Annotated in this window: 49 protein-coding genes and 1 tRNA gene (1 of these 50 cut by a window edge); 32 read left to right on the forward strand and 18 right to left on the reverse strand. The window is 50.8% G+C overall.

Features of this window, described 5'->3' with window-relative positions; translation table 11 throughout:
• Positions 1–104 precede the first annotated feature (104 nt).
• Complete coding sequence (locus ACYP03_RS02195; protein ID WP_459778311.1) at positions 105–953, forward strand: hypothetical protein; 849 nt, start codon at positions 105–107, stop codon at positions 951–953.
• 76 nt (positions 954–1,029) lie between these two features.
• Here the strand turns inward: ACYP03_RS02195 and xapA are convergent, their stop codons facing one another.
• Positions 1,030–1,875 carry a xanthosine phosphorylase gene (gene xapA / locus ACYP03_RS02200; protein ID WP_459778312.1) on the reverse strand — a complete coding sequence of 282 codons (846 nt, stop codon included), beginning with the start codon at positions 1,873–1,875 and terminating at the stop codon, positions 1,030–1,032.
• Positions 1,876–2,012: 137 nt separating this feature from the next.
• Here xapA and ACYP03_RS02205 point away from each other — a divergent pair, with 137 nt between their 5' ends.
• The 11 genes from ACYP03_RS02205 to ACYP03_RS02255 all read left to right on the forward strand — a co-directional run bounded on the left by ACYP03_RS02205 (position 2,013) and on the right by ACYP03_RS02255 (position 12,378).
• Positions 2,013–2,933 carry a LysR family transcriptional regulator gene (locus ACYP03_RS02205; RefSeq protein WP_459778313.1) on the forward strand — a complete coding sequence of 307 codons (921 nt, stop codon included), beginning with the start codon at positions 2,013–2,015 and terminating at the stop codon, positions 2,931–2,933.
• A gap of 129 nt (positions 2,934–3,062) precedes the next feature.
• Positions 3,063–3,917 (forward strand): hypothetical protein, encoded by an 855-nt coding sequence (locus ACYP03_RS02210; RefSeq protein ID WP_459778314.1) that lies wholly within the window; start codon positions 3,063–3,065, stop codon positions 3,915–3,917.
• A gap of 199 nt (positions 3,918–4,116) precedes the next feature.
• The gene (adhP, locus tag ACYP03_RS02215; protein WP_248139565.1) at positions 4,117–5,133 is read left to right on the forward strand and encodes an alcohol dehydrogenase AdhP; all 1,017 of its coding nucleotides are present in this window, start codon (positions 4,117–4,119) and stop codon (positions 5,131–5,133) included.
• Between the two features lie 337 nt (positions 5,134–5,470).
• Positions 5,471–7,660, forward strand: a complete 2,190-nt coding sequence (locus tag ACYP03_RS02220; protein WP_459778315.1) for a DUF7151 family protein — start codon at positions 5,471–5,473, stop codon at positions 7,658–7,660.
• 168 nt (positions 7,661–7,828) lie between these two features.
• Positions 7,829–8,401 (forward strand): elongation factor P-like protein EfpL, encoded by a 573-nt coding sequence (efpL, locus tag ACYP03_RS02225; RefSeq protein WP_248139568.1) that lies wholly within the window; start codon positions 7,829–7,831, stop codon positions 8,399–8,401.
• 151 nt (positions 8,402–8,552) lie between these two features.
• Positions 8,553–9,047, forward strand: coding sequence for a hypothetical protein (locus tag ACYP03_RS02230; protein ID WP_330959761.1), 495 nt, complete (start codon positions 8,553–8,555; stop codon positions 9,045–9,047).
• Between the two features lie 154 nt (positions 9,048–9,201).
• Complete coding sequence (locus ACYP03_RS02235; RefSeq protein WP_248139572.1) at positions 9,202–9,942, forward strand: 5-oxoprolinase subunit PxpA; 741 nt, start codon at positions 9,202–9,204, stop codon at positions 9,940–9,942.
• Positions 9,939–10,637, forward strand: coding sequence for a 5-oxoprolinase subunit PxpB (gene pxpB, locus ACYP03_RS02240; protein ID WP_459778316.1), 699 nt, complete (start codon positions 9,939–9,941; stop codon positions 10,635–10,637). The genes ACYP03_RS02235 and pxpB overlap by 4 nt, the downstream gene beginning before the upstream one ends.
• Positions 10,619–11,545 (forward strand): 5-oxoprolinase subunit C family protein, encoded by a 927-nt coding sequence (locus tag ACYP03_RS02245; protein WP_459778317.1) that lies wholly within the window; start codon positions 10,619–10,621, stop codon positions 11,543–11,545. The genes pxpB and ACYP03_RS02245 overlap by 19 nt, the downstream gene beginning before the upstream one ends.
• Positions 11,546–11,573: 28 nt before the next feature.
• Positions 11,574–12,134: a gamma-glutamylcyclotransferase family protein gene (locus ACYP03_RS02250; protein ID WP_459778318.1), complete on the forward strand. Its 561-nt coding sequence runs from the start codon at positions 11,574–11,576 to the stop codon at positions 12,132–12,134.
• Positions 12,127–12,378, forward strand: a complete 252-nt coding sequence (locus ACYP03_RS02255) for a hypothetical protein (RefSeq protein ID WP_248139579.1) — start codon at positions 12,127–12,129, stop codon at positions 12,376–12,378. The genes ACYP03_RS02250 and ACYP03_RS02255 overlap by 8 nt, the downstream gene beginning before the upstream one ends.
• A 3-nt stretch (positions 12,379–12,381) precedes the next feature.
• Here ACYP03_RS02255 and ACYP03_RS02260 read toward each other — a convergent pair whose 3' ends face one another.
• The gene (locus ACYP03_RS02260; RefSeq protein WP_330959757.1) at positions 12,382–13,164 is read right to left on the reverse strand and encodes a DUF3108 domain-containing protein; all 783 of its coding nucleotides are present in this window, start codon (positions 13,162–13,164) and stop codon (positions 12,382–12,384) included.
• A 453-nt stretch (positions 13,165–13,617) separates the two neighbouring features.
• Here ACYP03_RS02260 and ACYP03_RS02265 point away from each other — a divergent pair, with 453 nt between their 5' ends.
• A complete protein-coding gene (locus ACYP03_RS02265) occupies positions 13,618–13,836 on the forward strand; it encodes a hypothetical protein (RefSeq protein ID WP_248139582.1) in 219 nt (72 codons plus the stop codon).
• 296 nt (positions 13,837–14,132) lie between these two features.
• Positions 14,133–14,606, forward strand: a complete 474-nt coding sequence (locus tag ACYP03_RS02270; protein ID WP_459778319.1) for a DUF2947 domain-containing protein — start codon at positions 14,133–14,135, stop codon at positions 14,604–14,606.
• Between the two features lie 17 nt (positions 14,607–14,623).
• On the opposite strand, the gene ACYP03_RS02275 is transcribed toward ACYP03_RS02270, so the two are convergent.
• Positions 14,624–15,466, reverse strand: coding sequence for a pirin family protein (locus ACYP03_RS02275; protein WP_459778320.1), 843 nt, complete (start codon positions 15,464–15,466; stop codon positions 14,624–14,626).
• A gap of 121 nt (positions 15,467–15,587) precedes the next feature.
• The gene (locus tag ACYP03_RS02280; RefSeq protein ID WP_459778321.1) at positions 15,588–17,252 is read right to left on the reverse strand and encodes a VRR-NUC domain-containing protein; all 1,665 of its coding nucleotides are present in this window, start codon (positions 17,250–17,252) and stop codon (positions 15,588–15,590) included.
• 185 nt (positions 17,253–17,437) lie between these two features.
• On the opposite strand from ACYP03_RS02280, the gene ACYP03_RS02285 reads away from it, so the two are divergent.
• Positions 17,438–18,964 carry a bifunctional NUDIX hydrolase/phosphatase PAP2 family protein gene (locus ACYP03_RS02285; RefSeq protein WP_459778322.1) on the forward strand — a complete coding sequence of 509 codons (1,527 nt, stop codon included), beginning with the start codon at positions 17,438–17,440 and terminating at the stop codon, positions 18,962–18,964.
• Between the two features lie 171 nt (positions 18,965–19,135).
• A complete protein-coding gene (gene ydiJ, locus ACYP03_RS02290) occupies positions 19,136–22,195 on the forward strand; it encodes a D-2-hydroxyglutarate dehydrogenase YdiJ (RefSeq protein ID WP_459778323.1) in 3,060 nt (1,019 codons plus the stop codon).
• Between the two features lie 56 nt (positions 22,196–22,251).
• On the opposite strand, the gene ACYP03_RS02295 is transcribed toward ydiJ, so the two are convergent.
• A complete protein-coding gene (locus ACYP03_RS02295; protein ID WP_459778324.1) occupies positions 22,252–23,082 on the reverse strand; it encodes a UDP-2,3-diacylglucosamine diphosphatase in 831 nt (276 codons plus the stop codon).
• A gap of 214 nt (positions 23,083–23,296) precedes the next feature.
• Between ACYP03_RS02295 and ACYP03_RS02300 the strand changes: the two genes are divergently transcribed.
• The 6 genes from ACYP03_RS02300 (at position 23,297) to ACYP03_RS02325 (ending at position 29,568) form a co-directional block, all read left to right on the forward strand.
• A complete protein-coding gene (locus ACYP03_RS02300) occupies positions 23,297–25,231 on the forward strand; it encodes a diguanylate cyclase (RefSeq protein WP_459778325.1) in 1,935 nt (644 codons plus the stop codon).
• Positions 25,232–25,244: 13 nt separating this feature from the next.
• Positions 25,245–25,400, forward strand: coding sequence for a hypothetical protein (locus ACYP03_RS02305; RefSeq protein WP_248139597.1), 156 nt, complete (start codon positions 25,245–25,247; stop codon positions 25,398–25,400).
• 352 nt (positions 25,401–25,752) lie between these two features.
• Complete coding sequence (gene ectA / locus ACYP03_RS02310; RefSeq protein WP_248139598.1) at positions 25,753–26,289, forward strand: diaminobutyrate acetyltransferase; 537 nt, start codon at positions 25,753–25,755, stop codon at positions 26,287–26,289.
• A gap of 23 nt (positions 26,290–26,312) precedes the next feature.
• Entirely contained in the window at positions 26,313–27,578 is a 1,266-nt protein-coding gene (gene ectB / locus ACYP03_RS02315) for a diaminobutyrate--2-oxoglutarate transaminase (RefSeq protein WP_459778326.1), read from the forward strand.
• A gap of 11 nt (positions 27,579–27,589) precedes the next feature.
• A complete protein-coding gene (locus ACYP03_RS02320) occupies positions 27,590–27,985 on the forward strand; it encodes an ectoine synthase (protein ID WP_248139602.1) in 396 nt (131 codons plus the stop codon).
• Positions 27,986–28,134: 149 nt separating this feature from the next.
• Entirely contained in the window at positions 28,135–29,568 is a 1,434-nt protein-coding gene (locus ACYP03_RS02325) for an aspartate kinase (RefSeq protein WP_459778327.1), read from the forward strand.
• 102 nt (positions 29,569–29,670) lie between these two features.
• Here the strand turns inward: ACYP03_RS02325 and ACYP03_RS02330 are convergent, their stop codons facing one another.
• The 5 genes from ACYP03_RS02330 to queE all read right to left on the reverse strand — a co-directional run bounded on the left by ACYP03_RS02330 (position 29,671) and on the right by queE (position 39,638).
• Positions 29,671–31,992 carry a YgiQ family radical SAM protein gene (locus ACYP03_RS02330; protein WP_459778328.1) on the reverse strand — a complete coding sequence of 774 codons (2,322 nt, stop codon included), beginning with the start codon at positions 31,990–31,992 and terminating at the stop codon, positions 29,671–29,673.
• Positions 31,993–32,304: 312 nt separating this feature from the next.
• Positions 32,305–33,849 carry a methyl-accepting chemotaxis protein gene (locus ACYP03_RS02335; protein WP_248139608.1) on the reverse strand — a complete coding sequence of 515 codons (1,545 nt, stop codon included), beginning with the start codon at positions 33,847–33,849 and terminating at the stop codon, positions 32,305–32,307.
• 456 nt (positions 33,850–34,305) lie between these two features.
• The gene (gene asnS, locus ACYP03_RS02340; RefSeq protein WP_330959747.1) at positions 34,306–35,706 is read right to left on the reverse strand and encodes an asparagine--tRNA ligase; all 1,401 of its coding nucleotides are present in this window, start codon (positions 35,704–35,706) and stop codon (positions 34,306–34,308) included.
• A gap of 212 nt (positions 35,707–35,918) precedes the next feature.
• Positions 35,919–38,780, reverse strand: a complete 2,862-nt coding sequence (locus ACYP03_RS02345) for a hypothetical protein (RefSeq protein WP_459778329.1) — start codon at positions 38,778–38,780, stop codon at positions 35,919–35,921.
• Positions 38,781–38,969: 189 nt separating this feature from the next.
• Complete coding sequence (gene queE / locus ACYP03_RS02350) at positions 38,970–39,638, reverse strand: 7-carboxy-7-deazaguanine synthase QueE (RefSeq protein ID WP_248139613.1); 669 nt, start codon at positions 39,636–39,638, stop codon at positions 38,970–38,972.
• Between the two features lie 275 nt (positions 39,639–39,913).
• On the opposite strand from queE, the gene mlc reads away from it, so the two are divergent.
• Positions 39,914–41,131: a sugar metabolism global transcriptional regulator Mlc gene (gene mlc / locus ACYP03_RS02355; protein WP_248139614.1), complete on the forward strand. Its 1,218-nt coding sequence runs from the start codon at positions 39,914–39,916 to the stop codon at positions 41,129–41,131.
• A 101-nt stretch (positions 41,132–41,232) separates the two neighbouring features.
• Complete coding sequence (locus ACYP03_RS02360) at positions 41,233–41,607, forward strand: thiol-disulfide oxidoreductase DCC family protein (protein WP_459778330.1); 375 nt, start codon at positions 41,233–41,235, stop codon at positions 41,605–41,607.
• 5 nt (positions 41,608–41,612) lie between these two features.
• On the opposite strand, the gene ACYP03_RS02365 is transcribed toward ACYP03_RS02360, so the two are convergent.
• Positions 41,613–42,182 (reverse strand): LON peptidase substrate-binding domain-containing protein, encoded by a 570-nt coding sequence (locus ACYP03_RS02365; RefSeq protein WP_248139617.1) that lies wholly within the window; start codon positions 42,180–42,182, stop codon positions 41,613–41,615.
• Between the two features lie 145 nt (positions 42,183–42,327).
• Complete coding sequence (gene bioA, locus ACYP03_RS02370; protein ID WP_459778415.1) at positions 42,328–43,632, reverse strand: adenosylmethionine--8-amino-7-oxononanoate transaminase; 1,305 nt, start codon at positions 43,630–43,632, stop codon at positions 42,328–42,330.
• Between the two features lie 146 nt (positions 43,633–43,778).
• Between bioA and bioB the strand changes: the two genes are divergently transcribed.
• The 4 genes from bioB to bioD are packed head-to-tail and all read left to right on the forward strand — an operon-like array spanning position 43,779 to position 47,501.
• Positions 43,779–44,828, forward strand: coding sequence for a biotin synthase BioB (gene bioB / locus ACYP03_RS02375; protein WP_248139620.1), 1,050 nt, complete (start codon positions 43,779–43,781; stop codon positions 44,826–44,828).
• Entirely contained in the window at positions 44,818–46,005 is a 1,188-nt protein-coding gene (gene bioF, locus ACYP03_RS02380) for an 8-amino-7-oxononanoate synthase (RefSeq protein ID WP_459778331.1), read from the forward strand. The genes bioB and bioF overlap by 11 nt, the downstream gene beginning before the upstream one ends.
• Positions 45,983–46,810 (forward strand): malonyl-ACP O-methyltransferase BioC, encoded by an 828-nt coding sequence (gene bioC / locus ACYP03_RS02385; RefSeq protein ID WP_459778332.1) that lies wholly within the window; start codon positions 45,983–45,985, stop codon positions 46,808–46,810. The genes bioF and bioC overlap by 23 nt, the downstream gene beginning before the upstream one ends.
• Positions 46,803–47,501, forward strand: a complete 699-nt coding sequence (gene bioD / locus ACYP03_RS02390) for a dethiobiotin synthase (RefSeq protein ID WP_459778333.1) — start codon at positions 46,803–46,805, stop codon at positions 47,499–47,501. The genes bioC and bioD overlap by 8 nt, the downstream gene beginning before the upstream one ends.
• Positions 47,502–47,559: 58 nt before the next feature.
• Here bioD and ACYP03_RS02395 read toward each other — a convergent pair whose 3' ends face one another.
• Together ACYP03_RS02395 and ACYP03_RS02400 are read right to left on the reverse strand one after the other, a co-directional pair.
• Positions 47,560–48,219: a hypothetical protein gene (locus ACYP03_RS02395; RefSeq protein WP_248139628.1), complete on the reverse strand. Its 660-nt coding sequence runs from the start codon at positions 48,217–48,219 to the stop codon at positions 47,560–47,562.
• Positions 48,220–48,363: 144 nt separating this feature from the next.
• Positions 48,364–48,519, reverse strand: a complete 156-nt coding sequence (locus ACYP03_RS02400; protein ID WP_248139630.1) for a hypothetical protein — start codon at positions 48,517–48,519, stop codon at positions 48,364–48,366.
• Positions 48,520–48,817: 298 nt separating this feature from the next.
• On the opposite strand from ACYP03_RS02400, the gene htpX reads away from it, so the two are divergent.
• Positions 48,818–49,696, forward strand: coding sequence for a protease HtpX (gene htpX, locus ACYP03_RS02405; RefSeq protein WP_248139632.1), 879 nt, complete (start codon positions 48,818–48,820; stop codon positions 49,694–49,696).
• Between the two features lie 35 nt (positions 49,697–49,731).
• On the opposite strand, the gene ACYP03_RS02410 is transcribed toward htpX, so the two are convergent.
• Both ACYP03_RS02410 and ACYP03_RS02415 read right to left on the reverse strand, forming a co-directional pair.
• A complete protein-coding gene (locus ACYP03_RS02410; protein WP_459778334.1) occupies positions 49,732–50,868 on the reverse strand; it encodes a PQQ-dependent sugar dehydrogenase in 1,137 nt (378 codons plus the stop codon).
• Positions 50,865–52,340, reverse strand: coding sequence for an aminotransferase-like domain-containing protein (locus ACYP03_RS02415; protein ID WP_459778335.1), 1,476 nt, complete (start codon positions 52,338–52,340; stop codon positions 50,865–50,867). The genes ACYP03_RS02410 and ACYP03_RS02415 overlap by 4 nt, the downstream gene beginning before the upstream one ends.
• Positions 52,341–52,445: 105 nt before the next feature.
• Here ACYP03_RS02415 and ACYP03_RS02420 point away from each other — a divergent pair, with 105 nt between their 5' ends.
• The gene (locus ACYP03_RS02420; protein WP_459778336.1) at positions 52,446–53,345 is read left to right on the forward strand and encodes a DMT family transporter; all 900 of its coding nucleotides are present in this window, start codon (positions 52,446–52,448) and stop codon (positions 53,343–53,345) included.
• Positions 53,346–53,495: 150 nt separating this feature from the next.
• Positions 53,496–53,586: transfer RNA gene (locus ACYP03_RS02425), tRNA-Ser, on the forward strand.
• A 468-nt stretch (positions 53,587–54,054) separates the two neighbouring features.
• On the opposite strand, the gene ACYP03_RS02430 is transcribed toward ACYP03_RS02425, so the two are convergent.
• Both ACYP03_RS02430 and ACYP03_RS02435 read right to left on the reverse strand, forming a co-directional pair.
• The gene (locus tag ACYP03_RS02430; RefSeq protein WP_459778337.1) at positions 54,055–54,699 is read right to left on the reverse strand and encodes a hypothetical protein; all 645 of its coding nucleotides are present in this window, start codon (positions 54,697–54,699) and stop codon (positions 54,055–54,057) included.
• Positions 54,696–55,544: an iron-containing redox enzyme family protein gene (locus ACYP03_RS02435; protein WP_459778338.1), complete on the reverse strand. Its 849-nt coding sequence runs from the start codon at positions 55,542–55,544 to the stop codon at positions 54,696–54,698. The genes ACYP03_RS02430 and ACYP03_RS02435 overlap by 4 nt, the downstream gene beginning before the upstream one ends.
• Before the next feature lie 483 nt (positions 55,545–56,027).
• Here ACYP03_RS02435 and ACYP03_RS02440 point away from each other — a divergent pair, with 483 nt between their 5' ends.
• Positions 56,028–57,671, forward strand: the start of a protein-coding gene (locus ACYP03_RS02440; protein ID WP_459778339.1) for an interleukin-like EMT inducer domain-containing protein. It continues 14,826 nt past the right edge of the window; 1,644 of the gene's 16,470 nt are visible here — the first part of the coding sequence; the start codon lies at positions 56,028–56,030; its stop codon lies beyond the right edge, outside the window.

Raw genomic sequence — 57,671 nt, forward strand, 5'->3', positions numbered from 1 at the left:
GGTTGAATATCATTTATTCTGGATAACAAAGTGACCGCATTAATTCATTGCATATCAAAGTATAAGCATACTTGATGAAATTTTTCTTCAATGAGTTGTAACCAATGAATATAAAAAAAACAGCACTTCTGTTTTGTGTCCAGTTGGCGGCGTTTCCTGCTTTTGCTCAAGATTCAGTCACGGTTGATTTAAGTTTTCTGCCCAATCAAACATTCACTTTAGAAGAAAACCTCAATGTAGAAATGGATATGGATTATCAGGGCCGGAAAACACCGGAATTGATGATTTTTCTCAGTGCGATACCCAATGATCTGAAAATGAGATCTGAAAAAGTAGTGAAACTTTCTACTGCAGATGTTGCCGCAGACGGCTCTGTTCCAATTGAAATGAATATTCAGAAGTTTCGCAATTTCTCTTCTGAAAATGGGTCTGCCATGACACTGATGAATCAACAGCCGTCTCCATTCGAGGGAGTCAGCTTATTAGCAAAGCATGCTGAAAATGGCGAGATTCATTATGAAAAAACACTGAGTGATTCCGGCGTGAAATTTGATGATGATGACGTGATTGAATTGCTGCCTCAGGCAATGATGTACGCCGACCTGAATCAAAAGACATTTGAAGTTGGTGAAACACTTCCTGTCAAAATGCCAATTGATGAGCTGGCCGATCATCAAATCAGTGAGTCTGTGAATGTGCTTTTTACACTGAAGAAAGTTGAGGATCAGAAAGCTTATTTCGATCTGAAGGTAGAGCCGGAGACAGCGCTGGATATTCGCAGCGGGACGAATGCTGAGCTTTCGGGTGGCGGAATGATGATTTATGACATCAAGCATCACTATATTCCGGAACAAAATACGCGGTATGTTCTGAATACTTCCACCCGTGTTGAAATTGGACGTTTGGTCTTGAAAGCATCGACAGAAATCTCAACCCAAGTCACACTGAACTGATCCCGCGGCTGAATAAAAGCGGACCACAAGTGATGCACAGGCGATTGCGCCTGTGCACTCAGATCGGACCGATGAGTTATGCATTGACCCTGGCATTGCCGAAATGCTGTCTGATGAAGGCTTTGATTAAGTGGATAAAGTCTTTTTCAGCCAGTTTGGCACAACGCAGGGTTTGCTCATGAGAAAGCTGAACATCACTCAGGCCCTCAGCCATATTGGTAATGGCGCAAACCGCCAGGACCGGCAGGCCACAGTGTGCGGCTGATATCACTTCTGGCACTACAGACATACCCACCACATCACCACCGATGATTTGCATCATGCGGATTTCAGCCGCGGTTTCAAAGTTGGGTCCGGTATAGGACACAAACACGCCGTCATTGACAGGGATGCCTTCACTCACGGCAACGGCTTTGGCTTCTGTGCGCAAGTTTTTATCGTACGCATTGGCGAGACTGAAAAATCTCGGGCCGTACTGATCATCATTCGGGCCAGTCATGGGTGATTCCGGCATTGTGTTGATGTGATCATTAAAAATGACCAACGAACCCACATCAATGCGCTCCGGACGGAGCGAACCTGCCGCATTGGTGACTAAAAGGAATTCACAGCCCAGTCGTTTAAAGGTACGAACCGGGTTGGTCATGACTTTCATCGACTGATGTTCGTAATAGTGGCCACGTCCTTTCATGCAGACGACCTCGGTACCGAACATTTTCCCCAGCACCAGTTCGCCGGAGTGGCCTGCCACGGTACTGACGGGAAATCCGTCGAGAGACTCATAGGGGATCACGACACGCTCTTCCAGCTCATCTGCAAGAACGCCCAGACCTGAACCCAGAATAAAGGCAGCTTTGGGCTGAAAGCCGGGTTTTCGGGCATAAATGGTTTCTAATGCATGGTTTACCGGATCGATCGACATATCAGGATTCCTTGAAGGTATTTGATGGGACAGAATGACTGTAGCCGAATATTTGTTCCGTAAAAATCGTTAAAAATAGTTTGATTGTTCTGATATTCAGCACAGAATGGTGGTGAAACCAGAGCAGGGCACTGAGCATGAAAACAGGCATCAAACGGAGTCAGCACGTCACCCTGAAAATGCTGCGCTATTTCCGGGAAGTAGCACAGAGCGGGCATTTCACTCAGGCAGCCGAACGGCTCAATATCACCAAGTCACCATTGAGTGCTCAAATCAAGGCGCTGGAATCATTGCTGGGCGTTGCGTTGTTTGAACGGGACACCCGTAACGTCACGCTGACGGCGGAAGGCAAACAACTCTGGCAGGAATGTGTGCGGATTTTTGACACAATCGACGTGTCTCTGAATCGGGTACAGCAGGTTGGCAGAGCGCAGGCATCCACGCTGAATATCGGTTTGATGAGTTCTGTATTCTGGGCGGGATTTGGTGAGGCCATCCGGGCGTTTCAGCAACAATATCCGGAAATCAGGATCCAGTTGCTGGAAATGGCGCCGAAAAAACAGAAGCAAGCTTTAGCTAACCACAGTATTGATATTGGCCTGGTTCGCTACGCAGATACTTTGCATTGTGACCCTCTGGGTGTGAAGTCTGTGTTCCGGGAAGAGATGCTGGTGGTGGTTTCGGATCAGCACCCGCTCAAGTCCCGAAAGGCGATCTCTGTCCGCGAATTATCAGAGGAAGCCTTTGTGTTGCTTCATCAGGAAAACTCGGCTTCTTCTCAATATATGATGGATTTATGTAACGCGCAGGGGGTGTCGCTGTCAATTCATCAGCAGGTGGTGGAGCCGAATACGCTGATGGCAATTGTTTCAGCCAGTCCGTATATCTCGATCGTCCCTGCCAGTTACCGCAATCATCCATGGCCGCACGTTTGTTTTATCTCATTGAAAGAGAGCATTTCCGCAGATATTTGTGCTCTGTTGCCGGATGCCGGTCCGTCTCCTTCGGCGATGTTATTTCTGGATACAGTCTCGGCGTTTTTAACTGAAACACAGTAAAGACAAATGAAATGACTGTATTTACTTTTATAAATCAAACGGATGAACGCATCAGAATGTATTGGTGCATCACTTGCTGATATACTCCCGGGTTGTGCATTTTTGTTCATATATAAATGAGTGGTGACAATGAATATCAGAGCAGTCTGTTTCTTGCTGATGACGGGGTGGATGGCTTTTCCTGCGAATGCGCAGCAAGAGATTACCCTGGAGTTTTCTTACATGGAGAACACTGTATTTACGATACAGGATGAACTGAAATCACAGATGTATATGAACTATCAGGGAAATAATGGGCAGATGCCGCCGCAGCTGGTCGGAAAAATGCCGAGCATTGCGGATAGCAGAGTGGAGAAGCTTCAGAAATTCACGACCGGAAAAGTCGCCGAAGATGGCTCATATCCGGTGGAAATGGCGATCCTGAAAAACCGGCAGTTCGTTTCGATGAATCAGGCTGAGATGAAGGAAGTGCCGCAAAATGAAAACTCCATGGAAGGCGTGATCTTCTCTGGTCGCCGGACCAAAGATGGCAAATTCATCTATGAAGGTACACGAGGGAAGCCAATCAGTGCAGAGCAGAAGGAAATCATCAAAACTGTATTTTCTCAGCTCGGTTCATTGAATGAACTGAACGGGAAGAAAATGAAAGTGGGTGATACGGTTTCAATGGACGTTCCCACCGCTTTACCCTTCGGTCAGGGGCGCAATGCGACCATGAATACTAAAACGTTGTTTACTTTAAACAGAATCGAAGAAGATCTGGCCTTTTTTGATGTCCGTTACCAGATAGAGGTCAGCACCGATGCGGGCAAAGGACTATCGGCGAGTGGCGGTGGCGATGGGTCCATCATTTATCACACCAAATTACATTACATGTCGAAAATGGATACCCGGATGGTGATGGAGATGTTTATTCCGATGGGTGAAGGACGGATGGCAATCAAGTCGACGACGGAAAACCATACGGTCACCACACTGAACTAACCCTCAGTCTCCAATGATCACGGTCGTGGCTCATCAAAACTGATATTGGTGAACGCTGGTGCATGTGCCAGTGTTCACAAATCCTCAATTCAGACGACGACCGATCATATTCAATCTGGTGAATATTGATCCAGATCTAGGCCCGCCCGAAGTCTTTCCTCAACAATGGCTTTTCAATAACGTATAAGGAGCCGGATAGATGAAAGCTGCTGTTGTGAATGAATACAAAGGGAAACTGGTCATTAAGGACATCCCTGTCCCCGCTGTGAAACCCCGCGATGTGCTGGTGAAAATTCATGCTTGTGGTGTGTGCCATACCGATCTGCATGCCTGTCACGGTGACTGGCCGGTGAAACCGAAAATGCCGCTGGTTCCGGGACATGAAGGGGTGGGCGAAATTGTTCAGGTGGGCAGTGAGATCCATCATCTCAAGATTGGCGATCGTGTCGGTGTGCCCTGGTTGTATTCGGCTTGCGGCCATTGTGAATACTGTTTGTCCGGACGGGAAACCCTGTGTCTGGATCAGCATAATGCCGGTTACTCCGTGGATGGCGGTTACGCAGAATACTGTCTGGCGCATGGTGAGTATGTGGTGAAGATCCCCGAAGGTCTGTCTTATGTCGATGCGGCACCCTTGTTCTGCGCTGGTGTCACTACCTATAAAGCACTGAAAGTGGCCGAGGTAAAACCGGGTCAGTGGGTGGCTGTGATTGGTGTAGGCGGATTGGGGCATCTGGCCGTGCAATATGCCAAAGCCATGGGCATGAACGTGATTGCAGTAGATACCGGTGCGGAGAAAATGGCGCTGGCAAAAGAGCTGGGTGCAGAGCATTGCATCGATTTCATGAAAGAAAAACCATCGGAAGCGATTCATCGTCTGGTGGGCGGCGTGCATGGTGTGGTCTGTACCGCGGTTTCCAAACCTGCGTTCGAAGAGGCGTACCGTTCTGTCCGTCGTGGCGGCAGCTGCGTACTGGTTGGCTTGCCGCCGGATGAAATGCCGATTCCGATTTTTGATACCGTGCTGAACGGCATTAAAGTGATTGGTTCGATTGTCGGTACCCGGCAAGATTTGCAGGAATGCCTGCAATTTGCCGCTGAAGGCAAAGTGAGAGCCATTACCGAAGTCAAAGCGCTGGAAGATATCAACGATATTTTCGATGACATGATGAAAGGTGAAATCACAGGCCGGATTGTGATGAATCTGGAATCCTGAATCCGTCGTTTCTGATTGCTATATCCCCCTCAGGTGAAAGCCGAGGGGGATTTTTTTGCCCGCAGCTAAAAATGTCCTGCCAATATCGTGTCAATAATACCGATTACATCAAATTAAATTGGTGAAATTATGAATTTCACCGTCTGAAAATCCGTTCTATGTTCCATTTCTTACATGGATTGACCACACTCCGTTGCATAGTTGCACTTATGAGCTTTGTGCAGCTGATAACTCATTCCGAATCGATGTACGTCTGACGTGCTCCTGAATGATCAGGAGCAGACGGTGATTTGTTCAGAAAAAATAACCGTTCAATGTCAAAGTGTTAGGTGAAGAAATGAAAAGGAAAATTCAAGTCGCAATGCTGGCCGTGATGGCTGGCACGTTAACGGCCTGCTGGGATGATGACAACGATGATCCGTCCGGCACCGCCAAAACAGCACTGATCCGAACAGAGGTGCTGGCTGTGAATAACGAACATTGCGCATCAGGCGGATTACGTATTATCGCGGGGTATGATGACAATCAAAATGCTCAGCTGGATGAAGCAGAATATGTGTCTTCCAAATATATTTGCAATAACGGTCAGCAGCGTTCGGATGGTGAAGGCAGCGCTATTTTTGATCAGGCGCTGGTGGGGGTTGCCTTTATTGCCAAAGACGATGTGAACTGTCCGGCAGGCGGGCAGAAAATATTCATGGGTGTCGACACAAATGCCAACAGTGTGCTGGACAGCGATGAAGTGACTGACACCCAGATCCTCTGCAGTGATGGTTCGCTCAATGCACCAGAATCTGTCATCAACGCTCTGACAGCCTCCCCTTCGACGATTCTGGCTAACGGCAGTTCAGTCCTGGAAGCCACGATCACCAATCCGTCAGAGGTCGATGCGATTGTCTGGAAAGATGAAGCGGGCAAAGTATTGCAGCCAAGAAGCCAGAACGAGCAGAATATTCTCGACCTGCAGGCCGGGAGTGAGCTGGGGCAATATACCTATCGCGTGTCCATCGAGAAAAAGGACACTTCCGGCAAACTGGTGCTGCAGACAAAATCGGTGACGATTACGGTTAGTCAGGCACCTTCGGCAACACAGACGGTGTCACTGGATACCCGTCAGGTATTCCTGCCGGATGACTTTACGATGTCTTCTGTGACCGGGGATATCACGGGGACTGTGATTTACGGCAATCCGCAACCGGCCCCGGCGAATGCATTGCTGAGGCTGGCTGCAATTCCGACGCCGGAGAATACTGAGCTGGTAGGCTTTGTGGCTGAACGTGGCGCGCTGAATCAGGGAGCAACGGCCGAGCAGATTCTGCAATCAATGGTGAATGCGGTCAGTAATAATCTGCCGTCAGCCGGGGATCATATCGATCAGTATTCTCAGACCATTCTGGATGGCGGGGATGTCTCGGCGAGCTACAACATCACGCTGACCAGCAGTATGCTGCCCACGAACCTGCTGCAAATTATGCTTCAGCAAATGGCAGTGAATCAGATTGGCGGTTCGACTGACGCGTTAACTCCCGCTTCCACCGAAGTGGCAGTCACTGATTTTCAGTTTGATATTGTCGTGAGTTACTCGCAGGCTGCGGACAGTCTGATCATCACGGCGACACTGGTTGGTAAAAATAATGCTGGCCGTTACGCCGATGTCATCAGTGCCACGACCTCCGAAAATATCAGTGCCGCGCTGGGCAGTACGCTGGAGTTACAGGCGGACTGGTTCCGGGCTGTGGAGCAGACAACCTCAAAAGCTGATTTTCTGTTCGTGATTGATAACTCAGGCAGTATGTCGGATGAACAGAATAAGCTGAGCAGCATGACGCAGAGTTTTATCAATACGATTGGCGCTTCAGGGATTGATTTCAAAGTGGGTACCATTACTACAGACTCAGATGTGCTCAGAGGAACCGGATTTACCAGCGATGTGAACCAGATTGAGACGGATTTCATTCCGGGTATTTATGGCAGCGGAAATGAGCGGGGTATCTACTTCTCTGAGAAGGCATTGGATCCGGTTCAGGGGACAGTCACGCTGGCGGGTTATCCGCGCGTCGGGGCGTCGTTGTCGGTGGTGATTGTCAGTGATGAACCCAGTCACTACGGGAGTTCACCACAACCGTTTGATCCCAGCCAGAACCTGTTTGTGGATAACGGCTACCGTGTGTATGCCATTGTAAAACCCGGAGATGCAAGTCTCAGTCAGTATGATGATTTAGCGGTTTCCACTTTGGGGAAAGTGCTGAATATCGATCAGATCTCTGAATATGACAGCTTTATGAGCACAGTCGCCAACAACGCCGGGGCAACCAGTGCGGGCTACAAATTGTCACTGGCTGCGACCCATCAGATCCTGTCGTCATCTCTGGCGGTGAAAGTAGACGGTGTTGATGTCCCGAGAAGTACATCTGACGGTTGGCAGTATTATCCGTTATCAGAATCGGTTGTGTTTACCGGGACTGCGATTCCGCCAGTCGGGGCTCAAATTTATATCGCTTATCAGTACATAAAAACAACACCCTGACTGTCTTATTTTCAGCTGGTTTCACCTGCTGAAGCCAGCTGAAATGTGATGGTTTTGCATCAGGCCGCATGAAGTGACCGGAAAGGTCACTTTTTTCCAGTTGCCTACTTGTCTTCATGCCGTTTCGTGCTATTTTCTCGCGACCAACGACTAATTGGAGTTATGACAATGCCAAAGGCGAGTGAGATTAAAAAGTCTGCAGCCATTGAACACGAAGGTAAGGTTTACTTTGTTAAGGAAATTAGCAAGTTAACCCCAAGCGGCCGCGCCGGAAGCAGCCTGTACCGTATGCGTATGTATGATGTTGCGACGAACGCGAAAGCGGATGTGAGCTTCAAGGCCGATGACATCATCACGCTGGCAGATTTCAGCCGCCATCCGGCGTCTTTCTCTTACATTGACGGCGAAGAGTACATCTTCATGGACAATGAAGATTACACGCCGTATCACTTCAATAAAGAGATGATTGAAGAAGAATGTCTGTTTATCACGGAAGATATTCAGGGTCTGCACGTACTGGTTGTGAATGGTGCACCTGTTGCGCTGGAACTGCCTTCTACTGTTGATCTGGATATCGTGGAAACTGATCCGTCTATCAAAGGTGCTTCTGCAAGTGCGCGTACCAAGCCTGCAGTGCTGAGCACAGGTCTGACAGTTCAGGTGCCTGAGTACATTGCCAATGGCGATCGAATCCGTGTGAACACACTGGAACACAAATACATGAACCGTGTAGAGAAGTAATGTTTTTTGCATGAACAGCTTTCTGCATGTTTGATTCGACGGCTGCTCACTGAGCGGCCGTTTTTTTACCCGGGGGTTCATCAGGAAGGCAATGTTAAGCGACCTAACTTTGCTTACACTGTGAATACCTGCTCAACAGTAAGGTCGGCTCATGAAAAGGATGCTACCAGGCCTGATCACACTCTTTTTGCTTCAGGGATGTGCAGGATATGTGGGAGGTGATCTCGAAGACGTTGTTGTGGATCGCTATGTGGACTACTGCGGTGATACACCGTCCGTTTACCAGATGAAAGTATCTACCGATGCAGGTAATGATTACGGCGATGATAATATTGCCGGGACGATTTCTATGTATACCCTGGGTTTACTCCCGACGTACTGGCTTTCTCATGTCGAGAGCAAAGTAACGATCGAGCATCAGGGAAAAACGCTCTACAGCCGGGAAGATTCTAGCCGGATTCATAAATTCTACGGCATTTTGTGGATGCTCTTCCTGCCTGAAAGTATCAATTCCCTTCGCGCTGATGAAGGTGCCGGTATACGGGTCATCGAAGGGATCCGGGAAAGAGCTGTGGCCAAAACCCTTCAGGAACTCCCCGACACAGTGGACGCCGGTCAGCTTTGCGTGACGTACCTCAATGATTAGATTCAAAAGTCTCATTTCAGCGGCAAGGAAGATCCGGATAAGCTGACGGTATTGTCATTGCGAAGCAGCAATGCTTGTGACTTCGGGTGAATGTTTGGCAAACTCGTTATAATTGAATCAGGTAGGATGATTTCAGCGAGCGCTAAGGATTTGCATGAAACTGAATTGTGATATGGGTGAAAGCTTCGGTTGCTGGCAAATGGGGAATGACGCAGCGGTCATGCCCTGGATTGATATGGCCAACATCGCCTGCGGCTTTCATGCCTCAGACCCTGACATTATGTCGGAAACGGTCGCCTGTGCCGTCGCGCATCAGGTGATGATCGGTGCGCATCCGGGTTATGACGATAAACCTGGTTTTGGACGGCGCAGCATTCCCCACAGCCCTGTCGAAATTCGCCATCTGGTGGCGTATCAGACCGGTGCGCTGGAGGCAATCTGTCAGCTGCACGGCGGACATGTGGCTTATGTGAAGCCACATGGTGCGCTTTACCATGACATGATGGGGAATCCGGCAGTGCTGGAAGCGATTCTGACAGCCACGGCTGCAATGAACCGCCAGCGAGCAACTCCCCTGAGCCTGATGGTGCTGGCACAGCGTGATAACCGTGCGATTGAGGCGATCGCACAGCAATATCAGGTCAGTTTGCTGTTCGAAGCCTTTGCTGATCGTGCCTACGATGAACAGGGGAAACTGGTCGCCAGAAGCCAGCCCGGTGCGGTACATCATGATAACAACAGAATCAGGCAGCAGGCACTGGAGCTGGCGTCCGGACACGTCACAACGCTGAATGGCCGGATATTATCATTACGGGCAGATACCTTATGTGTGCATGGTGACAATCCTGAATCGATTGCCACGATCGCCGATATTAGAAAGGCGATGACGGTATGATTCGATTCGATTCTGTTTCTGAAACCTGCCTGATGGTCATGCTGGCCGATGAGATTGATCTCGACCTGACACCTTTAATCGCCCGGCTTGCCAGTCAGATAGATGCTGACTTTACGAATCAGCTGATTGACATCGTGCCTGCTTATACTTCCATTCTGATTCATTTTCATCCGGATAAAGTCACGGAGCGCCTGCTCAGAGAGCGGGTTCAGCTGTGTTATGAGCGCTGGCAGGGGAAGTCCCGGCACACGGGCGGCAAACTCATCGAATTACCCGTTTATTATCATCCTGAAGTCGGGCCGGACCTGGTTTCACTGGCGGAGGTCAAAGGCTTGAGCATCGACGAGGTGATTGCGCTGCACAGCGGGCAGATTTATACCGTCTGTGCCATTGGTTTTGCGCCGGGTTTTGCATTTTTAGCCAGCGTGGATGAAGCCATTGCGATGCCGCGTCACGCAGAGCCCCGGCTCAGTGTCGCGCCCGGCAGTGTCGGGATCGCGAATCAGCAAACAGCCGTGTATCCGTCGCAGTCTCCCGGCGGCTGGCAAATTATCGGGAATTGTCCGAAATCCCTGTTTAACCCGGAACAGGACCCAATGACACCATTTCAGGTCGGGGATCAGGTGCGTTTTCAACCCGTTGACCGAACTGCTTTTCAGTCTCTCGGAGGGGAAATATGGCCACACTGGAAGTAATGCGTCCCGGGGCACACACTCTGGTACAGGATACCGGCAGGCTGGGTGTTGCCCGGCAGGGCTTAAGCCAGGGCGGCGCAGCAGATCTGCATGCTTATTGCTGGGCCAATTATCTGCTGGGGAACCCGATGGACTGTGCTCAGCTGGAAATTACGGTAGGGCAGGCCAGTTTCAAGGCGCATGCGGATATTGAATGTGCCCTGACCGGTGCAGAAATGCAGGCCAGCCTGGATGGTGAATCGGTCGGCACTTGGGCGACTTTCGTCATGCGTAAGGGGCAAACCCTCCAGCTGGGCTATGCCCGTAGCGGTTTGCGTGCCTACCTGGCGATTCAGGGCGGCATTGATGTTCCCCGTGTCCTCGGCAGCCGCGCCACTGTGGTTCGCAATGAAATCGGGGGTGTTGAAGGCAGAGCGTTGAGACAGGGAGATCACCTGCCTATTCGTCCAAGTCAGATTCGCCATCATCCCCGATATGTGCCGCCCCGTTTTATTCCTGACTATGACAGTCCGGCTGAACTGCATTTGATGGTTTCGTCGCAGTGGGATTTATTTCCGCCCGATGCCCGCAATCAGTTCTTTGATAATCACTACCATGTCCTGCCGGAAAGTGACCGCATGGGCTGCCGGCTGGAAGGCAACGCGATTCTGGGAGGGCCTGCGGGAATTGTGTCTGAAGGCATCGCACTGGGCGCAGTACAGATTCCGCCGAACGGGCAGCCAATTGTTCTGCTGAATGACCGGCAGACTTTAGGCGGGTACCCCAAACTGGGATGCGTGGCCCGTATTGATTTGCCCAGACTGGCACAGGCCCGGCCGGGAAAAGACATCCGATTTATTCGCGGCGATTTGGTATCATTGCGCAAAGCATGGCAACGTTTCTCACATTTTTTCGGGTTGCCATATTAGGGGTTGTGTACCTTTCCTGGAGGATTCGATGTACATCTTTGGCTACGGCAGTTTAATTAATCGCGCATCCCGCCAGCGGACTGGCCAGACGGGTCAGGCTGTTCCCGCTGTTGTGGAAGGTTTAGAACGCCATTGGGACAAAGTTGACAGGACCTACAGCATTTCGCCGCTGGTGGCGATGCCCGGGGAAGGACGCTGTAACGGCGTGCTGGTGAAAGTCGAAGAAGATGCTCTGATGCATTTTGACCACAGGGAAAGGGGATACACTCGTATGGAGGTTGATCCGGCCCATATCACACAGCACGAGATTCTGAAATTTGATGCGCCGGTCTGGGTCTATGTGAAAACAAACCCGGCTCCGCCGTGTCAGCTCAACCCGATCATGCAAACATATGTCGATACGGTTTTGGCAGGGTGTTTGTCTATTTCTGATGCTTTTGCCCGAACCTTCATTGATACCACTTCCGGCTGGCATCACCCGTTGGAAAACGATCGCAATGCGCCGAAGTACGGCAATCTGGCCGGAGTTGAAGCGGCGCATCTTCCGGTGATTGACCGTCTGATCCACCCGGTGCGGACACATGGCTAAACCCAATAAAAAGGGGCCGGAGAAAACAGTCGAAATCTTTTGCAGCCAGTGCAGGACTTTACTGTTGAAGTACCGCAAAGGCGGAAAGGGGGCTCTGGTTAAGTGTTTCAAGGAACGCATCGTCAAAGATTATACGCGCGTCCCTTGTCATTGCCCGGGCTGTGAGCAGCCTTTTGCCAGAGACACCCTGATTCGGGGGACTCCGGCATTGAAAGTCATTGGCGGAAAAGCGTTTCAGAAATAAACATCAGGGCTCCATGGCACCTGATTGCGCAGTCATCTCACTGAGATTGCTGGTGAAATAGGTTTGAGGACAGTGCTCGCGCTTGTTTCTCAGGACGGCTTTCAGATCCAGGATTTTGCGTTTATATGTTCCCCGGACCAGTTGGTAATCCAGTTCAGGTGAGAACCAGAGATTAACGACCCGGTCGGGCTTTTTGATTTGTTCGACCCGAATCGCCTTCACTTTACCGTAGTTCGTATTCAGCGTTTCCTCTCCGGCGACTCGGAAGTAGTAATGGCTGACGTCATCCGATTCCTGCATTTTGAAGTCAAAGGTTTTCTTTCCCTGAATCAGGTTCAGCCGCATCTGGCTGGCAACCGCTTCCACATCCAGCAACGGCAGATCACTGCTGTTGAAACTCATTTTCTCACCATCATTGACGATGTCTGAACGAGTCCCGTCCTGATTAAACTGACCGCGTGTGGTGCCATCCAGCAGACCCGTAATGGTGCGATTGAAAGACTGCGTAATGAAGGAATTTTTTAAGTCGGACCAGACTAATCGCGTTTGCTGCTCAAAATTTGTTTTCATCACCAAAGCCGACAATTTACTGCGGGAGCGGATTTCGACCTGCTGATTGTTTTCCCAGCTGAGCTTACGCTCAAAAAAGCCGATTTTATGGCTGCCGTAATAAAGATCGTAGGTGAGCGTTTTGACACACTGGTGCCATTCCACGGGTGGAGATGCCATGGCAGCGGAAGACGCCATGCTGAACGTCAGGAAAGCAGACAAAATCAAACGACTCACAAAACCTCCCCAGAGTCTGGTTGCAACCATACAACAGGCCACCTAATTAACTTAGCAGATCGAACGATTGTTGTTATCCATTGCTGAGACAATCTGCACGCCGGTTGAGTTCCGGCTGAGTACAATGTCAGTCAGTAAAAAGCCCAGATACCTGCTCTCTATTGTCTGACAATACATGGCGACAGCATATCCATTGTATGAAGTTTTTATGTCAGTACGAGGTCATGAAATTCAGTCACTTAAATGAAGTCCCACGCGATAGGCTGCCACCTTCAGAGCAGCAGAAAACGCTAATTGACTGAAAAGTGGTTTGTTCTGTTTTTCGGCCTTAGCAAATCAATGTGATAATGAGATGTCGAAAATTTGACGCTTTTGAGGTCCGAACCTATGTTTTATGAGCCCTTGCGGTATGTACCTGAAGCAAAGTGAACGAAAAGAGCGTGGGAGGACAGGATGAAGAAGGCAAACGGTGCCTATCGGCTGCAAATTATTAAGGAGGTTGCGACCAGAAAACGGCTTGAAGGCAGCGATGATCCTATGGCAAATCATATTTATCAGTTATTGGAATCCAGAGCACATGTGACTGACAATGGTGATAACCACTTATTCAGTGGGAATCATTTTGATGAGCAGGCGGGTGGCTGGGTCAGCAATTTCTGGAATGCGAAGTAAGACCAAAACTCCAAAGCAGATCAGTTTTACAAAGCATCCGGTGATGGTGCTAGGAAAAATAAAATCCTATGCCGCCACGGTGTGCTGTGAATACATTGATCCCAGACTGAATCCGGTCGGTCGCATCAAATAAGTGAGAATGACGTGTCGGGGTCAGTCCTGCCGGGGCTGACCCTTGTCGTGCAGTGAAACGCAGCCTTTTTCATTGGATTTTCCCTGACAAAATTCGCCCCTTTCTGGTAACACATCGTTATCTGCGGTACATTTCCCGGTCTCATTGTTTTCCGAATTTGATCATGCACTATATCGATATCAACGCTTATTCCCGCAAGTGGATTTTCACGCACGCATCTATGCCTGTCCCGGCTGAGGATCTGGCTCAAATCAAACCGTTGACTCAGGCGCGTTCAGCGACGTTGTGGCGAGAGCATATCAGTGCGCAAAGCCCGGATGCCGATCATTTCGGAAGCGGTGACTGGCCGAATCAGGATAAAAACTGGATTGAAAAGACAGACTGGCAAACGGCATGGGACGGCGATGATCCAGCCCTGCCGGAAGCGCTGGCCGAGTTCCTGACCTGGGAAGACAATACGCCTGTATATTTCTGTTATGAGAAATATAATCTGATTGAAACGACCTGGGCTGTATTTCAGCGACACTGGAAGAACTTTCTGTTCTTTGATGATGGCCCGTTGCTGATCGCCAAAAAGAAAACACAGGCCGTCTGGTTTCAGTCCGACGGAACCTGCCGGTTTGGCCACCGCGAGTAAATCATCAGAGCGCCGGGTCAGGTTGGCTGATGCACGGCCTGACTTTCCATCAATGCGCTGATGGTGTCATTTCCCTGGTGCAGGTTCTCTTCATTGGAATGGACTGAACCGCCGGAGCAAAGCAGCGGCTGATCGAGCGGCTGGCCCAGCACCAGAAACAGCCTCGCCCCTTTTCGGCTGGTTTTGATGTGGATGGGCAGGGCAGAAGGATTCAGGATGCCCATCTGTTGCGGATACAGCTGATTGGCACCGATATAGACAGAACCTGAGCGCAGATAAACAAACCCGGATACCTGCTGTTCATCGGGTTCCCAGTACCAGCCCCCATACGGGGCAATCATAATATCCAGATAGGTGACGGGAATGCTGGATGTCAGCGGACTGGTGGCGTCTTTATATTGTCCGATTAAGACTTTCGTCGTTGCGTCCATCTCTTCAACCAGCGGCAGACTGTCTGTACCGGTGTACTGACTGGCGGCTTCCGCCATTTCCTGATCCCCTGCCGGGAGTGCCGTCCAGAGTGCAAAGGATTCGGCACGTCCGCCCAGCGGCTGCATGGTGTCTTTGTGGATCACGCCCCGCCCAGTGGTCATCACCTGGATATCACCGGTTCGCATGGTTACGGAGCAACCACAGGAGTCTGTATGGTGTAGGGTTCCAGTGACAGGGTAACTGAAGGCTTCTATACCGGAATGACCGTGGAAATCGAGCCCGGTTTCTTCTTTGATGCCGTTGGCATCAAAATGATCCCAGAGGACAAATGGATTCAGTTCAGTCAGATTATCGTGATAAATGTAGGCTGTCATGGGGCCGGATTTCCGACCGTAGCGGATTTTATTGATCGTTCTTGTCGCTTTCATGATCGCACCACTGAAATCTGTACTGCTGGTGAATAGAGCTTAGTTCATACAAGCTTTAAACGACTATTCGAACACCATTGTTTTCTAAAATTGACGGCAATTTTACCTTCCTTGAGTCAGTTCACATTTGCCAGAGAACATGGTTAATCCTGGCGTCCAGATCCAGCTGCTGAAAAAGGCGCAACCAGCGTTTCTGATTTGGCTGGAGTGTGTCTCCCGGACCTTTCACTTCCACCCATTTGATGTGCCCGTTTTTGAACATCACGAGGTCCGGCTGGCCACTGCGATTGTGCCGCGGGTCGAACAGCAGACGGGACAAAATTGCGTGAAGCTGCGCTCCGTTTAAACAATCCACCGTCTGAGTGATCAGGTCCGGGGACAGCAGCGACCAGTTAACCCAGTCATTACTGATGCCGGTTTTCTGTTCAAAGACGTTCAGCCAGTCGTGCCAGCGGTCTGAGCGGATAGCTTCCAGCCGGGTTGCAAGTTGTGACTGGCGGCGCTCACTGAATTCACTGTGGTACATATCCCGGGGAGAGCGCTGAAAAGGATTCAGAAAAGCACCCGGAACCGGCGCGAAGATAATGTCCCAGAAAGCCAGGCCAAACAGACCGCAGAGCAGGGCATTCTCTGTGTAATACACTTGCCATCCCTGTTGCCGGTAATCCTCTGCAACAGCCAGTTCAACGCGCTGGCTGGTGGCGGGCAGGGTCAGCGTTTCCTGAGAGAAGTTATCTTTGCTGATATTTTCGTATGGCAGAGCCAATGCCCGGCGCAGTTTGATGCTCAGTCGTTGTCCGACTTCCAGCTCTTCTTCATTGTGAGGCAAGCGTTCCATGGTTTCACTGATAGCCAGAGCGGTGTGGTGACGATTCAGTTTATCCAGAATGCGCACCTGTCGTTCACGGCTGGGCGGCAGAGTGCTTTGCCGGTAAAGGTACAGCGCCAGATCATCACGGCCCTGACGCTCCAGATCACTGCCAACCCGGTTGAGCAGTCGTTGCCGGCGCCTTTCCAGCGGCTGCCAGTACAGGGGGCCGGGCAGTTTCCGGGTCAATTGAACCAGTGTGTCAGTGTCTTTGTTCTCTTTCCTGTCGCAGATCTCGTCATACTGCCGGGCGATCGTTTCCAGCGACAGCCATTGCAGAATGTGATGGCGTTGCTGAAACAGCCGGGTCGTTGTGTCTGTTTTGTATTGCTCAAACTGGTGCAGCCCCAGATCAGCCAGGACAAACTGGCTCATATCCTGATGCTGATTTCCGAAAAACAGCAGCAGAAATGTGGTCAGGTGTGCCTGATGTTCAACATGAACGATGGTTTCCTGCAAAGCGGATAATGTCAGATCGGCAGAAAGCAGTGCTTCGATCAGTTCGGGCTTACGAGTTTGTTTCAGCGTCTTATTTTTGTCCCATAATTCATGGCAGGTAGCGGCATGAAAGCGGTTGAGCAGCTCGGGTTTGGTAAATAATGACAGTAATGCGGCCATTGGCCAGTCAGACCGGTTTACGGTGATGAAACCACATGCTTCCAGTGACTCAACAGCATGATGCATCGGGCTGATTTCCGGATACCGGAGTTTGCTGATACGGAAGAAGAGACCTTTCCGGGACAACAGCCGGATGTAGAGCAGCTTCGCGTTAACGGGCAAAGCAAAGTAAGTACTGACCCAGTTCCGTTCCGACTGGCTGAGTAAGTCCTGATATTGCCGGTGCACGGTATTCAGGAGAATCTCAAAATTATCGCGGTAATAGTCGGTTGCAAGAACCGTCGGGGAGCTTTGGGCCATTGTGGTTTCACCGGTCATCTGGGACTGGGTATTGTCGAAATTTCATACGCGGTTGTAAAACGCCAGTACGGGATGCATTCACATGAAATTACCATAGCTTCACACACTAAGGCTTTTTTCATGGTGGCAAATATCACACATTGTTAAAATCTTTTACGGTAATTGTTATATAGCAAAGGTTTCCTGTGATCAGACAGCGTGATCCTTATCAGTATGTCCTTGTCCTCTTTGTGCTGACTTTATTTGTGTTCGGAGGATTACTGATGCCTCGTGTTGCGGGTGCGACAGAGGCAGAGGCAATAACTGAGAATATCAGCCTTCAGCCGTCCTCACTGCCCGAACAGCCGACGGATCTGGTTGGCGCCGCCTGTGTTATTCGGCACGGTAAAAAGATGATTATGGTCTCTGAGGTGATCTCGCAGAAACTGTCGATCCCCGGCGGTTATATTGATAACCGCGATCCTGCCAGCGTGACAGCCCAGCGGGAGGCCAAAGAAGAAACCGGATTAGATGTCGATGTGGTCCAATTGCTGCAGTATCGCGACAGAGCGGCGATTTTCGCCTGTGTCACGAAACAGCCGATCCTGGTGGCTGAACGGCCTGATAATTTTCAGCGTCATGATGTGGCATCCTGGCATGCACAGCACTTCGGCTCCGAAATCAAGAAAGTTTACCTGATGTCGCCGCTGGTGCTGGCGGACGGGGAATACCGTTATTCCGGAGATCTGGAATATCTCTATCAGTGGATGCAGGCAACACCGGAAAGTGACGTCGTTTTTTTCACTGACCTCAGCGCACATGCTAACCGGTTACATCAGGCCGAACTGCCTGTGATTCAGGCATTTCAGGCGTGGGGAAAGGCGTTACCTGAGGCTGCCCGAACTATCTTGGAAAGCCTGATGTGGCTGATGAATCTGCCGGGAGAGTATTGGTTTGTCTTCTTGCTGATTGTGGCTGTCGCTTCACTTCAGGGGCCGGTTGCCATGCTGCAGCTGGTTGCGGCTGCGGTGATGGCGATCCTGCTTTCGACCTGGCTGAAAGATGTATTGCATTCGCCGAGACCTTTTTACCTGATCCCGGATCTGCAAAACGGAGAAGCTTATGGCTATGGCTTTCCGAGTGGTCACACCCTGCTGGCGACTGTCATTTGGGGAATGCTCTGGCTGAGGTTTTGCGCAACCAGGTCCTGGCATCGAGCTAAAGCCGGCCTGCTCTTTTTGGTTGTTCTGGTGCTGGGACAGGCGATGGCGCGGGTCTGGTATGGCGTTCATTTTATCAGTGATACTCTGGCAGCCATTTTGATCGGCATTTTGCTGCTCGTTGCCTGTTCCCGTCTGATCACCCCGGAGACGATTCGGGGTAAGGCCATCTGGCTGGGGATTACGGTCTTGACCGGGATTGCCGCAGGCATGACGCAACTGCCGCAGCATACCTATTTGTTTGCCGTTTCTCTTGGGGTTTTTCTCAGTCTCGACGCGCTGCCGAAACGGGCGCTGAATCTCTCGGTTACCCGCCATTTCCTTGTGGCTACCTGTCTGTTGCTGGGGGCCGGAGGGATTGCCTATGGTTCAATGAAGCTGGCGAATGCCAGCTCGGTGAGCCCGATTATTTTAAGCCTGCGTGCTGTGGGCGCTTTCCTGCTCGCGCTCTGGCTGGTTGCCGGATCGTCAGTCCTGCTGAGATTGCTGGCAGAACCTGAACCGAAGCAGTAAATGGCGTCGTGTCGTGGGTCTTGGATCTGAGAGGTCCGCCGTCCCAATGCTTTGTTTCATGACCTGAGTGCGGTAAAGTGAAGGCAAACGATTATATCAATAAGGCCTGTCAGGCTAACAGATTATGGAGCCAGTGGAATTAGGCGAGCCCTAGACTGGACAAGGAGAGCAATGTTACCCGCACTGACGTACGAGAACAGCATCAACGCCGTTGTGCTGTCATATCTTGATGCGCTGGAAACCGCAGGTTTTTCCGGCGATATTGAACGCGCTTATGCCAGCCGCCTGGCGGTGGCCACCGATAACAGTATTTATCAGCAACTGCCTCAGGCGGTTGTGTTTCCGAAAAGCGTTGAGGATCTGATCCTCGTTGGTCAGGTCGGCGAGCGGAAAGAATTCCGGCAGGTGAGCTTTTCTCCCCGCGGCGGCGGTACCGGAACCAACGGGCAGTCTCTGACCCCGGGGATTGTGGTTGATTTGTCCCGGCACATGAACCAGATTCTGGAGATTAATCCGGAAGAAGGCTGGGTTCGAGTACAGACCGGGGTCGTGAAAGATCAGCTTAATGACACGCTTCGCCCGCATGGTTTCTTCTTCTCGCCGGATTTGTCGACCAGTAATCGTGCGACCATTGGTGGCATGGTGAATACGGATGCTTCGGGTCAGGGATCGCTCCAGTACGGTAAAACGTCAGACCATGTGCTGGCACTGAAAGCGGTGCTGGTGGATGGTTCGGTTCTGGATACGGAACCACTGACAGAAGAGGGCGTTGCTGCGCTGTCAGAAAGGGGAGATCAGGTCGCGGAAGCCGTTGCTGTCGCCGCGCGTGTCTGTCGGGAAAAACGGCAGGAAATTCTTGATAAATTCCCGCCTCTGAACCGTTTTCTGACCGGATATGATCTGAAGCATGTATACGATGATGCACTGACCCGTTTTGACCCGGCCCGCCTGCTTTGCGGTGCGGAAGGTTCTCTCGCCTTTATTGCTGAAGCCAAACTCAATATCACCCCGATTCCGAAAGCCCGGAAGCTGGTAAACATCAAGTACGACAGCTTTGATGCAGCGTTACGCAATGCACCTGTCATGGTTGAAGCCAAAGCCCTGTCCGTTGAAACGGTGGATTCGAAGGTCCTGAATCTGGCCCGGCAGGATATCGTCTGGCATACCGTCAGTGATTTAATCACGGATGTGCCCGGCAAGGACATGCAGGGCATCAATATTGTTGAGTTCGCCGGAAATGAGCCAGAACTGATTGCAGCGCAGGTTCAGCAGTTGAGCGAGCGGCTGGACAATCTGATTGGCCAGCAGGGGATTATCGGATATCAGGTATGTGACGATCTCGACAGCATCAATAAGATTTACAACATGCGGAAAAAAGCGGTGGGGTTACTGGGAGCTGCGAAAGGCTGGCAGAAACCGATTCCGTTTGCAGAAGATACCTGTGTCCCGCCGGAAAATCTGGCTGATTTTATTGTTGAGTTCCGCCAGTTGCTGGATGAAAAGCAATTGCACTATGGAATGTTCGGTCATGTGGATGCCGGGGTGTTACACGTGCGTCCGGCCCTGGATATGTGCGACCCGCAACAAGAAAAACTGATGAAAGAGATTTCCGATCAGGTCGTTGCGCTGGTTGCAAAATATGGCGGCCTGATGTGGGGCGAGCACGGAAAAGGCTATCGCTCTGAATATGGCCCCGAGTTTTTTGGCGAAGCGCTCTTTACCGAACTGCGTCGGATTAAAGCGGCTTTTGACCCGGAAAATCGATTGAATCCGGGCAAAATCTGTACCCCGCTGGCAAGTGATGCTGAGCTGGTTAAAGTTGATGGGCCGAAACGTGGCTATTTTGACCGTCAGATCCCGGTTCAGGTGCGTGACAGCTTCAATTTGGCGATGGAATGTAACGGTAACGGTCTGTGTTTTAACTACGACACCAGCTCACCGATGTGTCCGTCGATGAAAGTGAGTGCCGATCGCCGCCACTCTCCGAAAGGCCGCGCCGGACTGGTCCGTGAGTGGCTGCGGCTGCTGGCAGCGCAGGGAGTGGATCCGGTACGGATTGAGCAGGACCTGATGGAAAAATCACCGACGGTGAAACAAATCATCGACCGGTTCCGGAATACTTTCGGCCGTCAGCGTCACCAGTATGATTATTCCCATGAGGTGATGGAGGCCATGAATGGCTGTCTGGCCTGTAAAGCCTGCGCCAGTCAGTGCCCGATCAAGGTGGATGTTCCCAGCTTCCGTTCCCGTTTCCTCAACATTTACTACAGCCGATACCAGCGTCCGGCCAAGGATTATCTGGTGGCGTATGTAGAAAATTATCTGCCGCTGATGGCAAAAGCACCGACACTGGTGAATGCAGTGATGCGTCCGGGCTGGTCGAAGTCCCTGACGGAAAAAGTGCTGGGCTACGTGGATATGCCCGCGCTGTCGGTACCGACGCTGATGCAGGGGCTCTCTGGTCATCATGCCACCCGGTTTGATCTGCAGTGGCTGCAGGCACTGTCGGCGGAAGAGCGTCAGCAGTATGTGCTGGTGGTGCAGGATCCGTTTACCAGTTATTACGATGCCGAGGTTGTCCGTGATTTTGTCCTGCTGATTGAGAAGCTGGGTAAAAAGCCGATGCTGGTGCCTTTCAAGCCGAACGGCAAGGCACAGCATGTGAAAGGCTTCCTGCGTCAGTTTGCGAAAACGGCGCGGAATACCGCAGATTTTCTGAATCAGCTGGACGCCTTGGGGATGCCAATGGTTGGGGTCGACCCGGCGCTGGTGCTTTGTTACCGCGATGAGTACAACGAAATGCTGGGCGATCACCGCGGTGATTTCAAAGTGATGACGGCTCATGAATGGCTGAAGCCGTTATTGAGTGAGCTGGAGGCGTTTGAAACGCGTGACGACCAGCCTTGGTATCTTTTTGCGCACTGTACTGAGAAAACCAAGCTGCCGAATGCCGAGAAAGAATGGGGGGTAATCTTCCGTCACTTCGGGGCTCAGATGAATGCGGTGTCGGTGGGTTGTTGTGGCATGGCCGGTACCTTCGGTCATGAGAAAGACAAACTGGAGACTTCGAAAGGAGTGTTCGGGTTGAGCTGGCAACCGAATCTGGCTCAGTTGGACGGTGAACGTTGCATGGCGACCGGTTATTCGTGCCGCAGTCAGGTCAAACGATTTGAGCAGATTAAAATGAAGCACCCGGTTCAGGTGCTGCTCAAGCTGGTCAGTGCAGCTTAAGCAATTGTGAAACCGGTGAACAGACGGCGGACAGCTTGGGCTTCCGCCGTTTTCTTTTAAGCGACTTTGTTTTCCTGTTTTTCTTCCATCATGATCAGCGGTTTATTGCGTCTGACTCTGAATTTATCGGAACTGTCCAGCAGTTCGGCATGCTCTGTCCAGCGAATCAGTTCGATGACCCCATCATAGTGCTCGGCCAGAAAGGTACAGTTTTCAATCCAGTCTCCGTCGTTGAGGTACAGGATGTCATTTTCATCTTTCATTTCAGGATGATGGATATGGCCGCAGACAATGGCATCGACCCCTTTATGCCGGGCCATCGTCACCGCGGCATGCCGGAAACGGGCAATTGCTATATTGGCTTTTTCGACTCGGGTCTTGATGTAGCTGGCCAGTGACCAGTAAGGCTGTTTGGTGATCCGGCGGTAGGCATTGATCCAGCGGTTCAGGAAAAGCAGCAGATCGTAGCCGACGTCGCCCAGTAATGAAGTGAGTTTGTTGTGGCAAACCATGCTGTCGAATTCATCGCCATGCAGGGCCAGAATCTGTTTTCCGTTGGCGCTGGTGTGCAGGTAGCGGTGGGCCAGCTCTACGTTTCCCAGATTAAATTGAATAAATTTCCGGATGGCTTCGTCATGATTGCCGGGGATGTAGATAATCCGGCAACCCTGCTCAGCCTGTTCCAGCAGCAGCCGGACAACCCGGGTGTGGCTTTCCGGCCAGTGATAGCGGGATTTGAGTGACCAAAGGTCTACGATGTCGCCAACCAGAATCAAGGTGTCGGCCCGGTGTTGTGTCAGAAAGTCCAGCAGATAGTCGACCTTACAATCCCGGTTTCCTAAATGAATGTCTGACAGCCAAAGTGTACGATAGGTGTGTTTTCCCATAGTCGGCAGACCTGTTTATCAGAATCCGGTTCAGCGTAATTTTTTACTGTGACGAAGCGGTGTCGTTCCGGTGACGGGTTCATTGCAATCAATTCGTTGGAATTAGCGACGGAGCGGTCATATCTGCGATATAGCTTGCGACACGGGCTTAACGGTTCCTATATAATCGACCGGATTCATATGGTGACTACTCTTTTTTCGAAAGATATTTTAAATGGATTTTAAACCTAAATATCTGATTAATCTGGTTCTTCCCTTATTTGTGCTGCTGATTGCCACACTGGTTTATATTGGTTATTCCGATTACAAAACCATCCGTGACAGTGCATATTCCCAGGCAAGGGCCAACATCAGCGTGGCTCAGGAATATCTGAACCAGCACTACACAGCGGCTAATAACCAGCTCTACTTACTGTCGGAAATTCTGCAGGATGAAGAAGATATTCCCACGTTTCTGACAGCGGCTCAGTATGTGGTTGATCATCAGAATAAGTTTCAGGAAGTCGGGCTGCTGATTGATTCGACGTATTACGGGACGAATCAGCTGAAGCTGGAAGAGATTGCTGACAAAGTCCGGCGACGTCCCTGGTATGACAAGTCACAGCAGTCTGGTGTGACGTTTTTATCCCCTTTTTACCGCAGTAACAGCACAAAGAAGTGGTGTGTTGCTCTGACCCGGACGCTTGAAATACCGGGGAAGGATGATGTCAGAATCGTCATTGAACTGGATGCCAGTGCAATGTCGCAAGACTTATCCGGCCTGAAAACCATGAAAGACGGGTATGTGTTTGCCGTTGAATCGGAAAGCGGTCATGTTGTGATTCACCCCGACCCGTCACGGCTGGGAACGGCATCAGTCAGCCTGACGCCAACCATACTGGATGAGATTCTGAAGGGTGAACAAGCCGGAGAAATCCCTTCCTATGCCTATCAGGACCAGTACAAATTCAGTGTGTATGAGACGAATCAGCGTTTTGGCTGGGTATTGCTTTCCGGGACCCGAAATCAGGAAATTACCGCAAATGCGCTCAAACTGGGAGTTGTCGGGGGAACATTACTGGCGCTGCTGTTTTTTATTCTGCTGGTGGGTTATCTGCACAGCCGGATTCATCAGCTGGGTGGCCGGTTGCTGGATGCTCTGGAGTTTGAGGATCTGCACCGTCAGCTGTCGAAACTGCTCAGCGATACGATTGGCTGCAGCCGAGTATATCTTTTCGTGATGAACGAAAAAGAAGGGATCCTGGAAGAGCCGCATCACCAATTGCGGGCAGAGGTGCCAACAGATTTGTTTTGCCGTTTGTCCGGATGCCAGCAGCTTGGTCGGGATTGCCAGCCGGAACAGGACGGTATTGTCAGTCAGATTGCTTCCAGCGCGCCTTGTATCCGGCTGCCTTTGGTCAATACCGCTCGTTCAGGCCACTTTCCCTCCAATCAGCTTGTTGGCATTTTGTATATCTGCAAACCCGGATTGGCATACCGGTTTTTTGTCAAAATGATCGTGAATTACACGCTGAATGCGCTGAATCAGCTGCTTCTGACCCAGCATATACGCAGTGAAGATCAAATGACCGGGCTGAAGAATAAAAACTATCTCAGAAAGCAGATGGAACAGCGGCTGGCGGAGACTCAAGATCATTATTATCTGGCGATGATTGATATTGATGACTTCAAATCGATCAATGATACCTACGGGCATCTGTTCGGCGATAAGGTGATTCTGATGATTGCGGCTTTGATGAAGCGAAGTTTCCGGGCCAATTCGGTCTTGTGCCGTTACGGCGGGGAAGAGTTTGCCGTACTGATGTCTGCCTCGGATTGTGAAGTGGCGCGGGAACGGCTGGAAGCCTTTCGTACCAGTGTAGAAGGCCAGAAAATCCGCGTGGCAGACAAGTCCTGCTCCATTACGGTCAGTATCGGTTTTGCTTTGCTTGAAGAAGGCATGGAGTCCACGATCTCTCAGGCAGACAAAGCACTGTACCGTGTGAAATCACAGGGGAAAAACCAAGTGTTTTATGCTGAACACCAGTCAACGGAGTCTTCATCAGGAATGTGCGGCAAGACCCATTCGTTAAATCGTGCTAAGTTGAAGCACAAACAGCCATTTTCTGAGATACGTCAATCGAAGACACTGACCAGGATTGACGACTGAGCAGGGGAAAAACATGCTTAAATTTGTTGTGATTGTGTTGCTCATCGTGGTTGCCGTATTTCTGGCGCGTTACCTGGATGAACAGAAACAGAAAACCTTATTTATTGGTATGTTGATCTGCGCCGTGATTGCGACCGCTGTGTTTATGGCTGTGGAACTGGCCAGATAAGTTCCGCTTCTTCTATCTCCGCAATATCCCTTCTTCCTTTTTCGTGCCACTGACTGTCAGTGGCCTCTGAGCTGCTCCGCTGATCGTGATTGTTCAGGGTGAATCTGCCGTCTGCCGGGAGATTCATTGTTGTGCGTCATTTCATAGATGATCCGGATGTCGGTAAGATGACAAAAATATAATTAGTTCTATAATTATTTGTTTTGTAATTATTTTTCCTGTTTAATTCTTTTTAAATCAGTATCTTGTGCTTTTTTTGTGTCATTGATTCAGACTTATGGGGTTGATATTCCAAGTTTGGACCCTATAATTGTTTCTGAATTCATTAGAGCACTAAACAATGTGGCGATCAATGATTACATCAGCACCATGGGCATTAGCCCAAGAAACATCGAGCAAGACTCAGGAAGAGTTTGTTTTTCGAAAACCGGAACGTTCAGATGGTTATCGAGTGCATTCACTGATCGAATCTTGTCCCCCGCTAGACACGAACTCTTCATACTGCAATTTCCTGCAGACCACTCATTTCAAAGACACATGTATTGTTGCTGAACTTGATGAGGAGTTAGCAGGTTTTATCTCGGCATACCGGGTTCCGGAAAAAGATCAGACCCTCTTTATCTGGCAGGTTGCCGTGAGTGAGATAGCACGTGGTCAAGGGCTCGCTTTTAAGATGATTCAACAACTGCTGGCGCGTGAAGAACTGAGCGATATCCGGAATATCGAAACGACGATCACCCGCCTCAATAAAGCCTCTTGGGCGTTGTTTAAGAAAGTGGATCAGGCGAACGGGAACCTGGGCGAAGTGTCGCTGTTCCTTGATGAAGAGAAACATTTCGACGGTAAACATGACTCGGAATATCTCTATCGCATTCCACTAAAACAATAACTCACGATAAAACAGGATAAGTCATGAATATCTTTAATGCGCAGGAATCAAATGTTCAATGTTATGCCAACAATTTCCCGGTGGTGTTTTCTTCCGCGAAGGGCTGCTGGCTGAACACCCGTGAGGGTGATCGCTACCTGGACTTCCTGGCAGGCGCCGGTGCGTTGAACTACGGCCATAATAACCCGGTGCTGAAAAAAGCACTGATGGATTACATCGATCAGGATGGCCTTACGCACGGTTTGGATATGCATTCAGAAGCCAAAGCGGCTTTCTTGGAAAACCTGAAAAATTTCATCCTGACCCCGCGTGGTCTGGATTACAAAGTACAGTTCACGGGCCCGACCGGCACAAATGCCGTTGAGGCAGCACTGAAACTGGCTCGTAAAGTCAAAGGCCGTCAGAACATTGTCGCCTTCACCAACGGCTTCCACGGTGTGTCTTACGGTGCACTGGCCGCAACAGGTAACCAGCACCACCGGGGTGGTGCGGGTATGGCTCTGAGTGGCGTCACGCGTCTGCCTTATGAAGGTTACGCAGATCTGGATGGTCTGGCGCTGTTTGAAACTATGCTGACCGACAACTCCAGCGGCCTGGATAAACCTGCTGCCGTCATTCTGGAAACCGTTCAGGGTGAGGGCGGTCTGAACGTTGCGTCAAACGCGTGGCTGCAACGGTTGAGCGGCATCTGTCAGCGTCACGATATTCTGCTGATTGTCGATGACATTCAGGCGGGTTGTGGCCGGACCGGTACTTTCTTCAGCTTTGAACCTGCGGGCATCAAACCCGACATGGTGACGCTGTCAAAATCCATCGGTGGTTATGGTTCTCCGATGGCTGTGGTTCTGCTGAAGCCAGAGCTGGATAAATGGTTGCCGGGTGAGCACAACGGTACTTTCCGCGGAAACAATCATGCATTCATTACCGCAGCGGCTGCGATTGAAGTCTACTGGCAGAATGACGATTTTGAGCAGCACATCCATGCCCGTGCAGAGCAGCTGAATGTGACCCTGCAAAAATTACTGAAACAGTATCCGGCAGTCTTTGAGAAGATCAAAGGCCGTGGTCTGATGCAGGGCATTGCCTGTCATCAAGGTGAGTTTGCCGGTGCCATCGGGAAGCTGTGTTTCGAAAACGGCATGATTATCGAAACGGCCGGTCCGGACGATGAAGTGCTGAAGTTCTTCTGTCCGCTGACCATCAGCGAGGCCGAACTGGAGAAAGGGCTGCATATTTTTGAACAAGCAGTGGTCGAATTTGCGAAGTCTGAACTGAAGAAAGCGTCTTAAGGAGAATAAGAATGATTGTACGCACCCTGGATGAGTGCCGTGACAGCGAACGTCGCGTTGTCGCAGAAAACGGGAACTGGGAAAGTGTTCGCATGTTGCTGCGCGATGACAACATGGGTTTCTCGTTCCATATCACGACGATTTATGCGAACACCGACACCCATATTCACTACAAGAACCACCTGGAATCTGTTTACTGTGTCTCCGGTGAAGGCGAAATTCAGACAACCGCCGACGGCAAAACCTATGAAATCAAACCCGGCACCCTGTACGTTCTCGACAAGCACGATGAACATCAGCTGCGTGCGAACAAAGGGGTGGATATGGTGATGGCCTGTGTATTCAATCCGCCGCTGACGGGGATGGAAGTACACGATGCAGACGGTGTCTATCCCGCTGCCGAGTAACAGAAACCGGGGCAGCCTGATTTCCGTAAGTACATGACCCTCCTTGCGTCATCAACCCGAGGGTCAAACGAAAGGTGGTGTAAGCCGCCTTTCAATCCCATCAAGTCAGAGGTGTGCTTCTCTGCTGATGAAAAGAAAAAGGAGTTCCCATGACTCATACCGTTGAAAAAATCGGCGGTACTTCCATGTCTGCGTTTGATGCGGTGATGGATAATATCCTGCTCTATCCGGACAACCCTTATCAGCGTATTTTTGTGGTTTCAGCTTACGGCGGTATCACAGACGCTTTGCTGGAATGCAAGCGTACCGGTGAGCCCGGTATCTTCCGCTATATTGCCGAACGTAATGATATCTGGCGTGAAAAACTGAAAGCGCTGGAGCAGCGGATGCTGCTGATTAATGACACCATGTTCCCTGACTTGTTTTGCCGAAACCGGGCTGACAACTTCGTGCAAGAGCGGATTGCGAACGCGATCTCCTGTATTGAGAATATTCTGGAAACCTGTCAGTACGGTCAGTTTTCACTGGCAAGTTATCTGCCGCAGATCCGTGAGTTTTTGTCTTCGATTGGTGAAGCGCATTCTGCATTCAATACAACGCTGATGCTGAACAACCTCGGGATTAATTCGCGCTTTGTCGATTTGTCCGGCTGGGGGGCAGAGAACAATGTTCAGGGCGATCTGGATGCCGTCATTCTGGATGCCATTAAAGATATTGATCTGAGCCAAGAACTGCCGATTGTCACCGGTTATGTTCACTGTGAAGAAGGCCTGATGAAAACCTACGATCGGGGGTACAGTGAGATGACCTTCAGTCGTCTGGCGGTATTGAGCCAGGCCAGCAGGGCGGTGATTCACAAAGAGTATCATTTAAGCAGTGCTGACCCGCGTATCGTCGGTCCGGAGCATGTGCGCCCGATTGGCAAGAGTAACTATGATGTGGCGGATCAACTGGCGAATCTGGGGATGGAAGCAATTCACCCGAATGCTGCATCCGGTCTGCGTCGCGCCGGAATTGAGCTTGCGGTAAAAAATACGTTCGAGCCTGAACATCCGGGAACGGTCATTTCTCAGGACTATCATCCGGAGACAGACAGGGCTGAAATCATTGCCGGTCGAGACAAGGTGTTTGCGCTGCATGTGTTTGATCAGGCGATGGTGGGGCAGGTCGAGGATGTCAGCTATGAACTGATGGAAATCATCCGTGAAGAGAATGTTCAGCTGATCAGTAAAGAGATGAACGCGAACTCTGTGACTTACTATCTGGATGGCAGTACCTCGAGTCAGAACAAGGTGTTGTCAAAAGCCGAGAAGCGCTATCCGAAAGCCAAAATCACCGGAAAAATGGTCGCGCTGATTTCCGTGATTGGCTCTGCGATTGATACCAATAAAACCATGAGTCAGGGGGTGCTGGCACTGCTGGACCAGGCGATCAGTCCAAAAGCGGCACATGCGTCCCTGCGGAACGTGGATGTCCAGTTCGTGGTGAAAGACAGCGATTATCATGGCGCGATTTGTGCCTTGCATCAGAGCTTTATGAGTGAAGGTGTCTCAAGGGTTTCGGCTGAAAAAGTGGTTGCTTAAACCGATCTCGGCTGAAGTTTCCCTTCTTCAGATAAGTGAAAGGCAAGCGCGATGCGCTTGCTTTTTTGATCATGGTTGCAGCTCAGTAGATCCGGGTGGCCGTCAGGCGCGTGCTCCGCGTTTGGCTGCCGGCTTGCCCCGCGATTGTGGCTTTGCGTTCGGTGCCGGACGCTGGCCGTTGCCCTGCGGCTTGCCTTGACTGCTCGGGTTGCGTCCTTTTCCGTGAGCATTCGTCCCCTGAGCTTTTGTGCCCTGGGCTTTTGGCTTGCCTGAGCCTTGACGGTTCGCGGTGCCGTCTTTCCGGATATCCGGCTGATTCGGGTGCTTGGTCGCAAAGCGTTTGGCACCATGACGGCTGGAACCTCGGCGTTTCGCCGGGGTGAGCGCGGCTTCACTGCCTTCTGCCGGGATCAGGCAGTCCGGGCGGTCACCGATCAGATGTTTCTTACCCATGCTGACCAGGGCTTCACGCAGCAGCGGCCAGTTGGCCGGATCGTGATAACGCAGCAGTGCCTTGTGCAGACGGCGCTGACGATCGCCTTTTGCGACAAAGAGATCGTCGCGCTGCTTGTATTTCACACGTTTGAGCGGGTTGGTCTCCGAATGGTACATCGCCGTGGCGTTACACATCGGAGACGGATAGAAGTTCTGGACCTGATCGCACTGGTAATCATGTTTCTTGAGCCACAGCGCCAGATTCAGCATGTCTTCATCCGTGGAACCCGGATGCGCTGAAATAAAGTACGGGATCAGATACTGCTTCTTGCCCGCTTCGGCACTGTATTTTTCAAACAGTTCTTTGAAGCGATCGTAAGTACCCATTCCCGGTTTCATCATCAGATCCAGGGTACCTTTCTCGGTATGTTCCGGGGCAATTTTCAGATAACCGCCAACGTGGTGCGTCACCAGCTCTTTGATGTATTCCGGAGACTCGATTGCCAGATCGTAGCGGACCCCGGAAGCGATCATTACTTTATTGATGCCTTCAACCTCACGCGCTTTGCGGTACAGGTCGATGGTGTGCTTGTGGTCGGTATCCAGCTTCTCGCAGATTTTTGGGAAGATGCACGATGGACGGCGACAGTTTTTCTCCGCACGCGGATCAGAACAGCCCAGACGATACATGTTTGCCGTCGGGCCACCCAGATCGGAAATCGTGCCGGTAAAGCCTGGGACTTTATCGCGGATGTCTTCCAGTTCCTGAAGAATCGATTCTTGCGAGCGGTTCTGAATAATCCGGCCTTCGTGTTCTGTGATTGAACAGAATGAACAACCGCCGAAACAGCCCCGCATGATGTTCACACTGGTTTTGATCATGTCGTACGCCGGGATCTTGGCTTTCCCGTATGCAGGGTGAGGCACCCGCGCGTAAGGCAGGCCAAAGACAAAATCCATCTCTTCTGTGGTCAGCGGAATTGGCGGCTTATTCACCCACAGCTCACGGTCGCCGTGCAGCTGAATCAGCGCACGGGCAGAGTAAGGGTTCGCTTCCAGGTGCATCACACGGCTGGCGTGGGCGTACAGAATTCGGTCGTTGCGCAGCTTTTCGTAAGACGGCAAACGCACAGCGCTGGTGAAGGCATCGTGACGCGACGGCTGAATCTGAACTGTCTGAGCTTTGACGGGTTCTTCTTCAGCTTTACTTTTGTTGGTCTCGCAGACTTCTTCGGTCGCGTACGGATTTGGCATTACCATCGCTTTGCCCGGTTTGTCGATCCGGGTGGAGTCGATGATTTTGTAATGCGCCGGGGCTTCTTTCAGGATGACCGCAGTGCCTGCGATGTCAGTCATGGTGGCGACGTCTTCACCTGCGGCAATGCGGTGTGACACTTCGACTAATGCACGCTCGGCGTTTCCGAACAGCAGAATGTCTGCTTTGGCATCGAACAGCACTGAACGACGCACTTTATCCGACCAGTAGTCGTAATGGGCTAAACGGCGCAGACTGGCCTCAATGCCACCCAGTACAATCGGGGTATCTTTATAAGCTTCACGGCAGCGCTGCGAATACACCAGCACGGCGCGGTCTGGTCGTTTTCCGCCTTCATTATTCGGCGTATAGGCATCGTCATGGCGCAGTTTACGATCCGCCGTATATCGGTTGATCATGGAATCCATGTTGCCCGCGGTGATCCCGAAGTACAGATTCGGTTTCCCCAGCGCCATGAAGGCATCTTTATTGTCCCATTTGGGCTGGGCAATAATGCCTACCCGGAACCCCTGTGCTTCCAGCACACGGCCGATCACTGCCATTCCAAAACTTGGGTGATCGACATAGGCATCACCGGTCACAATAATAATGTCGCAGCTATCCCAGCCCAGCGCGTCCATCTCCTCACGGGTGGTCGGCAGGAATGGCGCTGTGCCGTAGCATTCAGCCCAGTATTTTGGATAGCGGTTAATTGGCGTGACGTCAGTGTGCATATATTGGCCTCAGGTTCAGGAGGCGGGGATTATAACGACTCCCCACCGCACTTGCCAGCCTTGCAAATGAGGCAGCAGAATAGTTTGTCGGGTCGAAAAACCGCACACCAAAGCATAGCAAAATGAAAGTCGATTGCCTGACTGACGGGCAGATTCCCGGAAATTGCCGATCGAATCGATTTCAGTCTGGGGTTTGCCTGATTTATGTTGGCGAGGAAAAAGCTTTCCAGAGACTAAAGGCCGCGTTTGCGGCCTTTAGATTCGTTGCAGTGGCAAGAAACTCACTGCGGTTTCAGGGGGAACTGAAAGGATCTATCCGAAAGATTTGCCCAAACCTTCCAATAATGCAACTTTTTCACGCATTTGCGCCGAAGCTTCTTCCATCCGCGCCATCATGGTCAGATTGTTGGAAGAGGAAATAGAGATCTGGTGAACGTTGTTACTGATTTCCTGGGCTACAGTACCTTGTTCTTCAGCGGCTGTGGCGATTTGCGTTGAGATTTCGGCAATTTCGTCCACCATGCTCACGACCTCCATAATGCTGGCGGCGGTGTCATTGGTGTGCGCGACGCACTGTTGTGTTTTATCAATGCTCTCGGTTGAGGTCGACTGCCATTGGTTCAGCGTGGCATTGATGTTCACAATGCTGGCCTGAATATTTTCGGTCGCGCCGTGAGTCCGTTGCGACAAGGCGCGCACTTCATCTGCCACAACCGCAAAGCCACGACCCTGCTCCCCGGCGCGGGCAGCCTCTATTGCAGCATTCAGCGCCAGCAGGTTGGTTTGCTCAGCAATGCCCTGGATTTCCATCATCATGGTCTCAATCTGTTCTGAGACCTTGACCAGGGATTGTGCGGTTTCGGCGGCTTTCTCCGAATCCCGTGCCAGATCGTTAATATTGTCCTGAGTTAATTGAAGAACTTTGGTGGTCTCAGCACATTTTTGCTGAGCGATCAGAACTTTGTCAGTCGTGAGCTGGGTATTCTGGGCGATCTCTGTGGCAACGGATGACATCTGGTTGATCGATGTGGCTATATGCTGGGTATCTTTATCCTGATTGGAGATGGAGTCCCGGGTATGAATGGTCACGTCGGTCAGTTCATCGGTGACATTCCTGATGGTGGTGGCGGCATCGTCGACGCGCCCCAATACAGTTTTCAGCCGGGCATCATTGAGTTTCAGGTGAAAATCAGCCACAGATGTCGGACCGTTACCGCTGTAGACGATGCGGGTCAGGGCATCATAGTCTTCGGATAGCTGCTTAAAAAATCGGGGTACTGCGAAAAATTCACCCCGGCAAAGGATCGCAATGAAGATAAATGGGATGACAGCGGAAAAGTAATCATAGTCAGGAATGAAAGTGTGGGTCAGACCGACAGTCAGGGCGGTAAAAAAGGCAGTGATACCGAGTTTTGCCCAACTGGATAGCCGGATCCCATAAGGATTTTTCTTGAGATTGAGTTGCTGGTAAATCTCTGTCGCGGTGTGGATCATTTCAGGGGTTGGTTTACGGCGCACAGACTGATAACCGCAAACCTGGTTATTTTCATAAAGCGGGGTGACATAGGCATCAACCCAGTAGTAGCTGCCGTCTTTACAGCGGTTTTTCACAATGCCGCGCCAGGGTTTTTCCGCTTTGAGGTGACTCCATAAATCGCCGAAAGCTGCTCTGGGCATATCCGGGTGCCGGATAATATTGTGGTGCTGGCCAACCAACTCGTCACTGCTGAAGCCGCTGATCGCGACAAATTCTTCATTGGCGTAGGTAATTACACCTTGCAGATCCGTTGTTGTGACTAACTGAGCATTAGGGTCAAGCACGACCTCACGATCAGTAATCTGGCGATTTTTACGCATGAATCATCCCTCTTCGAAACGCATGTAGCATGTGTATTGGGTAAGACGTCTTTGGTTAGACGTTCTGGGGCAGTGAGCTGCTTTTTTTTTGTGACACGTCTGACTCAACTCTAGATGACAGGTGTTGAGTGACATACTGCAATTGACGGGGATTTGAATCGCTTCAAAAAATAGACATTTAGCGTGTCAAAAAGTAAGCAAAGCTAAATTGAGCGATTATTATCGATAGTTACAGGCAGTATTCCATTCTGAAGCGCAACACTTTTCAAAAGCGTCAGCGTGTCCAAGCTGTAAAGCTAATGCGTCAATTTTGACTGATTGTTTAGGAAGGAAGTATAAAACCTTGAAGTTTGTGGGTGATTGTTCATTTCTTGTACCATCCGCAAGAGCAGGGATAGTAAAAAGCCCTGCGAAGCAGGGCTTTGAAGAACAGCTGAGCGCTGGAAGGAAAACGGCTCAGAAGTTGGCAGAACGTGGTGTACGCGGGAATGGGATCACGTCACGAACGTTCGCCATACCCGTCACGTAAGACACCAGACGCTCGAAGCCCAGACCGAAGCCCGCGTGTGGGACTGTGCCGTAACGGCGTAGATCGCGGTACCAGTTCATGTCTTCCGGATCGATGTTCATTGCACGCATGCGCTCATCCAGAACATCCAGACGTTCTTCACGCTGTGCACCACCGATGATTTCACCAATGCCCGGTGCCAGAACATCCATCGCTGCCACAGTGCGGCCGTCTTCGTTCAGGCGCATGTAGAAGGCTTTGATGTCTTTTGGATAGTTTTTCACAATCACCGGTGCATTGAAGTGTTCTTCCGCCAGATAGCGCTCGTGCTCAGAAGACAGGTCGATACCCCACTCAACGTCAAATTCGAACTCACGGCCGGACGCTTTCAGGATATCGATGGCATCAGTGTAATCTACCTGTGCAAAGTCAGAATCAACAAATTGCTCCAGACGGGTGATGGCTTCTTTGTTGATGCGTTGTGCGAAGAATTCCAGATCGTCGCGACGCTCTGCCAGTACGGCTTTGAAGACATACTTCAGCATGTCTTCCGCCAGTTTGGCGACGTCATTCAGATCTGCAAATGCAACTTCCGGTTCAACCATCCAGAACTCGGCCAGGTGACGGCTGGTGTTGGAGTTTTCAGCACGGAACGTCGGACCGAAGGTGTAAACCTTGCTCAGCGCACAGGCATAAGCTTCGGCGTTCAGCTGGCCAGAGACGGTCAGGAAGGTTTCTTTACCGAAGAAATCTTCGTTGAAATCAACTTTGCCTTGCTCGGTGCGAGGCAGGTTTTCCAGATCCAGCGTAGATACGCGGAACATCTCGCCGGCACCTTCTGCGTCAGCAGCAGTGATCAGGGGCGCTGAAGTCCAGAAGAAACCCTGCTCGTGGTAGAAACGGTGAATCGCCTGAGACAGGCAGTTACGCACACGGGCAACCGCACCAATCACGTTGGTACGCGGACGCAGGTGTGCCACTTCACGTAAGTATTCGATGGAATGGCGTGTTTTTGCCATTGGGTAGGTATCCGGGTCATCAACCCAGCCCACCACTTTCACAGCCGTTGCTGCCAGTTCGAAATCCTGGCCCTGTGCCGGAGATTCAACCACCTTACCGGTGACTTCAACTGAACAACCCGTCGTCAGTTTCAGAACTTCTTCCTGGTAATTATTCAGTTCATTCGGGACCACGGCCTGAATCGGGTCGAAACAAGAGCCGTCATAGATGGCAAGGAAAGAGATTCCGGCTTTGGAATCCCGACGTGAACGAATCCAACCGCGAACAGTGATTTCACTGTCAACCGCGATTTTACCGCTCAGTACGTCTGAAACAGGCGCGTAAGTCATGATGTAATTATTCTCCGTTGAGGCACGACTGAGTGCTGTGCTTTATTTACAGTCCAAAACAGCAATATTACCTGTCTCGTCTCAGGCATCAAGCCTTGATGCATGTGATGATGGGAAATAATCACATTGTGCCGGTTTTTGTGTTGATTTAGTAATCACTGAGTGCCCCAAAATAAGTCCGGCAGCCATTGCATGACTGCCGGAGCCGGGGGTTATGGTGTCGCCGGAGGTGGTGTGAGATTACATGTTTGTCCGTCGCGGAGCACGGTGCCCGGGAAGGGGGTGCCGGGTTGCGGCGGATCTGTTGGTTCCTGCACTGTGACAGCAGGGGCATCCCCGGCAGGGATGAGGGTGACGACATCGCTCCACATTTCCCCCTGATCAGCGCTCAGGGCCGGGCTGGCACTTTCCCAGCGCGTGAAGTGATTGAACCCTTTGATGGTCAGAGTCCGACCGTCGGTGTCAGAGACTTTCAGCCATTCCCGAAAATCACCGGTCGGGAATTTTTTCGCGCCGTTGCTGAATGTGGCATCAATATCAGCCTGTGCCATGGCATTTTCGTAATACAGGGTGCCATCGGCTTCCAGTTTCCACCGAACCGGAATGCTGAAACCACAGCCGTCACTGTCTCTGTAGCTGCCCGTATTGAATCCGGCCTGACTGTCCGCCTGGTTGTTCAGAATCAGATGACGGGACGTGTCGTTGTTGAAGACCAGTGCTTTTCCGGCCAGCATATTTTGCGTGAAGCGGGGTGTCCGGCTTTCCCAACTGACGACACAGCTGGCCGACTGGCTCTCGTACTCTGTTTTGGTTTTTGCGGATGACGGCATTTGGGTACTGGTGTTCCAGCCGGAGTCACTGGCCGTACAGGCCGCCAGGGTGTTTGGCACATACTGCTTGGTCATCAGATGGCTGATTTCTGTTTCATTTGCGCCGCCCATGTCTTTCTGGCTGAAGGTTTTCACGGCCAGGATCGGACGAGTCTCATTCTTTTTATGTGTCATTGCCCAGAGCTGGTAGTCGCTGAAGCTGTCCGTGCTGTCTTCAGTCAGGCGCAGGAAGCCATTTTCATTGAGCTGCCACTGCCGGTTGGCCGTGCCGGGCTGAAGTACTGTATTGAGGTAATATTCCCAGGTGTTGTCACTTTTAAGGATGACTGCTTCCAGTTCACCCAGGCTGTCTGCTTCGGTTGAGATTTGCACCAGATGCTGATTGACCATGGCGTTGACACCATCTGTGGTGAAGCGGTCATCCCCGCCACATTCCGTGACCGCATTGAGGAACTGGTCTTCGGTTGCCGGTGCAGTATCGCCGAATGTACAGTCGCCGAAAGGCGGTAAGTTCGCGCGTGAGGTGACCGCGTAGATCTGCTCTTTGGCGGCATGGTTGAAACCGGCAAAATGGAAATCATCATCTTTCAGAATGGCCTCTCCCTGATGGACTGCACCATTGTCGACCACCAGGAATAAGTATGGTGTGTCGAACGGATAGCGGTTTGCCAGCTGCTGAATGACATCTGGGACGGCAAACTGGAACATTTGTTTTTCCAGAACGGTGACAGGCGACCATATCCCGGTTTCAACCACCATCCAGCCATCGCCGCCGACATTGACCCAGTAATTGACGCGATGGGTATTGTTAAAGACAAATTCGAGCACCACATTGTCGGTCAGATGGTAACCATTCACCTGCTCAAAACTGCCGGCATCTTCAACGGCAACCATGTCTTCCAGCGTGGTGTAAGGCACAGTCGGGTTCCCTTTGGGTGCGACGGTACAATGGTCTCCGCTGACATTGGTTTTGCAGAGCAGCATCCGGGTGGTATCCGGACTCCAGGTGAAGTAATACCCCATCGCACCGTCTGAAAAGGCTGCGGTACCCGGCACATAGCGGGTCATGAAGTGATTTTCTTTTGTGGTCAGAAAATCATGCATGTTTTGCCCGGACAGGGGATAAGAATTGACCCGGATCGTCACGTTGCGGTCATCGCTTTCTTCAAGACCGGCATCGGTGACAATTGCGGTGTTGCTGGAAGAAATCAGTACTTTGAAATATTCGTAAAGGTCTTTCCAGCCGGAGCCAGTCAGAATCTGACCCTGGATGGCGTCTTCTTTTTGATCGAACTGGACCAGCGGTTGTTCACTGAAATATGTAAAGGCTTCCGTCAGGCTGACATCGCTGTCACCATTTTTTTGCCACTGCCAGTCGACCTGACGCGTTTCATTGGTTGCTGTGTCCGGGCTGTTGAAGTCCATCATATCGGCTTCAAGTTTGCTGCCATCGAGGGAACTCTGGCTGTGCAGACGCCAGAAACCGGCATTGAAAATCGTCTGGATGGTGTCTTTCTGTGCGGTCATTTCTGTGTACTTACGGGTCATGACCCCTTCCAGAATGTCATTGACCACAGTCAGCGACATCAGCGTGCTCAGGTTGACACCGTTCAGACCGAGTTTGGGGATCAGTGTGACACTCAGCTCATCGGCCAGCTCATTGATAAAATCACCCGCATTCCGGACGTCGAGGTTCCCCGGATTGCTGACCGTTTGGCTGAATATTCCCCAGTTACCGTCTTTCACCACCCGTTTCACCAGTGCCTGATAGGCGAGGGTCGTTTTCAGAGACAGCGCGATTTCAGTATCGATCAGCGGGGTCAGGAACAAATCTGTTGGCAGGCGATCACCGATGGCAAACTGAGGCGGGCCATCCAGATCAAGCACCAGAACGCCCTGCAGCAGGAGCGGGCTCTGGACAGTGATGGTGTAATTGCTGTCATCCTGCTGGAAATCCGTAATCTCAGTCTGTCCCATGACTTTGCCCTGGCTGTTCAGGATCAGCACTGCGAAGTTGTCCTGTAACAATGTGGGCGTCGCCGCATAGGCCTTGCTGATCAGATCCCAGTGGTTCCCTTGCTGAGCGGTATTCAGGCCGGCGGGAAGATCAACCGTGACGGTGAAACTGGTTTTGACGGGTGGTAATTCGGCAGGCTTGATGCCAGCCTCGCCGCTGCCACCACCACACGCAGAAAGCAGGCCAGCCAATAGCAGGCTCAGGCCAATCATCAGATAGGCGCGCATAATCCTTCCCCTGAACGATAAATGCTGTATTTTTTGACCAAACATGGTGTGCGTTTGGTTTCGTGTTTGGGGTGAGTATAGGTAAGGCGGAAGTGGGTGGTTGTTAAACCAGACAGGCTGTCTCAGCCCTTGAGACAGCGTCTGAGAATTGAGACAGCGATTCGGGGGAACCGGGTGATGCCTGAAAAATCAGGCAATCGACAGATATTTGTGTGTCTGAATCGACAGGCGCCAGTTTCGTGCAATACAGGTCTGAATGCACAACTCAGTGGCTCGGGGTTTCTGGCTGATCGGTTGCAGCGCAATCGTGACATCTTCTTTCAGACTGACGCCTGCCAGTAGCGCATCAAGCTGGTCTATATCTTTTTGGGTACCGACCGGATGTTTGATTTCATTGGCACGTTCGAGTGCTGACACAAGGACCGGCAGTTTCCCTTTCATATTGATCTTCGGTGAAACTGTGACCCAGGTTGCCTCAGTGGCGAGAACATCATAGGTGCCGCTGGTTTCAATCTGACAGCGGAATCCATGGTCTTCCAGGGCTTCAGTTAACGGGCGCAGGTCGTACAGGCAAGGTTCTCCGCCGGTGATCACCACATGCCGGGCGGTGTAGCCCTGATCTTTGAGGACCTGCACAATGCCGCCGGCATCCAGTGCGGTCCAGGTCGGCGCGTCTTCTTTTTTAGCGATCATGGTCTGCACGTTCACTTCGTCCTGAGGCTCGGCACTCCAGGTCTGCTTGGTATCACACCAGGCACAGCCAACCGGGCAGACCTGTAAACGGACAAAAATGGCCGGCACACCAGTGAAAACACCTTCTCCCTGAATGGTTTCAAAGATTTCATTGATTTTGTACACGACGACCTCAAAACATCTGACTAATTAACGTGAAAACGGGCAGTTTCAGGTACCCTGAACGCTGAAGGGCGCGTATTATGTCAGAACCTGAACGGATTGTCTCCATTCCCATTGTATTTGAAGCAGCACAGTGACAACGGCAGAGATGGGCTGAAAAGGTATACGTTTGTCGTGACTGGGCTCACGCCCTTGGCATAAGTCGCTTCACAATTAGTTCGCACTGTAAAAAAATTCCATACTCTTCATACCTATATATTGTCAGAGGAAGTCCGCGCATGTATGTCGCTCAGCCCGGTCACATCGATCACATCAAAAGAAATAATGCCGGCAGCGTCTACAAACTCATCGATCAGTACGGCCCGATTTCCCGGATTGAACTGTCGAAGAAAAGTCAGTTGGCGCCCGCCAGTATCACCAAAATTACCCGTGAGCTGTTTGATGGCCACCTGATCAAAGAAGCTGAAATTCTGGAATCCGGCAGCCGGGGGCGCCCGGCAATCGGTCTGGTCCCGGATAATGATGGCTGGCAGTTCCTCGGCATCCGGTTGGGGCGCGGTTATCTGACGATAGCGCTGCACGAGCAGGGCGGCGATATCCTGTTCGAAGAGAGACAAGACATCGCGGAGCTGAAACAGGATGATGTCCTGAATAAGCTGCTGTCTGAGATTGATTCATTCTTTGCCCGGCATGCCAAGTTACTGGATCGGATCACCGCCATTGCTGTTTCTCTGCCGGGGCTGGTGAATTCGGAAAAAGGACTGGTGTTGCAGATGCCTCATTACGAGGTAAAAGACCTGCCGCTGGGACCTGCCATTCATGAGGCCACGGGACTGCCGGTCTTCATTGGTAACGACACCCGTTCCTGGGCATTGGCGGAGCAGTTATTTGGCAATGCGAATGATGTGGCAAACTCGATTCTGATTTCAGTACATCACGGCGTCGGGGCAGGCATTATCCTTGATAATCAGGTGCTTCAGGGCCGGATCGGTAATATTGGTGAGCTTGGTCATATCCAGATTAAACCGGATGGATTGCCTTGCCATTGCGGGAATAAAGGATGTCTGGAAACCGTCGCCAGTTTGCAGGCGGTGAGAGATCAGGTTAAAACCGGGTTAACGCTGGGTGAAGCTTCTGTGCTCTATGGGCAGGCGCTGACCATCGAAAATATCTGTGAGGCGGCAGTGCAGGGGGATCCGCTGGCGTTCCGGGTCATCACCGAACTGGGTTTCAACCTTGGCCGGGCAATTGCCATTATGGTGAACCTGTTTAATCCGGAGAAGATCCTGATTGGCGGAGAGTTCAATCAGGCGAAAAGTGTTCTGTATCCGGCGATTATGGAATGTGTGAAGAGTCAGTCCCTGCCGGTTTATAACCAGGATCTGCGGATTGAAGAAACCAGTTTTTACACCCAGGCCACCATGCCGGCTGCGGCTCTGGTGAAGCAGGCGATGTATGACGGGCATCTGTTACTGAAACTGATCGAGGAAGGATAAACTTTTCCTGACGCGAATCATGCAGCGCAGCCACTGCCTATTTCGATAGCGATGGCTGCGTTTTTTATTGGGTTCAGCCAGACTTAGAGAAGGAACATGGCTTGGAGGTCAAAGACATGAAACGGATTCGGGTTTTTTATGACGGCTCCTGCCCAAGCTGTGTGCGGGATCGGGCATGGTATGAATCCTGGCTGAGCCGTCATCCGGAACTGGTGGAGTGGTATGACATCACCGGCCGGGATGAAGCGCTGAAAGCGCTGGGCATATCTCCGGAAAAAGCGTTACGGGAATTGCATGTACAGGATCAGCAGGGGATTGTTCACCGGGAATTGGATGCCTACATGCTGTTACTGAATCAGGTATGGTGGCTCCGGCCGGTTGCATTTCTGATGGGACTGCCGGGGATCAGGCATCTGTTATCGGTTATCTATCGTCGTATGGTCGATCAGCGACTGGCCCGTGAGGGCCGTGGCTGAAATCGTCAGAGATCTTCGTGTCTGAGTTCTTCGTCGATGACATTATGCAGGAATGACAAAGCCGCACGGTGATCATTCCGGCTCATAAACCATTGCTTTTGGTTGGTTTCCAGGGGCAGAATTTCCAGCCAGCGCTGGCAGACCCAGGCCATGTTGGCGAAATCCGGATCCGGGTAGTTCTCCGCATAGTCCGGATATTCCTCAAACAGGGCTTCCAGGCTGTTGGCGATGTGGCGATCAATAAAACGTGCGCTGCTGGGGGCCCAGTTTTTGATCAAGCTGACTTCGCCAAATCTCAGGCCGTCTTTTTCCTGCCAGTGATTGTTAATCACGAATTTCTCTACCCCTTTTATGGTGATGCCGAGCAACCCGTCAGGTAATTGTTCGAAATCGGTGATTTCGACCCGCGTTCCGAAATGGCAAAGTGAATCACCATCTTTCATGCACAGGCCGAAACCATTTCCTGAGGACATCGCAAGCGTCACTAACCGGGTGTAGCGAGGTTCGAAAATCCGCAGCTTACTGACACCTCCCGGTAATACATAAAGCCGGAGCGGGAAAAGGGGTAACTGCATAATACTTAGCCTTTATGACGTCAACTTTGATAGGGCTGTCTGTCTTTCTGGACGGGATGTCTTCAGAATTACGGGTTTCAGCCCTGATTTGGCTCTTTTTATGAGTATATCTGTTCAAAGGTGATGCCTTGTCTGTTTTTCGATATTACTGCAGCGATTGCAAAATAGCGAAAACCAGTTTCTCAAGCTGCTGATTATCAATTACAAAAGGCGGCATGATGTAGATAAGTCTGCCAAACGGGCGAATCCAGACACCATTGTCTACAAAACTTTTCTGAATCCGGACCATATCCACCGGCTCATATAATTCAACGACACCGATGGCACCCAGCCAGCGGACGGCTTTGACTTTCTCAGACTGGCCGACCCGGGGCAGTAATTGCGACAGCTGTTGTTCAATCCCGCTGACCTGATGCTGCCAGTCACCCGTTTCCAGCAATGACAGGCTGGCGTTGGCAACGGCGCAGGCCAGCGGATTGCCCATGAAGGTCGGGCCATGCATAAAGCAACCGGCTTTACCGCTGCACACCGTATCTGCAACCTGCTTGGTGGTCAGTGTTGCCGCCAGTGTCATGTAACCGCCGGTCAGAGCCTTCCCGACACACATAATGTCCGGGCTGATCCCGGCATGTTCGCAAGCAAAGAGCTTTCCGGTACGGCCAAAGCCAGTCGCGATTTCGTCGACAATCAGTAAGACACCGAAGTCATCACACAACGCGCGGACACGGCGCAGATAAGTCGGGTGATAAATACGCATCCCTCCGGCGCCCTGAACGACAGGTTCCAGAATGATTGCGGCAATATCCTGATGATGTGCTTCGAGTTTAGCGGCTAAGTCGGAGATATCGTTTTCGTTCCATGCCTCATGGAAACCCGTTTCGGGTGATTCGGCAAAAATGTGCTCCGGCAGGAAACCTTTATAAAGGCTGTGCATTGAATTATCCGGATCGGTCACCGACATCGCCGCGAAGGTATCTCCGTGATAGCCGTGTTTCAGGGTGAGGAATTTTGCCCGGCGCTCACCTTTGGCGTGCCAGTACTGCAGGGCCATTTTCAGGGCGACTTCCACAGAAACAGAACCGGAATCGGCCAGAAAGACCTGCTGCAACGGCGCCGGTGACAGTTCGACCAGTTTCCGGCACAGCTCAACCGCAGGCTGATGCGTGATGCCGCCGAACATGACATGCGACATCTTGTCGAGCTGATCTTTAGCGGCCTGATTCAGGACCGGGTGATTGTAACCGTGAATTGCTGCCCACCAGGAAGACATGCCGTCAATGAGCTGGCGGCCGTCTTCCAGATACAAATGGACGCCTTCCGCGTGGCTGACCGGATAGCAGGGCAAAGGGGTCAGGGTGGAGGTGTAGGGATGCCAGACATGCTGGCGATCGAACTCAAGATCCGTCTCCGAAGCTGAAAACTGGTTGGATGTGTTTTGTTTTGTGTTGATATTTTGCACAGATGTAAACCTTGTGTTTTCTTTATGGTTGACAGTGTACTTGCTCAAAGTAGACTTGCAAACATTGAAACCCGTTGAATCCGTGCGGTTATCACTGCAATTCTCCGGGCCATAAGAACAACGAAAGAGGTTTACACGTGGAAGTGAGACACGATTGGAGCATTGCGGAAGTTCAGGCGCTGTTTGAAAAGCCATTCATGGATCTGGTGTTTGAAGCACAGCAGGTTCACCGTCAGTACCATGAACCCAACAAAGTGCAGGTCAGTACCCTGCTGTCGATTAAAACCGGTGCCTGCCCTGAAGACTGCAAGTACTGTCCGCAAAGTGCGCACTATCGTACTGATGTCGATCGTGAACGCCTGATGGAAGTTGAGCAGGTACTGGATGCTGCGCAGAAAGCGAAAAGCTCCGGCGCCACGCGTTTTTGTATGGGAGCGGCCTGGAAAAACCCGAAAGAGCGCGATATGCCTTATCTGCTGGATATGGTGCGTGGCGTGAAGGCCATGGGGCTGGAAACCTGCATGACGCTGGGCATGATCACCGGCGACCAGGCCAACACACTGGCTGAAGCCGGGCTCGACTACTACAACCACAACCTGGATACCTCGGCGGAGTATTACGGCAACATCATCACCACCCGTACTTATCAGGACCGTCTCGACACGCTGTCTCATGTCCGTGATGCGGGCATGAAGATTTGTTCCGGCGGTATTATCGGGATGGGCGAAAGTGCCCGTGACCGCGCCGGTCTGCTGGCTGAACTGGCCAATCTGCCGGTTCACCCGGAAAGTGTGCCAATCAACATGCTGGTGAAAGTGAAAGGCACACCGCTGGAGAATGTGGACGATGTGGATCCGCTCGATTTTGTCCGCATTATTGCTGTCGCGCGGATCATGATGCCAAAGTCTGCCGTGCGTCTTTCGGCTGGCCGTGAAGGCATGAGCGAAGAAACTCAGGCCCTTTGCTTTATGGCGGGAGCCAACTCTGTTTTCTACGGTTGTAAGCTGCTGACCACGCCGAACCCGGAAGAAGACAAAGACATGCAGCTGTTCAGAAAACTGGGGATTAACCGCCAGGAAAAAGCAGCGAAGCCGGATGAAGTACAGGCACAGGAACTGTTAGGTCAGGTCGCTCAGCGCGTTGCTTCGCGTCCGGCTGCCGGTGATCTCTTCTACGATGCCTCTTAAGTCCCGTATCACTCAGGCCCTGAACCTGCGACAGGCGCAGGGCTTGTATCGCCAGCGGAAGACCCTGACAAGACAGTCGTCCTCAGTCCGGTGGACGGACCGCACGCAACCCAGCGTGAACTTTTCCAGTAATGATTACCTCGGTCTGGCACAAGATCCTGCATTGATCGCAGCCTGGCAACAGGGGCTGTCGAAGTATGGTGCCGGGAGTGGCGCTTCTCCGCTGGTGACCGGACATCATGCACCGCATCAGGCGCTGGAAACCCGGCTGGCAGAATGGCTGGGTTTTGAAAGGGCACTGCTGTTCAGCACAGGTTTCAGTGCCAATCAGGCTGTGCTGTTTGCATTGCTCGAGAAAGGGGATTTCCTGATTCAGGATAAGCTGAATCATGCTTCTTTGATGGAAGCCGGCATGCTGTCTCCGGCGAACATGCGCCGATTTGCCCACAATGATGTGATTGCCCTGCATAAAATGCTGGCTGCAAACACGAATGAAGCATCTGCCCGGCTGGTGGTGACTGAAGGTGTGTTCAGTATGGATGGTGATCAGGCACCGCTGGCCGAGATTTCAGCGCTGTGCCAAGCCAGCCAGAGCTGGTTCATGGTCGATGATGCGCACGGGTGCGGCATTCTCGGTGATGAAGGACGCGGCAGCTGTCAGCAAGCCGGTATTCAGCCGGACATCTTGATCGTGACCTTTGGGAAAGCCTTCGGGATGCAGGGGGCAGCCGTGCTTTGCAGGCAGGAGGTTGCAGAATACCTGATTCAGTTTGCCCGTCACTATATTTACTCGACAGCGATGCCACCTGCGCAGGCGCATGCACTGTGTACGGCTTGCGATCTGGTACAGGCTGGCGACTGGCGCCGGGAAAAATTGCTGGCTCTGGGCGCCATTCTGGAAGAAACCCTGCTGCCGGAAGTCGGGCTGGTCTCGACTGCAACGCCAATTAAACCGGTCCTGATGGGCAGTAGTGAGCGGGCGCTCACTTTATCCGCTTCACTGGCAGAAAAAGGTTTTTGGGTGTCGGCGATACGCCCGCCAACAGTGCCGGTCAATCAGGCCCGGCTGAGAATTACACTGACAGCCAGCCATGATGAAGATCAGGTCAGAGAATTCGCGACACAATTGAATGCGTCTTTTGAAGAGGTACAGGATGCAGCAAATCCGTCAGAATAGCCGGGTTGAACCTTTGAATCCGGTGAACCCGTCTGCGGAAAAACAGGCGATTGCAGCCAGTTTCGGTAAGGCGGCCAGACAATATGATCAGTCTGCGGCATTTCAGCGACTGGTCGGTCATCGGTTGCTGGAACAACTGCCGGTCTTTGCTCACGCCAGTCACTGGCTGGATGTCGGATGCGGAACCGGTTATTTCACCCGGCAGTTACAGGCATTGCAGTACCAGACGACGGCGGTTGATCTGTCTTCTCAAATGCTGGAACAGGCTCAGGCACGTTGCCAGGGGCAGGGGGAGTTCCGGCATGCCGATGCGGAAGCATTACCCTTTGCGGACAATACGTTTGACGCAGCTTTCTCCAGTCTGGCGTTACAGTGGTGCCGTGATCTCACTGTGCCTTTGCAAGAACTGAAGCGTGTGGTGAAACCCGGTGGCGTGATTGGTTTCACAACCCTGGCGGAAGGTTCTCTGTCAGAGCTGCAGCATTCCTGGCAGGCAGTTGATCAGGGGCTGCATGTCAATCAGTACGAAAGTGAATCTGTGCTGATTCAGGCGGTTGAACGGGCCGGATTTACGGATTTTCAGCTGGCTGTGGCGCCTGTGGTGATGCATTACGACAGCGCAATGGCACTGATGAAAGATTTGAAAGGCATCGGAGCGACGCATCTATCACAGCATCGCCGTCAAGGCTTGTTCGGGCGCACGACGCTGAATTTAATTGAGCAGGCATATGCCAAATTTCGTGACCATACAGGTCAATTACCAGCCACATATCAGGTTTGTTTTGGAGTCTTGAACAATGACTAGTGCTTTCTTTGTGACAGGAACAGATACCGACGCCGGAAAAACGGTGGTGACGCGAACATTGATCGCTGCCGGGGTGAAGTCTGGTTACCGGACGGCTGGTTTTAAGCCTGTTGCATCAGGCAGTACATTAACCGTGTACGGCATGAGAAACAGTGATGCGCTGTACTTACAGGCTGCTTCCAAACCGGAATTAGCGTATGAAGAGGTGAATCCTTTTACCTTTGAACCGCCGATCGCACCACACATTGCAGCGAAACAGGCTGGTGTGGCGATTTCTCCGGACAATTTATCTGACGGTTTGCGCCGTCTGAAAGAGAAATCGGATCTGGTGTTTGTCGAAGGCGCGGGCGGCTGGCGGGTTCCGTTGTCTGAGACCACAAAATTCTCGGATTGGGTGAAGCAGGAAAATCTGCCGGTGATTCTGGTGGTCGGCGTCAAGCTGGGATGTCTGAATCATGCGATGCTGACAGCGGAAGCCATTGAACGAGATGGATTGACGCTGGCGGGCTGGGTCGCGAATCTGGTTGATCCGGAGACCAGCTGTTATGACGAGAATCTGAAGTATCTGGAAGCAATGATGCCAGCCCCCAAGCTGGGTGAGATCCCGCATCTGCACGATATTGCAAAAAGAGATTTAACCGAATATCTGAATCTGGACCTATTGGGTTTCCCTGCATCTGCAACGTTGTGAAATAAAGCCGCCCGTCAGGCGGCTTTATTATTCAGGCACAATATATGCCCTGTATTTGTCAGCCTTGTTTTTTGCGGACCAGTTTCGGCAGGCAGTACCAGGCCGAGGCAGCAAGAATCAGGCTGTAACCCAGAAGTTCAACTCCTTCTTCAGCCAGATTTTTCACTTCCCGGACGTAGTTATCCTGCATGGCGGTTTGCCAGAGTTCGCTCATTCCGAACAAACGTGAGAAAACCATGAGGGTGGCCATACCGCCAATCATCAGTCCAAAACTGGCATGCTTGCTGTATTTAGACAGAGGTGTTTGCGTACTTTGCGGATGCTGATAGGCGTAAGCAATGCCTGCGACTGCAACCAACACCGCCGGTACCTTCCAGAAACCATGCCGAATCAGGTCAAAGACGCCATCCAGTTCCCGAATCAGCAGAACCATGAAAAATGCAGCAACCAGGAGTGCAAATCCACGGATGTCACTTTTTTTGACGGCAACTGCTGCAAAGAGACCGCTGCTGAGTGCGAGATATAGTTCCTGAGCGTATTCAACAAGGGAGTCTTCACCGAGGTTGCCGCTAAATTGCAAAATCTCAATCTGAATGATGAAAGCTGCCACGGCCGTGATTACTGCCACCGCCATAAAAAGCGCGATTGTGATCAGGAGCGGACGTGTGTTGACCTGTGTTTGTGCACTATCCAGAGTGTGCGAATAGAGCTTTTTCATAGTTTACCTGTACAGTGTTCAAAATAATTTTTGGGATAAGTATCACATAATCACACTGAATGGAAACTGTATTTACATCATTATGGCGTAAAAATGACAAAGCCTCCGGAAAGGAGGCTTTGGATCTAGCACTTAATACAGGAATTAGTTTGCGTTCAGTCCCGAGAGCGGGGCAATGGCTTCGGCAGGTTGCGAAGCAGCAGGATCGATACCGAGTTCAGCACAAGCTTCTTCTGCAGTCATGCCAAGATGACAGCGCAGGATATCAATTGCAACTTGGTAATTTTCATGGTCAGCCATCTTGCCTCCTTTCAGATACTGAGCGAAATCATATACCTCATGACAATAGTGAATGGCACCCTTTTAAACAATACGACCAAAGTCTAAGACGTTCGCGGGTCAGGATGAAAAACCAGGGTCCGCAGCGACTTACGAAAAGTAACAATTTCCCGCTTTCGCTTGTTTTCAGATTAAACGACCATACTATAAATAACGTTATACCCAAGTCTCTGAGGTCACTTGGGTATATCACTGATACGTGAATGTCTTAAAGCGTATAAGTAACTGACATTTTGACCTTTGTTGGAGATAAAAAGGTATGAAACGAATTGCCTTGTTCCTGGCGACGAACCTGGCCGTCATGTTTGTGTTCAGTATTGTGCTCAATATTGTGTACGCAGTCACAGATTTGCAACCGGGCAGCCTGAATGGCCTGCTGGTGATGGCTGTGTTGTTTGGTTTTGGTGGTTCCCTGATTTCCCTTTTCATGTCGAAATCGATGGCTCTGCGTTCGGTTGGCGGCATGGTGATTGAACATCCGCGCAATGAATCGGAATACTGGCTGGTAGAAACCGTTGCACGGCAGGCCAAACAGGCTGGAATCGGCATGCCGACCGTGGCGATTTATGATTCACCCGACATCAATGCTTTCGCTACGGGTGCTAAACGTGATGATTCGCTGGTCGCAGTATCAACAGGTTTACTGCACAGCATGTCGCCTGATGAAGCAGAAGCGGTGCTGGCACATGAAGTCAGCCATATTGCCAATGGCGACATGGTAACCATGACGTTGCTTCAGGGGGTGGTGAACACCTTCGTTATTTTCATTTCTCGGATTATTGCGGGTGCCGTCAGCGGTATGAACAATAACAACGAAGAGGGTGAAGGCGGCAGCTTCATGACTTATTTCATTGTCTCCACCATCATGGAAGTGTTGTTTGGTTTCCTCGCGAGCATCATTACCATGTGGTATAGCCGCCATCGTGAATTCAAGGCGGATGCAGGTTCAGCCCGTATGGTTGGCAAAGAGAAAATGATTGCCGCGCTGGAGCGACTGAAAGTCAGTCAGGAGTCACATCTGGAAGGCTCAATGATGGCCTTTGGGATTAACGGCCGCAAATCACTGTCCGAACTGTTTATGACCCACCCGCCGCTGGAAAAGCGCATTGACGCGCTGCGTCGTGGTGAACATCTGTAACGGATGGAATGAAGCCCCGGTTAACCGGGGCTTTTTTATTTGGGCAGAACACGATAAAGATTGCCGCTGTCAGTCGCAAAATACAGATAGCCTTCTTTGCTCTGAACCAGAGAGCGGATCCTTTCTCCTATCTCTTCAAACAATCTTTCCTCTTTCACTGGTTTGCCTTTTGAATCCAGAACGATCCGGTTCAGATGCTGTAACACCAGCGCCCCTGCAAACAGATTTCCCTTCCAGCCGGGAAACGCGTCGCCCTGATAGAGCAGGAGACTGCCGGGGGCGATGGACGGAATATACACTTTGACCGGCGATTCAATCCCGGGCTTTTCTCTGGCTTCACCGACTGCCAGCGGGCCCCAGTATTCTTTTCCATGGGAGGTAATCGGCCAGCCGTAATTACGGCCCGGCAGAATCAGGTTGATTTCGTCACCGCCGCGCGGACCATGTTCAATTTCCCACAAACGCTGATTGGCTGTGTCGTATGCCAGCCCTTGCGGATTGCGATGGCCGTAACTCCAGATTTCAGCAGACGCATCCTTTCTGCCTGTAAACGGGTTATCTTCCGGCACACTGCCGTCCAGATTCAGCCGGATGACAGTGGCTGCGTGGTTGGTCAGGTCCTGCCCGTTGGGGCGGTGACCCCGGTCGCCGACAGAGAAGAAAACGTGGCCCCGGCCGTCAAAAGCGATCCGGCTTCCAAAGTGCCGGTTGGTGTCACTGAGTGAGCGGGTGACTTTCAAATCCTGCCACTGAGTGAGCCTTTGCCCGGACAGTCTGGCACGGGCCAGCGTCGTGACACCACCTCCCTGAACGGGCTTGGTGTAGGTGAAATAGAGCCACTCTTTTGCTGCCGGATCCGGCGACAGCTGTACATCCAGCAGGCCACCCTGACCGCGGGCGTACACTTCCGGAAGACCACTGACAGCTTTTCTCTGGCCGGTACGGACATCCAGCAGCACGGCTTTGCCTTCCCTGAGTGTGACCAGCAGCGTGTTGTCATCAATGAAAGTCATTCCCCAGGGGATCGGCAGGCCATCGGCGATTTGTTCGACCTGATATGCCATGCCTTCACTGCTTCCCTTGGCTTTCAGCCCGAAAGCCAGAGCCGGCAGGCTGAACAGGGCCCAGAGGAGGATTGTGGTGACGGCGAAGGTGAAGGGATACGATTTCATTGCATCATCCTTTTCTGTGTTGCATCCATTTTGCTGCCCGGTTTTAAGTGAGCTGCGATGATCTCAGCCAGCTGCCCGATACCTGTATGCCAGCGTTTGTTGTCTTCAAAAGCGGCATAACTCAGCCTGAGGCAATGGCGATAGTTTTCCAGCGTACTGAACATCGTGCCGGGCAAAATGCTGATACCAGCCAGATGCGCCTGCTGATAAAGCATATCGCTGTCTGCCTGCTCAGGGAGCGTCAGCCAGCACAGAAATCCGCCATCGGCCAGATTGAGATGATAGCGACCGATCAGCCATGGATAGCTATCGAGTGTAGTACAAAGTAACTGGCTGAACCGGCGTTGATTCTGATGATAAAAGCGCCGGATTTTACCCAGATGGGTTCGGTACTTACCGGTTTTCAGAAATTCAGCCACCGCCGACTGCATCAGGTTCAGGCTTCCCATATTGTCTGCCAGCAGGCGTTTTTCGATCTGTGGCTGGTACCGTCCGGCAAGCAGCCAGCCGATGCGCAGGCGGGAATCCAGCGTCTTCGATAAAGAATTACAGTAAATCACCCGATGGCTGTCATCCATGCTGTACAAAGTCGGTGGCCGACCGGTGTAGGCCAGATCGCCAAACACATCATCTTCAATAATCGGAATCCCTTGGGTCATGGCGAGTAATTGTTGCCGGGCAGCGAGCGGCATGACAGAGCCGGTCGGGTTATTAAAACTCGGGTTGAGCAGTATGGCTGCAATCGGCCATTGTTGTAATGCCTGTGACAGCCGGTGCAAATCCATACCGGATTGCAGGCTGGAGGGGATTTCCACCACTTTCAGACCCAGTGATTCCAGCAACAGTAAGTTACCGAAATAACAGGGCGATTCGATGACGACTGTATCCCCCGGGGATGTCAGGGCCTGCAGCGCCATACTGATCCCTTGCTGTGCACCGTGAGTGATTAATATTTCACTGGCGGAGGCTGTGATGCCATGCCATTGATTCACGGTCACCAGTTGTTTTCTCAACTGCTCGTCTCCCGGGGGTAACAAATAATGGCTTGGGACGTGAGTCTGATAGCGGCTGTGACGACCAATTTCAGCATACAGCGAGGTGATGGCCGGAAAGTGGGTGTTCGGATGCGCACTCCCGGTTGGAAGCAACGCGGGGGACAGGGAGTCTTGTAACACCGTCCGGCTCAGGGATAACAAATCGACAAAACCCGGCGTTTGAATCGGCTGAGTTTCCAGACGCGGACATTCGGTCACGATATACCCCGAACGCGGATGCGCTTCGATTTTCAGGCTCGCTTCAAGTTCCTGATAGGCCCGGATGACCGTATTTTTACTGACGCCTAATTGTCCGCTTAATTGCCGGATGGAGGGAAGTTTATCTCCGGCCTGATAAACGCCCTGTTCAAGACGTAATTCAAGCTCCGCAATGACTTGCTGATATTTGGTGTCTGAACGCTGATGACTGGTTTCCACGTGCCTGTCTGTACCCTGATAAATTTATAAAACTGTCACTACTAACTGTGTCTGTACCCAAATAGAGTAGTGAAATATGATGGATTCCGCCAGACAGAGGTGCGCGTGGCCCGATTGATTCCTTTTATTTTTGTATTGCTGTGGAGTACCGGCTTTATCGGTGCCCGTTTTGGTTTGCCCTATGCGGAACCCGCAACCTTCCTGTTCGTCCGGATGCTGGCAAATATCGCCATTTTCGCTGTACTTGCGGTGTTGCTGAAGTCTTCACTGCCGACAGGCAAAGCCCGGTTCCATTGTTTCATGACAGGGATGCTGATTCACGGACTGTACCTAGGCGGGACTTACTACGGGATTTACCTCGGGATGCCTGCGGGTTTGTGTGCGTTGCTGGTCGGGTTACAACCGGTGTTAACGGCAATCATACTGATGCTTCTGGGGCAGGAACGTCTGGTGCTCTCGCAATGGCTGGGGTTGTGTCTGGGAATTCTGGGTATTTCCCTGGTTTTACAGGGCAATATGAGCTGGCAGCAGGACTCGCATCAACTGGCGGCTTATGCCTGTGCCGGATTGGCCTTGCTGGGGATCACGCTGGGCACACTGTACCAGAAGCGCTATTGCAGTCAGGTCGATTTAGTCGGCGGTTCGCTTTATCAGTACATGATGGCGGCTATGGTGTTTGCACCAGTAATGCTCACTGCCGAAACCATGCAGATAGAATGGAACCTCACGTTTTCTCTGACACTGGCCTGGCTGGTGTTGGGTGTTTCGGTCACCGCTGTCTGGCTGCTGCTTTATATGGTGAAGCACGGGGAAGCTTCAAAAGTCGCGTCGACGTTTTATCTGGTGCCGCCGGTCACTGCGCTGGAAGCCTGGCTGGTGTTCAATGAAACCTTTGATGCATTCAGCGCGCTGGGTTTTTTGCTGGCAGCCATGGCGGTTTATCTGGTGATGCGAAAACCCAAAAGCAAATTCACACCAGAAAAAGCCCTGGCATCTGCCCGGTAAGGGGCTGGGAGAGGTGCAAGAAGAAGATCGTTTCTGATGAAAACCACAGCAAATTGGTATGGGTTGTATCAGATTGGCGATCATCTGCGCAGTCAGTTCAGTGAGGTATTTACATCATCGAATCGGCTGGGTATTATGCGCACCACTTACGGAGAGATGGCTGAGTGGTTGAAAGCACCGGTCTTGAAAACCGGCATACGTTAATAGCGTATCTAGGGTTCAAATCCCTATCTCTCCGCCACATTTAAAGAAACCGCTGAACTCTCAGCGGTTTTTTTTCATCTGAATAATCGTAAGAACAGCGGCACGAATGAGAAAGGGTGAAGAACCCTAGATGGGGCAGGCGGCGAGTCTTCAGCCAAGCGAAGCGAGACCACGTTGCCTTCCAGGCAGCGCCCGAAGGAGCGCGAATCGACGAGCACTGATTTCTTACATCAGCCAGGTCAATGTGTAACAACTTAAGCCACCGTGTTGGGTGGCTTATCGTTAAGAATTAATCGTTTAATTCTTTATTTTTTCTCTCATTCTGAGCTGAATTAACTTCTCAAAGTTTGCTCCAAAAACCAGTCCTAAAGCAAAGGTCATAAGAGATACTTCTAATCTGGAGTTAAGAAATAGTATGACCAATGAATAAACTAAAGCTGTGATCGTAATGAGGAAAAGGCACTGTTTTTTTGAAGTCCTTTGCCAGTCGTTTAATATTTTTTCATCATGCCACTTTAATAATCTTCTGAAAATCATTTGATTTCCTTGTTTGATCAACCCAAGTACAGCCTCGTCGGTTAAGAAAGGCGATAGATTGTAAACTAGATTTCATCGTTTGCGGATCAGTGTTATCAATAGAGTATAATTTAGGTGTTTGATTGTTTCTCCAGTAGCTATCATTCGGTTGAGCGGCAGTAATTGGTATTGCTTCATCAACCTGATGAAATGGATAATTTAATTTGACTTTTAATCTAGACAATAAACTTATCCGTTGTATGGTGTAATATTTATAAATGTTGTGAACAATACCAAAAGTATTTACTGCTGAAATCAAACCTAAGAGGATATCATTTCTTACTTGTTTTGGCGTTTCAACGGCAATAGCAAGGCTGCAAAGTTCAGCAACAAGTACATCTTTTTCTATCTCATTTTGGAAATGAAAATAATTTTCGCATGGTAATTTTTGGTTTCTAAGGTGAATGCATAAATTTCCCACAACCTCGCTGTTTAACATCGCTATAACTGATGCTGAATGATCATCTGATAGCGATTTTGTCCCCCAGGCCCTTTGATAGACACGTTTTGCTAATCTATGACCAATTTGGTATTCTTCTTGATCATAATTTGAGGTGATAAATTTTAATTTCATGATTGAAACGATTTTTCGGTAAGTCTGTAATACATTGTGTGAATAAAGTTCATATTGTCGATAATTTCATTAAAATCTTTTTCTGTGTGTACAATACGATCAAATAGTTCAATATTGTCAATGGCATGGCCTTGATCTACAAGATAGTGGTAGTAAATGAATTTATGGTCTTTGGGTGTGGTGTTTAAGCACTTATTCAATACATTTAATAAACCATATGATTCAGTCGCAATGAGGAGCTCCAAATAAAATGAGTACCCCAAAAATCCAATAGCGGGTAAGCGAGTTAGGCGATCATGTTGTGACCAGACGATTGCTTTTGTTTCAGGAAAAACATCATAAAGTGGGTCGATATCATTTTTTACACCAAGAGATATAATATCCTGTAGTGCCCATAATTCATGTCCCTCCTCTTCATCAATACCATGCTCGATTAATTTTGTGAATTTATTCCCATGGCTGTTTGTGTCTTGGAGCTTTTCTTCGTTGAGTAAAGCTGTGAACATGTGTTCAAAACGGGTTGTGTAACTTGTGTGATACCATCCTTGAATAAAGTAATTTGATAAGGATTCCGTGTTAACTTTTCCAGATAACGAGAGCTGATTTACTAGACTTACATATTCTTGATGCAAAGATGTTGTATGTTCAATGATTCTTTTGGTGAAACCTGAAGAGTTATGCATTTTTTGTTTAAGTTTTAGTATTTCTTCCTCAATTTGTTTTTCGGAAAGATTATCTAATATTGATGTTAGCTTATTTAATTTTCCTACCGTTTCCTCTTCGTGATGAAGGACAGATAAAATGTCAAATTTTGATTGGATTTCGTCATAAGATTGAATAGACATGATTAGTGCTCCTTGTGAATTCAAGAACATCTTATGTTTGCCGGCACGCCAAAGAACTTTCCTGTCATATTTTCTGGAATTCTGTCGGAACCCAATTGAAAATGTAATGCACTTTTTTGCTTCAAAGAGAACTTCGCCGCAGAAAATTGAGTCTTTCATCACTTAAAGAGGGGATTTTCAAAATGAAGAAAATGTCCACTTGCCCTATCTTATGACTGGTGATGATTCAATAACTGAATCAATACAAACCCTCTATGCATGTGTAGTTCCCACTGCATCGAACGTTTTCAGTCCTTATGTCCTTTCTCAACGATAACCTCTTTTATCAAGGTTCCTCGGCACAAAATGCAAATGACTTTGTTGCTATTACACGAATAAGGTGACAAAGGACGTAAAAATTAATTTTCCCCGAAAAATAATTAACTTTTCTTTGCAGAACCGTCCATTAGAGAGCGTCGATAATGTAATCAAAAGGGATTAGCTATGGCTGTTGTCATTGGTGGTGCAGGTTTAGGTCATTATGATGTTCTTGGGCAAGCGGGGATTAAGCTGTCCAGCACCAAAGGGTTGAGTATCAATGCATCCACGGGGAATCTGGTTGTTCAAAGTAACGATCAGACACTGGTCAGTCGGGGACTGGATTTATCGCTTGCCCGCACCTACAACAGCCAGGGCGCGAAAAACGATTTTGATGCCGATAACTGGCGTTTTTCTTTTGAGCGTCAGATCCGGATGGTTGGTTCAGATCTGCACCGGATTACCGGTGATGGCCATGTCGCGATTTTCAAAAAACAGGAAGATGGTTCATATCTTTCTGCGGCGGGTGGCGGTGCTCATGACACCATTGTCAAAGTCGGCAGCAACTGGGTGTACACGGAAGGCACCAGCGGGATTCAGGAAACTTATCAAAGTGCCGACGGCAAACTGATTCATTCCGAAGATAAACATGGCAACCGGGTGAGTTACCGTTACAGCGGCAACCGGCTGAGTGCGGTTTCAAATGCCAGCGGCGAAGAACTGCGTTTTGTCTACAACAGTAAAGGGCAGTTAACCCGCCTGGACAGCTATACCCAAGTTGAAGGCAAGCTGACACACTCCCATAGCAAAGTTCACTACAGCTACGATTCAAAAGGCCGCTTAAGTCAGGTCAAAGTTGACTTGTCCCCTGAAGATAAGTCGATTACGGACGGGAAAGTTTTCACCACGACTTATACCTATCAGGATGCGAACAGTTATCTCCTGAAGTCAATTCAAAAGAGCGATGGCAGTCAGGTCAGTTTCAGTTATCAGACCGTCGGCGGAAAAAGCCGCCTGAGTAAAATTGATGACAACGGTGTTGTGACCTTACTGAATTATCAGACCAACCGCGGGAATGGTCATCAGCTGCAAATCACCGATAACAATGGTGAAGTCTGGTTTTACCAGCATGATGACAAAGGCCGTCTGGTGTCTGTGTTGTCGCCGGCGGTTGATTATCAGGGAGATGTGAATAATCTGCCGCGTGAAAACGGGCAGGTACAGGGACAGGTCACTTATCAGTATGACGATCAGGATAACCTGATTCTGGTCCGGGACAGTGCCGGGAAAACAATTCAGAACAAGTACGATGCACAGGGCAATTTAACGGAATCGACCCGCAACGGTGTGCTGTACCTGAAACATGAGTACCAAAATAATCTGCTGGTCGCCAGCCATCAGTATGCCGGTGGTAAGGTGGCGTCGAGCGCTTACTTTGTGTATGACAAGCAAAACCTGCGCTTTGAAGTCTCTTCAGCCGGTACCGTGACTGAATATCAGTACAATGGCTTCGGTCAGCGGACCTCAATGCGGCGCTATCTGGGCACTGCTTTGCAGGCGACTAAACTGCCTGAGCTGGCGGCTTTGACGACTTGGGCAAGCAAGCAAAATAAACAATCGACGGAGCTGACAGAATACACCTATCAGCGGGGTGAATTGCACACGCAAACCACTTATCACCGGCTGGATACCGCGGGCCGCGGCGATACGATTCATGATCTGCAAATCACGTCATCCGGCTATGACTTTGCCGGATTCAGAACAACGAACCGCGGCGTGACCATTGATGGCAAACATGTGGGCGGCAACGGACGGGGTCTGACGGTCACG

The organism is Photobacterium sp. R1 (assembly GCF_054600795.1).

What these genes read in the sequence shown, in the direction of transcription:
- ACYP03_RS02230 (WP_330959761.1), top strand. Translation starts at nt 8,553, where the DNA reads ATGAAAAGGATGCTACCAGGCCTGATCACACTCTTTTTGCTTCAGGGA.
- adhP (WP_248139565.1), top strand. Translation starts at nt 4,117, where the DNA reads ATGAAAGCTGCTGTTGTGAATGAATACAAAGGGAAACTGGTCATTAAG.
- ACYP03_RS02255 (WP_248139579.1), top strand. Translation starts at nt 12,127, where the DNA reads ATGGCTAAACCCAATAAAAAGGGGCCGGAGAAAACAGTCGAAATCTTT.
- ACYP03_RS02335 (WP_248139608.1), bottom strand. Translation starts at nt 33,849, where the DNA reads ATGCGTAAAAATCGCCAGATTACTGATCGTGAGGTCGTGCTTGACCCT.
- xapA (WP_459778312.1), bottom strand. Translation starts at nt 1,875, where the DNA reads ATGTCGATCGATCCGGTAAACCATGCATTAGAAACCATTTATGCCCGA.
- mlc (WP_248139614.1), top strand. Translation starts at nt 39,914, where the DNA reads ATGTATGTCGCTCAGCCCGGTCACATCGATCACATCAAAAGAAATAAT.
- ACYP03_RS02270 (WP_459778319.1), top strand. Translation starts at nt 14,133, where the DNA reads ATGCACTATATCGATATCAACGCTTATTCCCGCAAGTGGATTTTCACG.
- ACYP03_RS02430 (WP_459778337.1), bottom strand. Translation starts at nt 54,699, where the DNA reads ATGAAATTAAAATTTATCACCTCAAATTATGATCAAGAAGAATACCAA.
- efpL (WP_248139568.1), top strand. Translation starts at nt 7,829, where the DNA reads ATGCCAAAGGCGAGTGAGATTAAAAAGTCTGCAGCCATTGAACACGAA.
- ACYP03_RS02235 (WP_248139572.1), top strand. Translation starts at nt 9,202, where the DNA reads ATGAAACTGAATTGTGATATGGGTGAAAGCTTCGGTTGCTGGCAAATG.
- ACYP03_RS02220 (WP_459778315.1), top strand. Translation starts at nt 5,471, where the DNA reads ATGAAAAGGAAAATTCAAGTCGCAATGCTGGCCGTGATGGCTGGCACG.
- ACYP03_RS02320 (WP_248139602.1), top strand. Translation starts at nt 27,590, where the DNA reads ATGATTGTACGCACCCTGGATGAGTGCCGTGACAGCGAACGTCGCGTT.
- asnS (WP_330959747.1), bottom strand. Translation starts at nt 35,706, where the DNA reads ATGACTTACGCGCCTGTTTCAGACGTACTGAGCGGTAAAATCGCGGTT.
- ACYP03_RS02195 (WP_459778311.1), top strand. Translation starts at nt 105, where the DNA reads ATGAATATAAAAAAAACAGCACTTCTGTTTTGTGTCCAGTTGGCGGCG.
- ACYP03_RS02295 (WP_459778324.1), bottom strand. Translation starts at nt 23,082, where the DNA reads ATGGGAAAACACACCTATCGTACACTTTGGCTGTCAGACATTCATTTA.
- ydiJ (WP_459778323.1), top strand. Translation starts at nt 19,136, where the DNA reads ATGTTACCCGCACTGACGTACGAGAACAGCATCAACGCCGTTGTGCTG.
- ACYP03_RS02345 (WP_459778329.1), bottom strand. Translation starts at nt 38,780, where the DNA reads ATGCGCGCCTATCTGATGATTGGCCTGAGCCTGCTATTGGCTGGCCTG.
- ACYP03_RS02300 (WP_459778325.1), top strand. Translation starts at nt 23,297, where the DNA reads ATGGATTTTAAACCTAAATATCTGATTAATCTGGTTCTTCCCTTATTT.
- htpX (WP_248139632.1), top strand. Translation starts at nt 48,818, where the DNA reads ATGAAACGAATTGCCTTGTTCCTGGCGACGAACCTGGCCGTCATGTTT.
- ectB (WP_459778326.1), top strand. Translation starts at nt 26,313, where the DNA reads ATGAATATCTTTAATGCGCAGGAATCAAATGTTCAATGTTATGCCAAC.
- bioD (WP_459778333.1), top strand. Translation starts at nt 46,803, where the DNA reads ATGACTAGTGCTTTCTTTGTGACAGGAACAGATACCGACGCCGGAAAA.
- ACYP03_RS02365 (WP_248139617.1), bottom strand. Translation starts at nt 42,182, where the DNA reads ATGCAGTTACCCCTTTTCCCGCTCCGGCTTTATGTATTACCGGGAGGT.
- ACYP03_RS02275 (WP_459778320.1), bottom strand. Translation starts at nt 15,466, where the DNA reads ATGAAAGCGACAAGAACGATCAATAAAATCCGCTACGGTCGGAAATCC.
- ACYP03_RS02210 (WP_459778314.1), top strand. Translation starts at nt 3,063, where the DNA reads ATGAATATCAGAGCAGTCTGTTTCTTGCTGATGACGGGGTGGATGGCT.
- ACYP03_RS02205 (WP_459778313.1), top strand. Translation starts at nt 2,013, where the DNA reads ATGAAAACAGGCATCAAACGGAGTCAGCACGTCACCCTGAAAATGCTG.
- pxpB (WP_459778316.1), top strand. Translation starts at nt 9,939, where the DNA reads ATGATTCGATTCGATTCTGTTTCTGAAACCTGCCTGATGGTCATGCTG.
- ACYP03_RS02280 (WP_459778321.1), bottom strand. Translation starts at nt 17,252, where the DNA reads ATGGCCCAAAGCTCCCCGACGGTTCTTGCAACCGACTATTACCGCGAT.
- ACYP03_RS02250 (WP_459778318.1), top strand. Translation starts at nt 11,574, where the DNA reads ATGTACATCTTTGGCTACGGCAGTTTAATTAATCGCGCATCCCGCCAG.
- ACYP03_RS02435 (WP_459778338.1), bottom strand. Translation starts at nt 55,544, where the DNA reads ATGTCTATTCAATCTTATGACGAAATCCAATCAAAATTTGACATTTTA.
- ACYP03_RS02245 (WP_459778317.1), top strand. Translation starts at nt 10,619, where the DNA reads ATGGCCACACTGGAAGTAATGCGTCCCGGGGCACACACTCTGGTACAG.
- ACYP03_RS02395 (WP_248139628.1), bottom strand. Translation starts at nt 48,219, where the DNA reads ATGAAAAAGCTCTATTCGCACACTCTGGATAGTGCACAAACACAGGTC.
- ACYP03_RS02330 (WP_459778328.1), bottom strand. Translation starts at nt 31,992, where the DNA reads ATGCACACTGACGTCACGCCAATTAACCGCTATCCAAAATACTGGGCT.
- bioF (WP_459778331.1), top strand. Translation starts at nt 44,818, where the DNA reads ATGCCTCTTAAGTCCCGTATCACTCAGGCCCTGAACCTGCGACAGGCG.
- ACYP03_RS02410 (WP_459778334.1), bottom strand. Translation starts at nt 50,868, where the DNA reads ATGAAATCGTATCCCTTCACCTTCGCCGTCACCACAATCCTCCTCTGG.
- bioC (WP_459778332.1), top strand. Translation starts at nt 45,983, where the DNA reads ATGCAGCAAATCCGTCAGAATAGCCGGGTTGAACCTTTGAATCCGGTG.
- ACYP03_RS02305 (WP_248139597.1), top strand. Translation starts at nt 25,245, where the DNA reads ATGCTTAAATTTGTTGTGATTGTGTTGCTCATCGTGGTTGCCGTATTT.
- ACYP03_RS02325 (WP_459778327.1), top strand. Translation starts at nt 28,135, where the DNA reads ATGACTCATACCGTTGAAAAAATCGGCGGTACTTCCATGTCTGCGTTT.
- ACYP03_RS02400 (WP_248139630.1), bottom strand. Translation starts at nt 48,519, where the DNA reads ATGGCTGACCATGAAAATTACCAAGTTGCAATTGATATCCTGCGCTGT.
- ectA (WP_248139598.1), top strand. Translation starts at nt 25,753, where the DNA reads ATGATTACATCAGCACCATGGGCATTAGCCCAAGAAACATCGAGCAAG.
- ACYP03_RS02265 (WP_248139582.1), top strand. Translation starts at nt 13,618, where the DNA reads ATGAAGAAGGCAAACGGTGCCTATCGGCTGCAAATTATTAAGGAGGTT.